This is a genomic window from Psychrobacter sp. 16-MNA-CIBAN-0192 (assembly GCF_040309565.1).
Lineage (GTDB): Bacteria > Pseudomonadota > Gammaproteobacteria > Pseudomonadales > Moraxellaceae > Psychrobacter.
On sequence record NZ_JBEOOX010000014.1, the window covers coordinates 1 to 57,671 of the forward strand.

The following is a 57,671-nucleotide window of genomic DNA, read 5'->3' on the forward strand; positions in this document are numbered from 1 at the left end:
TTGATTAAAAGTCAACTGCTCTACCAACTGAGCTATCGGCCCTGAAGAGATAATAAAAAGCATTGCTTTTTAACTCTGCAAGATAAATTTCCTTAAAGGGAAACTTATTGAAACTAGACATCAGAAATCATGTCTTATAACTTATTACGCTACTACCTAATAGGGTAGCATGCATGATAATAGTAATACTAAATATGGTGGGCCGACCGCGACTCGAACGCGGGACCAATTGATTAAAAGTCAACTGCTCTACCAACTGAGCTATCGGCCCTGAAGAGATAATAAAAAGCATTGCTTTTTAACTCTACAAGTTGAAATCCTTAATGCTGGACTTCCTTCGCGTTTAGTTATTTGTATCTCTAAACGTGAGAGCACATTATATATATAATTATGGCAATTGCAACCCTATAATTATAAAAAAGCCTTTTTTTTAAGAAAAAAAGTAGATTTTAAGAAAAAAGAACTCTTTTTATATTATTTATCTAGAGTGCCTGCTTTATAAATGGGTTTAATTCTTTATAAAAATGGATAACAGTAAGTTAATCTCTAGATAAAGCTTCGACCGGATCAAGTTTGGCAGCATTACGTGCTGGCAAGAATCCAAATACCACGCCAATCAGTGTTGAGCAGACAAAAGCGGCGATGATAGAAGTTGGGGAGTAAATCACTTTAAAGCTATCACCAGCAAAATTATTAATGATTTCACCGATAGCAAAGGCTACTCCAATACCTAATAAGCCGCCCAAAATACAGACGAGTACGGCTTCTATCAAAAACTGCTGCATGATATCGTTTTGACGAGCTCCAACAGCCATACGTACACCAATTTCATTAGTGCGTTCCGTGACCGATACTAGCATAATATTCATCACCCCAATACCACCAACAATCAATGAGATAACAGCAACCGATGAGATGAGCAGTGTCATAGTACCTGTAGTTGATTCAATGGTCTGACGAATAGAATCTGAGTTAATAATATTAAAATCATCTTTACCATGGCGACCTTCTATTATGTCGGAAATAGCTGACTCAGCTACACTAGATGAGACACTATCATCTAACAGTGCTATAAAACTATCAATATTTGCACTACCAGTTATACGTGACATCACAGTGGTATAAGGCATATATATGGCGGGTGTCGTGCTACTTGGTCCAAAGCCACTGTCGCTGGCTTCAAGGACGCCAACCACGCGTCCAGGCACACTACCGATGAGTATGACTTCTCCGATAGGGTTATCTATATCTGCAAAAAAAGCACTCTTGGCATTGTCATCGATAATAATATCTTGACTGCGAAGGTCGATACTTTGCGAATCGAAACCTTGACCTAATGCCAGCGTCTCACCAGTGACCTCTAGATAATACTCACCAACACCATTGATGGTCGAGTCTTCCTGCACGCTGCCATAGCGTACACTAGAGCTGGTATTGACTTGAGGGCTCACATTGATAACATACGGTTGACTGCTGACCGCTTCTGCATCTTCTGGTGTGAGGTTATCGTCATTATATTTACGTCGCGGGTCGCCTCTAGGGTAGCCGTCATTCACTGTTATAGTATTGGTTCCTAGCGAGCTAATATTTGCGAGAATTTGCTGCTGAGAGCCTTGACCAAGACCGACGATAGACACAACCGCAGCGATACCGATGATAATGCCTAACATAGTCAGCAAGGTGCGCATCTTGTGTGCACGCATGGCAAGTAATGACATCTTAAAAGCTTCGAGCAAACGATCCACAAAACTTCCGAAGGCGCTTTTACGATGTCCACCGAGGATAGATGCTGGTTGTTGATTTGTCGGTTTATAATGCTCGGTTTTATAATCTGCAATGACATAGCCATCTTTTAACTCAATAACCCGTTCGGCTTGTGCGGCAAGTTTGGGATCATGAGTGACCATGATAATGGTATGACCTTTAGCATTTAGATCATGTAAGATCGCCATCACATCTTCGCCAGATTTGCTATCTAGTGCTCCAGTTGGCTCATCAGCTAAGATGACATCGCCACCATTCATCAGAGCGCGAGCAACAGAAACACGCTGTTGTTGGCCGCCTGAGAGCTGACTGGGTCGATTGTTTACCTTTTCACCAAGGCCTAGATCGGTCAAGAGTTTTTCGGCACGGTTAATTCGTGCCTCGGTATTCATGCCCGCATATACGGCAGGGACGGCGACGTTGTCTTTGGCGCTAATGTCACCAAGCAGGTGGTAGCGCTGAAAGATAAAGCCAAAATGTTCTCGGCGTAACTCAGCCAGTTCATCTGCCTCTAGTTTGTTTGCTGATTGACCATAAATCTTATATTCACCTGCTGTCGCCTGATCTAAGCAACCCAAGATATTCATCAAGGTGGACTTACCAGAGCCAGATTGCCCGATAATCGCGACCATTTCACCTTGGTGGATCGTCAGATTGATATCATGCAATACGCGAATAGTTTGCTCGCCGGCAGCAAACTCTCGAATAATACCCGACAGCTCCATAATGGGCTTGTCAGCGGTAGATGTAGTGTTATTCGGTGAGTTAGTTTCTATCGAAGCGCTAGTGCTGTCGGTCGGCTGTTTAGCAGATTGAGATATAGTCATAGCAATGTCTTTAATCAAAGATAGTGAGTGTCGTGATGAAAGGGCTAATATTTTTAAGCCCTTTTATCGTTAACATAGTCAAATAATTAGTTACCTCCTTGGAGTAGCACCAGGTATACGAGTACGACCACCACCGTTACCTGAAGTGTTGGCACTACCTTCGCCGATGATAACCTGCTCACCTTCTTTCAAGCCACTTAAAATCTGCGCATTTACTCGATTATCAATTCCTACTTCTACTGTACGAGGCTCTACGGTACCGTCATCACTTAGTACCCGTACAATATTATTGGTTTTGGCTTGTCCATCTGCCTTATTTTTGGCAGGTCTTTCTTTTACTGCCGCTGATGGCACAAGTAGCGCATCTTTGGCTTGGTCGATGATGATATAAATCTGGGCGGTCATATCAATTCGGAACAAGCGGTCAGGGTTCGGTACTTCTACGTAGCCGACATAATAGATAGCAGCGTCCGTTGAGCTGGTACTACTAATTTGCTCTGGAGCAGGCTCGATAGCAGTCAACGTCGCATCATATTTTTGGTCGGGATTGCCAATGATATTAAAATAGACTGGCAAGCCTGCTTTGACATTAATGACGTCGGCTTCAGAGATTTGCGCATTGATACGCACGGTGGATAAATCGGCTAAGGTGACGATGGTTGGTGCGGTTTGATTGGCATTGACGGTCGACCCTTGCTCAGTGGTCACAGATACCACCGTCCCTGATATCGGTGCACGAATGGTGGTATAGCTTAAATCTTCCTGCGCGGTGCTGACGTTGGTTTGAGATTTACGTAATGCAGCCTGTTGGCTATTGATATTCGCCTCGGTGGTCGCTATTGCGGCTTTTGCTGTCTCGATGGCAGCGCGGGCATTAGCGACCGATGCCTGAGCGGTAGCAACCTTTGTCGCTTGCGTATCATAATCCTGCTGCGATATCGCATCGATAGCCAGTAAGCCTTGTAGGCGCGAGAAATCTGCTTGTGTTTGTTTGAGCTCAGCTTGACGGCTGGCAAGATCGGCATAGGCACTTTTCAGACTGGCTTGTTTGCTTAACGATTCTGCTTGCGCACTTTGTAGTGCGGCTTCGCTTTGTTCAAGGCTTGCTTGCTCATTACTTAAACTGTTCTTTTGCGTCACTTGATCAATTTGTGCAATTAAATCGCCTTTTTGCACCTCATCACCGACTTCAACGAATAGCCGCGTCACTTCACCAGATACCTGTGCACCGACGTCGACGGTATTCAGCGCTTTAACTTTACCCGATGCCATGACGTTATTTTCGATATCGCCAATCTCAGCAGTCGCTGTCAGATAGTTGGGTGTGGCTTCTTTGGGTTTTAAGGTTTTATAGGCTAAAAGCCCTAAAGCAATGATGACGAGGGCAATAATACCCCATTTAATCGACTTTTTTTTGTTAATCTTACGCATAACTACTATCTCATTCCAATGCAAACCAGTATGGCTATAGTAAAGCCTTGAGGGCAAAAAGGGAATGAGGGTTAGTTTGCGAAAGGTTAAGAGAAGCGGAAATTAGACATTAGGATATCTGAAACATAAAGGATATCTGAAAAATCAAGCTGAAATAATCCATTAAATTGGCAAAGCAGGACAGGATAGAAGCACAATAGGACAAGCTAGAGAGTAAATAAGTTATAAATTAAATAATCGTTTTCCCGACACTGCAAGCGCCGCTTGTAATAACAACTCCCAAGCTGGTTGACGGATGATACCTTTGATTGCCTGATCACAGCGATAAATGATTTCCGTCCAGTCGGCAGTCTGAGTAGAAGACAAACGGCGACAGGCTTGCTGATATAAGCCTTGCTTACTGCGCCATATACCGAGTGTTTGTGGATCTTGACCATCATGCAGCGCCAAAATATGTCGCATGTCTTTACTAATCGCCCACAGTACTAAAGTTGTAGGCTCATCACTGGCTTGTAATTGCAAAACTATTTTTGCTACCTGTGTACTATGACCAGCCAGCATGGCATTGGACAAATCAAACACACTAAACTGGGCATCGCTAACCAATGCCGCTTGCAAATCATTAATATCAAGCGCAATGCTTTTCGTACTTGTAGCCATAGGTGAAGGGTTTGTGGATGTTGATACCATTTCTGAATTAGTTGCTTCTGAATTGGCGGCTATAAGCTCGGGCGCAAATAAATAAGACAGTCGCCACAAGGTTTGATAAGCACTAAGCAGATGATGCTCCGTATGTGACATCAAAAGCTGCCATGCGTCTTGTGATAAGGTTAAACCAAACTGCTGTGCTTGTACTTGTAACAACTGCTGACGCCCGCGTTCATCATACAAGTTGCAATCAATTACCTGACCATATTGAGCAAAAGGGGTAAACCATTTACCCGTTTGGGCACGGCGATCCAGCTTTGAGGTTAGCCACAATACGCTATGACTGTGAGTACCGGCTTGTGCCTCAACCGCAAAGCGTTCTAACTCGGTAATGACCGCTTTATCGGGTTTATGATTTCCGGTAACAATCAATGCACTGGCATCATCAAATAGCGATAAGCTACCAAGCTCCGCAAGCACATCTTGCCAGCTTTTGATAGAGATTAGCTCGATACGCTTAATCGCGTAGTTTTGCTCGCGCCAATGCGGTCGCAGCGCATCAATAAGCCACTGATGTAATAAAGGCTCATCACCATGGGCGAGCCACAGTCCAGCCACTGCGACCGAGGGCTGCAGTAGTTTAGGGTAGGCTTGTATAAAGGTTTGTTGCATAAAGGAGGGCTGTTAAGAAAAGTAATAAAAGAAGGCTAATATAAAAATTAGCATCAAAAAATAGCATAACAATGATAATAGTAAAAATAACGCTCAAAGCAATGTTCAAAAAAGTTCAATGAAATGTTAAAAGCCTTAGTAAGCTTGTGAAATCAGAGCTTACTAAGGCTATCTTAAATATTATTAAGGATAGGGCACGATAACCGTAGCTTCATCTTTGCTTATGACTGAGTTTTTTAGCAGTGGTGCTGTACTGTTATTAGTCGCTGCTGTCTTTTTAGGTAAGTTAATCGCCACGTACTGATCGGCAATTCGCCGTGCTAGACTCTCGTATAACCAGTCCCGTATTTGCGTGCCTTGTTGATCATCAGTACTGACTGATGCCTCATTATACTGATAACTGCGCTCAACTTGAATGGGATTGCTCAAGGTCACAGGCTTGCCATCTTGCATGGTTTTATAAGTGACATTTGCAGATATTACCAAGCGGATTTCAGTTAAAACGCCAACCAGCTCATAACGTTTAAAGCGTACATTATCCACTTTAATAATGGCTATTTGCTCGCTGTTAGCAGTCGAATTGTTAACAGAGTCACTCTCAACCACGTCCACACCTAGAGATTTTAGGCGGTGGGTGAGCGGCAGTTTTAAAGGAAATGAGGTGCGGCTGTCATCAATGATAAGTGCCGTTTTTGCCATCTCAAAACGTAGCGGCGCATCATAACCGCGCAGCTGAAAGCCGCAGCCTGATAATAAGCTGGTCGTACCTACTACCGTCAGCAGTGGCAAGGTCGCTAATAATAGACGAGCAACGGCATTGGCACGCGTTCTTTTAGAGTGCTTACGCTTTTGCATTGATGAGCACGCTGATTGATGCAGGTACGACATAACCGCTATCCTTATCTTAAATAAAAATGCTAAATGCGTTTAACTGGCTACTACGATATTAACCAATTTATTCGGCACGACGATTTCTTTTTTGATCTCGCCAGTAATATGCTTCGCCACACTTTCAATCGCCCGTGCTTGTACCTTTAATTGCTCAGGATCACTATTAGGGGCAACATCCATCTTGCCGCGTACTTTACCATTGACCTGAACCACCATAGTGACCATATCTTGTACTAAGGCGCTGGTATCGACTGCCGGATAGGCTAGTGTTTGCGTATCAAGCCCCAGCTGTTCAAGCAAATGCTCACCTACGTGCGGAGCATATACGGACAGCATAATTAATAAATCAATCAATGCTTCATGTTGAACTTGTAAGTCTTGTGTGCTGCTGGCATTAAAGCTGCCAAGCTCATTAGACAATTCCATCAAACTTGACACCGGCGTATTTAATGCCAATCGCTCACCAAGATCATTATCAAACTTGGCAATGGTTTCATGGGTTTTACGGCGCAAGGATTTGGCAGATTTGGTTAAGCCTTCAGTGTTTAAAGGGGTATTGTTAAGCGTCTCAAGATTCAAGTCAGCGTCGCTCACTGCTTGCAGATGCGCAGTAGCAATACGCCATACTTTTTTCACAAAGTTATAAGGACCCTTTAGCGCATCGTCTGACCATTCAAGCGTTTGGTCAGCAGGAGCAGTAAATAAGGTATACAGGCGCACAGTATCGGCACCATATTGATCAATAGTAGTTTGAGGGTCGATACCGTTATTTTTTGACTTAGACATCTTTTCGATTTTGCCAATCGTGACTGGCAGACCGTCGGCTTTTAATATCGCTTTAATCGGCTGACCACGCTCATTAAAATCAATCTCAACATCTTGCGTGAAGTAGTAAGTAGTGCTGCCATCGCTGTTCACTCGGTAAAAAGTACCGGCAAGTACCATACCTTGAGTCATCAAATTGGCAAACGGCTCATCGCCAGAAACAAGATTTTCATCACGCATCAGCTTGTGGAAGAAGCGGGCATAAAGCAGATGCATTACCGCATGTTCCACGCCGCCGATATATTGGTCAACTGGCAACCATTTATTTGCCGCAGGTTTATTCACCATATTGGTATCATCATGCGGACTGGCAAAACGTGCATAGTACCAGCTTGACTCAACAAAGGTATCAAAGGTATCGGTTTCACGCTCAGCAGGGTTGCCACATTTCGGACATGTAGTATTGACAAATTCTGGGATATTTTTAAGCGGATTGCCGCGACCATCAGGAACGACGTCAGTGGGCAAAATAACCGGCAAATCCTGCTCTTCTACTGGAACGGTGCCGCAATGCTCACAGTTCACCATAGGAATAGGGCAACCCCAATAACGCTGGCGCGATACGCCCCAATCACGTAGACGATATTGAATCTTTTTATTGGCAAGCTCTGATGGAGCAAGCTTGTCTAGCATCGCCTCAAACGCTTGATCAAAATCCATGCCGTCAAATTCGCCTGAATTGACCAAGGTATTACGCTCGGTATAGGCACGATTAGTGCTGTCAGCGCTATCATCCGCATCTAGCTCATCAAAGTAGCCTTCAGGGATATTGATAACTTGTTTGATTGGCAACTTGTATTTGGTAGCAAATTCATAATCGCGCTCATCATGAGCGGGAACTGCCATGACTGCACCCGAACCGTAGCTCATTAACACATAGTTAGCGACCCAAACTGGCACTTGTTTGCCGGTTAATGGGTGGGTGACGGTAAGACCCGTATCCATACCAATTTTGTCGGCTTTTGCCAAATCTGCTTCAGCCACCGAGCCTTTTTTACATAAAGCGCAGAATTCCGCAATTTTTTCATTGTGTTCAGAAGCGTATTGCGCCAATGGATGCTCAGCGGCAACTGCCACATAAGTAACGCCCATCAAAGTATCCGGACGGGTAGTAAACACATCTAAAGTGTTGTCTTGACCTTCTAAGGTATACGGAAAATGGACTTCCATACCAGAACTGCGCCCAATCCAATTGCGCTGCATGGTGAGCACTTCAGATGGCCAATGACCTTCTAGTTGATCCAAATCATCGAGTAGCTCATCGGCATAATCGGTGATTTTAAAGTAATACATGGGGATATCGCGCTTTTCAACTGCTGCGCCACTACGCCAGCCTTTACCATCAATAACTTGCTCATTTGCGAGTACGGTATTGTCAACAGGATCCCAATTCACAGTAGACAGCTTTTTATACACCATGCCTTTTTTGTACAACTGCAAGAATAACCACTGTTCCCACTTATAATATTCAGGGCTACAGGTAGCAAATTCACGTGACCAATCGACAGATAAACCCAGCAGTTTAAGCTGCGCGCGCATGTTATCAATATTATCAAATGTCCACTTGGCAGGCGGTGTTTGATTGGCAATTGCTGCATTTTCTGCTGGCAAGCCAAATGCATCCCAGCCCATTGGCTGCATGACTTCAAAGCCTTTTAAACGATAATAGCGGCTGAGCACGTCAGATATAGTATAGTTGCGCACGTGCCCCATATGCAGCTTGCCGCTTGGGTACGGAAACATAGACAGCATATAGCGGCTTGGCTTATCACTTGGCTCATTACTGACTTCGTAGCGCTTATCAGTCGCCCATTTTTGCTGCTGCTGCGCTTCAATCAGTTGCGGCTGATAGCTATTCATATTGGTTTCGGTTTGGATATTGATTTGATTATTGGTGTGGTCAGTTTGCAAGTTGCTCATTGTCGGCTCAAATTGGTTAGCACAGATAAAAAGGGGTGAATTTTTACAATGCCATAGCATAGCGTAATTTGGCAAAAATTGCGACGATATGATAAGTCAATCGTCTGTAGTGGTTACGGTATTTTTGATGGCTAAAATGCTAGACTGGGTATAAATAATCGATACGTGATAGGCAAATGCTAAGCACGTTAATCATGTACTCATTGGAGCAAAAATGACCATTACTATTTACGGCATCAAATCTTGCGATACTATGAAAAAAGCCATGACCTTGCTGGATACATTGAATGTCAGTTACGAATTTCATGATTATAAAAAACAAGGTATTGATAAAGCCAGTATTCAGCGTTGGGTAGATGCGCTGGGTATCGATAAAGTATTGAATAAACGCGGCACCACTTGGCGCAAGCTGACAGAGGAGCAAAAGCAAGCAGCTGATGCCAATATCGATAGCGCGATTGATTTACTCGTAGTAAATACCAGTATGATTAAACGCCCGATAGTAGAGGGCAGTTATAATAATAAAGCAGTATTATTATGTGGTTTTGATAAAACTGAGTTTGAAAACTGCTTTTGATAATGGGGATATAAAAACATCTTATCGTTGACGGTATTATTCTTAATAATGCCAATAACTCATTGCCTTTTACTCTAGATAATTACCATACTTTCATATACTTAACATGATTGATGATGAATAATGAGAAGACCGTTTATAGTATAGTATTGTGTCTAATGTGCAATAATGGCAAGGAGAATATGATGAAACGTTTATTATTAATAGCTACCTTAGCAATGATGCCGTTAATAAGTATTAATGCGCACGCTGCCGATACTTCGACTAAGATTACTTTTGTAAAAGACAGCTATTGTGGTAATTTCAGCGGCAATATTAAGAATGGTAAGGTGTTTCGCCTGTGGTTATCAGCCGATCAGAATTTGGTTATTCGTAATATCGGTGATGATCGCATCAATCTCGCTTATGTTTCTGGACCTAGCGGACGTTTAGATGGTGAGCGTGCTGATGATGTGACCTACTTTATAACGAAACGTAAGGGCAACCACCATATCAAAGTATATGGTAACAGTAGCCATAGTAAGGTTGAATTTTGCGCTTATTAATAGCTATATGTTTTGATTTATAAAGCCCGAACTTAACACAGTCTAAGTTCGGGCTTTATCATACCGGCAACAAACCAAACCACGCTGGCAAGCCAAATTATTAACACATAAAGGCGGATTTGTTCAGCATTCCAATCAAGAGCAAACCATTCAATCAGAAAAAATGATTTCCAACCCTCAATCTAACGTGCCCCGCCAAAGCCAATAATCTACCAGCAATGCAAGCTTTCGCCAATAAATAGTAATACCCAAAGCCAAAGGGGCATAACGATTTCCCATTGAAAGCGTGCAAACCAGCTATTTTGTTGCTTAGTTGCTTAACTGTTTATTTAGCTCAGGGCAGCATCTAAATCACGGCTGATTAGTGTACCAACGCCTTCATTGGTGAAAATCTCTAGCAGGGTAGCATGGGGTACGCGACCATCAACAATCACCGCACTTTTCACGCCACTACGAACGGCATCCAGTGCACACTGAATCTTTGGAATCATGCCGCCTGAAATGGTGCCATCAGCAATTAAGCCATCTACTGTTTTAGGCGTCAAACCGGTGACGACGTTGCCATCTCGACCTAAAACGCCTTTTATATTGGTTAATAGCATTAATTTTTCTGCTTGTAAGAATTCGGCAACTTTACCGGCTACCAAATCAGCATTAATATTATAAGTATTACCTTCGCTATCCACGCCAAGGGGTGCAATTACTGGAATAAAATCAGCGGCAATTAGCATGTTAATCACATCTTTATTGACACTTACCACATCACCAACAAAACCTAAATCAACAGGAACCGCAATCCCATCGTCACCGATGCGTTCCATTAGTAATTTTTTGGCAAGGATAAGGTTGGCGTCTTTCCCAGTAAGACCGATGGCGCGCCCACCATGTTTATTAATCAGGCTAACAATAGATTTATTCACGCTGCCGCCAAGCACCATCTCGACCACGTCCATGGTGCTTTTGTCCGTCACGCGCATGCCATCGATACGCTGAGACTCGCGACCCAACTCTTTTAATAAACCATCGACTTGTGGACCGCCGCCATGTACCACAACAGGATGCAAACCTACCGTTTTTAGCAAGACGATATCGCGGGCAAAGGAGCTTTCAAGCTCAGGGTCAGTCATGGCATTGCCGCCATATTTGACCACAATCAGCTTACCTGAAAAGCGCTGGATATAAGGCAGTGCCGTGGTTAAGACTTCAGCGGTGATTTTGGCATCATCCAAATTAAGCGACATGGTAAGCTCCTAAAGTAGTTCAAAGATTTAAAAACAGTTATGTATTAATATATTAGCGCGATTTAGTTTATGAATATTACAGATTATTTATAAAATGATTCGAATAATAACGATTACTCAGGACAAATGGTGGCGATTTGTTCTGCTAACGAGTTATGGAAAGGTCTACATAATGCCACAAATCTTGCCTGTACGTCCTGTAAATCAGCACTGCTATTACCGGCAAAGCGTACCGTCAGACTATGGCTGGTATTGGAGTTGCGCAATATACCAAAACCATGCTCAAAATCAAGTCGCAAGCCATCGATACAAGACAAGCGCGTGCCTAATGGTAGTAACTCATGTGCCTGTGCTAGCGTTGGCTGCACTGCGCTATGTGCACAGCGACACGACGTTAATGGCGATGTTAATGACAACGTTGCACTGACTGTTTTATTGGGCGTTGTAGTAGACATTGGTGCTGTTACATGGCTGTTCGTTTGTACCAATTCCTGCAAATGATGACAGAAACTTATCAAGTGCTCAATAATATAACAGCGGTGTCCTGATTGAGTGGGTAATGGTAGATAATGGTCGGCAGTACTGACCATTAATGGCAAATGCTGGGTAATATCAGTCAGCTGAAATGGCGCTATTAAAGGCTTTGGCTCTCCCCAAACGCCTGTTGTCATTGGCTGAGAATGCCCATTTTTTATATTTATTACTTTAGACTGTGCTGCATTATCATTTTTTTTATCAGCTTCATTATTGTTTGCAATATAATCTAATAACGGCATCTCTATTTGACTAACGGTTGCAGTATAAGTGAGCCAATGTAACAGCCGCAGACCACTATACATGGCATCATCATACGCCATAAAATAACCATCATTAAAGATAAAATGCCCTGATAGCTCACCTGCAAATATCGCCTGACGCTCGCCGGCAAGTTGTTGACGGAGCAAACTGCTTCCGGTTCTGGTCATGACTGGCACAGCGCCAAGCCTAGTTAACAGATGCGGTAAATGATGAGAGCACTTAACATCAAATAAAACCTGTGGCGCTACCGTTTCCGTGCCGCTTTTGGTAAGGGTTTCCGTATCAGTATCAGTCACCGCCCGTTCTGTCATAGCTACTTGCGCTAATAGATACAGCAGATGATCGGGTGCGACCACTTTACCGCGATTATCAACAATCATCAGTCGGTCGCCATCACCATCAAATGCCAATCCCATATCTGCTTCATGTACCATAACGGTTTGCTGTAGTTCTGCTAAGCGATTGGGCTCAGTAGGGTCAGGATTGCCGCTCGGAAAATTACCATCAGGAGTATCATTAAGCAAAATTACCCTTTGGCAAAAACGCTCAAATAATGGCTGCGCGATGTTACTAGTTGCGCCATGCATACAATCAATCACAACGGTAATAGCTAACTTATCTAAACATTGTTCATGAGCTTTATTAGAATCTTCACCAACATTAGGCTGATGAATATGCGTCATTACATGGCTGATGGCTGCAATATAGGTATGAGCAACGGTCTCAGCTGGTAAGTGAATAAAGCTATTACTAGGGATGTTATTTGGTTTCGTAGTAGAATCTAAGGTTAAATTTTGATACAGCGTTTCAATATCTTCATAGCTAGGCGAAGCTGTACCTACCAACCATTTAACCCCTAAGATGTCTTTTTTTGAATGGCTAGCAGTAACCATAATGCCATGACCATCATAGCGCTCTGCCCAAAACGCCATCATTGGGGTCGTCACCAATCCTAAATAAATCACCGTGAGCCCTTGACGATGCAAAATATCGGCTAAGGTATGAGCTATTGTGTCACTATTACAACGTGCATCATAACCAATCACAACTGTATTGGGCTGAATTAAATGATGGTTTGATCGGTTATTGATATTTTGGGTTTGAACAACCTGATTTTGAGCAGTTCGGTCAATCAGGCATAGTTTTTTGGAGGGCGCGCCAAGATATAGCCGCGCAAAAGCATTGCCCAAAGCATGAATAAAATCTTGGGTAAAAAGCTGGCGCGCACCGCGAATATCGTAAGCACGAAATAAGTCATGCTGATCAGTAAAATTGGTCATCATAGCAGCGTCCTTGCTGTTATTAGTATCATCTATGAGTCCGTTATCACAGCTATTAAGCAACAGTCGCGCATCCAGCACTTCAGCTATATTACTGACGACCTGAATGCCCAAATCCGCCTGCACCGCGTGCACTTTCGTCACTAAACTCGCTGACGACTTCAAATTCAGGGCGCGCCACTGGTACCACTATATACTGTGCCATACGCTCGGCAGGATTGAGTATAAAATCATCGTCACTGCGGTTCCAAATACTGACCATCAGCTCACCTTGATAATCAGCATCAATCAAACCAACCAAATTACCCAATACAATGCCGTGTTTATGACCAAGACCCGAGCGTGGCAAAATCATACCGGCATAATTAGGGTCAGAAATATAGACGGCTAAGCCCGTACCGATTAAATGAGTGGTACCAGCTTTAATGATTACCGGCTCATCAATACAAGCACGCAAATCGATACCAGCCGAACCATCCGTAGCACGGGTAGGCAGTGAAAACGCTGCATCTTGAGTAATTTTAGGGTTTAATACTTTTACTTGTACCGCTTGCATAACACACTCACTTGATAACGAGGCTGATATAGTCATCAACCATTTATAAATTTAAATAATTCATCATGACCACAACATTTAATAGCGGTCATTTTTTACTGCAATGTTAATAAGGTTCAATCTAAAAGCTTTATTAAACTTTAACTTTACAATGTTTTAAAACTAAAATTAGGAGAGTCATTTTTAAAGCGGCAAGTTTAAAGTAATAACACGCTTGCTAAGCCTAGAAATGACATAAAGCCAACAATATCAGTCACTGTAGTTAAAATCACAGAAGCAGATAGCGCTGGATCGATATTCATGCGTTTTAGCATCAGTGGTATACTGATACCGGACACATTGGCTGCGGTCATATTAATCGCAATGGCGCAGCCAATAACCGCACTAATCTTACTATCATGAAACCACATTTGTGCAATAATTGCCATAATAATCGCCCAAATAATCCCGTTAATAGCACCAACCCACAGCTCTTTATTAAATAGCCATAAGCGATTAGAGCCACCGATTTGCCCCATTGCCATACCGCGAATAACTACGGTTAATGTTTGTGAGCCTGCGATACCGCCCATACTGGCAACCACTGGCATTAATATTGCCAGCGCCACCACTTTGGCGAGCACCGCCTCAAACTGACCAATGACGATAGCGGCAAGCAGCGCGGTACACAAATTAATGCCAAGCCAAATACTACGGCTCTTTGCACTGGTTAGAATAGGGGCAAAAAGCTCGTCATCTTGGCTAACACCCGCTAGATTTCTCATCGTGCTATCGACGTCATCTTGGATAATCTCCATGATATCTTCGCCATTTAATTGACCCACCAGCTCGCCGTGACTGTTAATAACAGGGGCAAAACGGATGTCTTCTGAGCGAAAAATCGCGGCAGCATCTTGAATATCGAGTCGATCATTAATCGTAATTGCATTGTCAATATAGCTCGATACCAGTGCGTTTTGCTCATGTTTAATTAAATCTACCAAGCTTAATAAACCAATCAATTGTTGACTCTTATCCACCACCAGCAGCTCTTGGCTTTGGTCATCAAGCAAGTCAATATTACCGCGTAGCCATGTTTGTACCTGTCCTAGAGTGATATCGTCATGGACTTGGATAATATCAGGGTCCATATAACTGCCTACTTCCCAGTCCATATAGGTATCAAGCTTATTAACCTGTAGCCGAATGTCTTCATCAAGCGTTGCCATCACTGAGGTACGCACCGTTTCAGTAACGGTATCTAAAATCTCCGAGATGTCTTGCGCATCAAGGTCTTGGGTCAGTACCGATATCTCCGTTGAAGAAATATTCTCCATTAATGGCTGGCGCGTATCGACCTCAAGTTCAGCCAGTACGCGACCTTTAATAGTTTCGGCAACTCGAGCCCAAATCAATAACCTGTCTTGGGTTGGGAATGACTCAAGCAAATTGGCAATCTCATATTCAGATTGCTTGGCTAAAAATTCAGTAATGGCATTGTATGACCCATCTGCCACCAAACCCTGCAAATATAGAAGCTTATACTCAGCTGTATATTCTTGTGGGTTATAGTCTCCAAGCTTAAACGAGCGTTCAGAGTTAGGCGTTGAGACGGGCATAGGCATTCCAAATTGTTAAATAAAATGATAGAAAGGCAAAGGATAACTGCTACGCGTTGCTCACAGCAATCCTTAAGCGTTGGTGCGTTAACGCTTACCCAATAACGCGCGGATATTGCTTAAATACTCATCTGCCACCGCTTGAGGGTCTTTGGTGGCTTTTTTCTTTTTAGCTTTAGCCGGCCAGTCAATATGATCTTCGGGTAATTCCTCTAAAAATCGTGATTCGGAGGTGACGCGCATCTGACCACCGGCACGACGCTGGGTAGCTAATGTTAATGTCAGCTCACGGCGCGCGCGGGTAATACCTACATACATTAGGCGACGTTCTTCCTCGACCGTTTCACTGAGAATCGAGTTGCGATGGGGCAGCATTTCTTCCTCAAGCCCCATGATGTAGACGTAATTAAATTCTAAACCTTTTGCTGCATGCAAGGTCATTAAATTGACTTTATTGGTATTTTCTTCCTCTTGCTGCTGCTCAAGCATATCAAGTAAGACTAATTTACGAATGATGGTATCAATAGTTCGGTCTTCATCTTCTTCAGCACGGTTGATAAGCGACTGAATACTGGTATATAGCATATCGATATTATCAATGCGATTTTTTTCCTGCTGCGGTGTTTTAGCATCATCGCGGACAAAATCAATATAGCCAGTCTCGTCAATCATCTGGCGAACAATCGGCACAGGGTCAGGATGCTGATCTAGCTCGCGCGTATAATGTTCAATGAAATCACCAAATGCTTTAATAGTGCTATAAGCTTTTGACGGTAAAACATGGGCAAGACCGACATGGGTACAAGAGGCAAGCAGCGAGATGCTATGTTCTTGCGCAAACAAGCCTAGCTTTTCTAAAGTTGCCGGACCCATACCGCGTTTGGGTGTATTGATAATGCGTAAAAAGGCGCTGTCATCTTCCGGATTTAAAATCAGGCGCAAGTAGCCCATGATGTCTTTGATTTCACTACGGGCAAAAAACGACTGACCACCGGATAACTTATAAGGCACTTGCAATTGGCGTAATTGAGCTTCCAGCATCCGCGCTTGAAAGTTACTGCGGTACAGCACCGCATAATCTTCCCATTCATTGCCGAAACGCAGTTTATGAGTAACAATTTCTTTTGCCACGCGCTCCGCTTCATCATCGTCATTACGGCAATTAATAATGCGGATTTTCTCGCCTTGACCTTTATCCGACCAGAGTTTTTTCTCAAATAAATGCTCATTATTGGTAATAACCGCATTTGCTGAGGTCAAGATTCTGCTGGTTGAGCGATAATTTTGCTCCAGCATGACGATTTTAAGTTTAGGAAAATCTTCTTTTAACAGCCCCATATTTTCAGGCTTCGCGCCGCGCCATGCATAGATAGATTGGTCATCATCACCCACCACGGTAAAGCGCCCTTGCGGACCGACCAGATATTTAATCATTTCATACTGCGCGGTATTGGTGTCTTGATATTCATCGACCAAAAGGTAGCGAATACGGTTTTGCCATTTATCACGCAGCTCTCTATTTTCGCGTAAAATCTTGGTCGGTAATACAATCAAATCGTCAAAATCAACCGCATTATACGCGCGCAAATTACGCTCATATAACGCATAAAGTGTCGCAAAAATCATATCTTCGGGATCGTTCAAAGTATCCATCGCTTGAGCAGGATCAATCAGATCATTTTTCCAGTCAGAAATCATCTTGATGGCTTTGCCAACCAGCTCGCGACTTTCAGCGCCAGATAAATTGTCACGCATCATCAGCTCCATCAGCAACCGCTTGCTGTCATCGCTGTCCATGATGGAAAAATTGCCTTTCAATGGTGTATGCATCAGCTCATAGCGCAAAAACTGTAAGCCGAATTGGTGAAACGTCGATACCGTTAAGCCGCGTGTTTTATCACTGGGCAATAATTTGCTAACCCGCGCTTTCATTTCACGCGCGGCTTTATTGGTAAACGTCACCGCCGTAATACGCTCGGCTGGCATGTTGCATTCTTCAATAAGATAAGCAATCTTACGGGTAATCACCGACGTCTTGCCGGAGCCCGCACCCGCTAACACCAGTAGCGGACCTGAAACATAGAGCATGGCTTCTTGTTGTTTGGGGTTTAGTTGACTCATAAGGTGACCTGTCAGGCAAAAGCAAAAAAGAGGGGTGACGCTAATAAACGCCAACGGCACGCGCCCTAATAAAGGCAATAAAATGTAGGAGATAGCGTCTAGCAGAGCTGAAAATTAGGAGAGCTATTATAAAGCAAAACGAGAGTTTTTGGGCAGGAGATGGTGGCGGAGTAGCGCTCGTTATACGAGACTAGAAATAAAAATATAGAGTTAGGAAATCACGCTAACAAACTGCCTTCAGTTAGCGTGATATAGGAATGTTTTAATAAAGAATTATTTTAAATTAGAAGAGTAATTTTAAGCATTATTTAATTGACGAGCAGCTTCTAGCGCAAAATACGTCAAAATACCATCGGCACCCGCACGGCGGAAACCAATTAAAGATTCTAAAATCACCGCATCCGTTAGCCAGCCGTTTTGAATGGCTGCCATGTGCATTGCATACTCACCAGATACTTGATACGCAAATGTTGGTACACCAAAGGTATCTTTAACTTCTCGAATCAAATCTAAATATGGCTGACCCGGCTTAATCATCACCATATCCGCGCCCTCAGCAATATCCATTGCTACTTCATGTAAGGCTTCCGCGCGATTACCAAAGTCCATCTGATACTGTTTTTTATGACCACCTTTTAAGTTGCCGGCACTACCAACTGCATCACGGAAGGGACCATAATAGGCAGATGCATATTTAGCAGAGTACGCCATGATTGCCGTATTCACAAAACCTTCAGCTTCAAAGGCATCACGCATAGCTTTAATACGTCCGTCCATCATATCGCTTGGCGAGATAATATCCGCGCCTGCACGTGCATGAACGAGTGCTTGCTTGACCAACACCTCAACGGTTTCATCATTAACCACGTAACCTGTGTCATCAAGCAGACCGTCTTGACCGTGAGAAGTATAAGGGTCTAAGGCAACATCTGTCATCACGACCATTTCTGGAACGGCATCTTTAACCGCTTTAACCGCACGCGCACTTAAGCCGTTTTCGTCATAAGCCGCGCTACCATCGGCAGTTTTTAACGCGTTATCAATGACTGGAAAGATATCAATCGTGGTTACGCCTTCCGCTAATAGCGCTTTGGCATGTTGAATCAGTAAGTCTATCGAGAGACGCTCAACCCCCGGCATACTGCTGACCGCTTGACGCTGATTGCTGCCTTCTAGGACAAAGACAGGAGCGATTAAATGCTTAGGGTGCAGCTCAACTTCTCGAATCATAGCGCGAACATTATCGTTATAACGCAGGCGACGCAAGCGAGTAGCAGGAAATTGACGATTAAAGGTATAGCTCATGGCAGATCCTTATAAGCGGTTTAGAAAGTGTTAATAAGTAATAATATTTAAGATTATATTCGCTAGGTAATGCTGGCGTTGTAATCTTTAATAGGATGATAATAATACGCTTATTATAATGTGCTTGTTCTACTGTTCTTATTTAAGATATTTGTTTAAAGCTCTTATTTAAGTGTCTTACTTTAAGGTAACTACTATAACGAAAAGTGGCAGGTAAAAGCAAAAAGCCCCACCAAGGCGGCAGGGCTAATTGTACGATATTTTTTAACAGCTAATGAATAAACACTTTTAAAAAAGTCACTTAAGGCTTAATAGTCTGTACAGCTGGTGCTTGCCCAATAGGTGTTATTTCAGTTACCACACCTACCGTAGCATCGGCTTTACCATCATTATTCAAATCTACCACCGCTTTTGGTTTAAAGGTCGCGGTAGCAGGGGCTTTTGATAGCTTAATGCTAATGGCTTCCTGCACACTGGCAACCCGTGCTGAGCTGGCAGCATCAAGGGCATAAGCAGCTTTAGACTCAGCACTAGCACTCGGTTTTTGTCCCAATTGCGCCACATTGGTATATTGCGGCACAGGAATGACAGCTGGTACATCTAAATTAGCACCGCCGCCCAAGGCTTGATAAAGCTCAATTTGGCTAATGATTTTTTGTAGCTCTAAGTCCAAAATACCTTGCTGGGTTGAGAACAATGAGCGCTGGGCATCAAGTACGTCAAGGTAATTAGACACGCCCGCTTTAAAGCGCGCATCAGCAATCTGGAACGTTTGCTCAAAGTTATCTTGCAGACGATACTGAGCGCTGAGCTGTTCGCCAAGCGTAGCGCGGGTGGCTAACACATCTGACACTTCGCGGAATGCCGTTTGAATGGATTTCTCATAAGCGGCTAGCGTTTGTTGGCGTTCAATCTTTGCCACATCATAATTGGCATTCAAGCGTCCGCCATCAAAAATAGGCACACTAACATTAGGACCAAATGACCAGCCGACAGCGCCACCTTTAAACAAATCACTCAAGCTGCTACTGCCAAGCCCAATGCTACTGGCAAGGCTAATAGACGGATAGTAAGCGGCGCGCGCCACTTCGATATTCGCGCCTGCTGCTTTTAGATTGTACTCTGCTTGCAAGACATCAGGGCGATAGCGTAATAGCTCACTTGGCAAACCCGCACTAAAGATTTGATGGGTCGTGATATTACTAACCGCAGGCGTTGGCACTAGATTGTTTGGAATAGGCGCACCAACCAAGAATTGTAGCGCATTTCGTGATTTTAAAATACTGCTTTGCGCGCGTAATACGGCAAGTTTAGCATTCTCTAACGAGGCGCTGGCTTGTAGTGTAGGCAATTTGGGGTCAATCCCAGCTTCAAAGCGCTTGGTGGCAATAAATAATGATTTGTTACGACTTTCAACCGTGGCTTCTGCCAATCGAAGCTGTGCCAAGCTATAGCTTAAGTTGGCATAGCTTTGAGCAATATTACTAATCAAACTAATTTGAGTTGAATTTTTTGCCGCGGTGGTTGATAAGAAATTTTGCAACGCTTGGTCTTTTAAGCTGGCAATTTTACCCCAAAAGTCCAGCTCATAATTGGCAAGACCTAAGTTTACATTATAGTTGCCACCCGTTTGACTTGCCCGACGTTGGCGAGAATAGCCTGCTGTACCATCAATACTGGGTAAGTCACGGATATCCGTAATTTGATACTGTGCACGGGCTTTTTCAATGGCTAAGCGCGCACTTGCAAAGTCTTTATTATTCTCTAAACCTAAAGCGATAAGGCTTTTTAGGCGCTCGTCACTATAAAAATTCTGCCAGCGCTGATTGGCGAGACTTTGCTGCTCTACACGACTAACGGTTTCTTTATCAAAAGCACCATAAGTTTGCTGAATCGGTAAATTGGGCTCAGCAAGTACAGGGCGCGTATCTGCTTTTGGAATGGTGTTACAAGCTGCCATGCTTAAAGCAAGCACTGTTAAACCCAGTAAGCGCCCGCCACGATGGCGAGCAGAGTTAAGGATTACTTGAGATTGATAACTCATTGTTTATTGTCTCCAAGGCTTACAGGCGGATAAGGGGTAGCTGATATTGACTGAGGTTCTGCATCGATAGGCGTCACCATAGGCGCTTTGGTCAGGCGTGATGATGTCGTGCCACCATTGCCTGAATCAGTGGTATTCGAATCAATAGTATCTGAGCCAATAGCACCTGAACCAGTATCTATATAAGCAGGCGCTACATCAATACTGCCACGACTGATATTCTCATCATGGTTGCCTGCATTATAGCCGCTTACATCGTGATAACCACTACCATCATTACCGCTATTAGAACCATCATTAGGACCATTGCCATTAGGACCACTGCCATTAGGATAATCGCTAGCAGTCAGGCCACCATTTGGTCCATTTGGCGGTGTGTCATATTTATAAGGGAAAATACTACGCACCCAAATATAGAACATCGGAATAAAGAAGATGCCTAAGAAAGTCGCGGTAACAACCCCACCAACAACACTGGTACCAATGGCGTTTTGGCTACCAGAACCGGCACCTGTTGCGATAAATAATGGCACAACACCCAAGCCAAAGGCAAGCGACGTCATGATAATAGGACGCAAACGTTGCCGCGCTGCTGTCATGACGGCTTCTTTTAACGTGTAGCCCTCATCTTGGTGATCCCTTGCAAACTCAATAATTAAGATAGCGTTTTTGGCGGATAGCCCGACTACTGTGAGTAGACCAACCTGTAAGTAAACATCATTGGATAAGCCACGGAACCACGTAAATAGCACCGCACCTAATACCCCAAGCGGAATAACCAGTAGTACTGAGAATGGAATTGACCAACTTTCATACAAAGCTGCCAAACATAAGAATACCACTAAGATTGAGATAGCATAAAGCATCGGTGCTTGAGCACCAGATTTTTTCTCTTCTAGTGACAGACCTGTCCATTCATAACTGATACCGTCCGGTAGTTTTGCAACCATTTCTTCCATGGCAGTCATCGCTTCACCGGTACTGAGACCAGGGGCGGCGCTACCCTGAATATTCATTGACGCTAAGCTGTTATAACGTGAAAGACCTGGTGAGCCGGTTTCCCATTTACTACTAGAGAAAGCGTCAAATGAGATCATCTCGTTGCTGTCATTACGGACATACCATTTACTGATATCCGAAGGGTTAGTCCGGCTACTAGGTTCACCTTGGATAAACACGCGTTTAACCCGACCACGGTCAACGAAGTCATTGATATAACCTGAGCCCCATGCGGTTGAGATGACACTATTAATATTAGCCAGTGATAAGCCATAAGCCGCAGCTTGCTCTTGGTTAATATCAACTTTCAACTGCGGTGCATCTTCTTGTCCGTTTGGACGTACGCCAGCGACTTTATCGCTTTGAGCCGCCATGCCGAGTAACATATTACGGGCTTCTAACAGACCTTCATGACCGACGTTACCAGAATCCTGTAACATCAAATCAAAGCCACTAGAGTTACCCAGTCCACTAATTGCGGGTGGAATAATATTAAACACAGTTGCTTCATTAATTTGGGTAAAGAAATAACCTTGCGCTCGATCAGAGACGGCTCGCGCGGTATTTTCATCACCCTTACGATCTGCCCAGTCGCTTAATTTGACGAAGGCGATACCGACGTTTTGACCTTGTCCAACAAAACTAAAGCCCGCAATAGTAAATGCTGAGGCCACGTTATCTGGCTCTTGACTACTGTAGTAATCGCTTACCTTATCGAGCACTGCTTGCGTTTCATTCAGGGTTGAGCCCGCAGGCAGCTGTACGGCGGTAAACATAATACCCTGATCTTCTTCGGGTAAAAATGAGCCGGGAATACGTAAGAATACAAGTGCCATAATACCGATAATGGCAGCATAAACGATGAAATATACCCATTTAAGACGGAAGCTCTTACCAACAAATTTTTCATAAGACTTACTGGTTTTAGTGAAAGAGCGGTTAAACCAACCAAAGAAGCCCTTTTGATGTTCAGTATTGCCTTTTTCATGACTCTTACTACGTTTTAGCAAGGTCACACATAGGGCAGGGGTGAAGATAAGCGCAACTAACGCCGATAGCACCATACTGGTAATAAGTGTGATGGCGAACTGGCGATAAATAACCCCAGTTGAACCACCGAAGAATGCCATCGGAACGAATACCGCTGATAAAATAAGCGCAATACCGACAACGATTTTACTAATCTCACCCATCGATTGAATGGTGGCATCTTTGATGGAGATATCTTGGTTTTCTTCCAGTAATCGCTCGACGTTCTCGACCACGACGATCGCATCATCGACCAGTAGACCGATGGACAGTACCATCGCAAACATGGTCAATACGTTAATACTAAACCCTGCAGCATAGAGCACTGCAAAAGTACCAAGCAATACTACAGGTACGGCGAGGGTCGGGATAATGGTTGCACGCCAGTTCTGCAAAAAGACGAACATAACGATAAATACTAAGATAATGGCTTCAATCAGTGTTTTAACCACTTGCTCAATAGACAAGCGTACAAATGGCGTCGTGTCATAAGGAATGGCTGATTTTAGACCTGCAGGGAAGTTTGCCTCTAGCTCAGCAACTCGAGCACCGACCAATTCGCGCGTTTCAAGCGCGTTCGCACCACTGGCTAGTGAGACCGCAAGACCTGCGGCTTCCTTACCATTAAATAACGATACCGTACTATAGTTTTCACTACCAATTTCTACCTTTGCAACATCGCCTAAGCGTACTTGCGCGCCTGAGGTATCCGTTTTTAGTAGAATGTTTTTAAACTCGTCTGGCGTTTTTAGATAGCTTTGAACGGTGACCGTCGCATTAATCACTTGTTCATCGACATCAGCGGGTGCTTGCCCCAATTGACCGGCTGATACTTGGGCGTTTTGCGCGCGTACGGCATTAACTACATCGGATGGCACCAAGTTATAGGCACGTAAGCGCTCAGGGTCGAGCCAAATACGCATGGCGTAAGCGGCACCGAAGGCTTGTACTTGACCAACCCCTTCAACACGGCTGAGCTGATCGACGACGCTAGAGTTAATATAGTCACCGATATCAGCACGATCCATACTGCCGTCTTCGGATACAAAAGCAAGAACAACTAAAAAGCCTTCAGAGGCTTTATTAACGTTAACCCCTTGGCGCTGCACTTGCTCTGGCAACGAGCTCATGGCGGCTTGTAATTTATTCTGTACCTGAACCTGTGCAGTATCAGAATCGGTACCGTTTTCAAAGAACAGCTGTACAGAGGCACTACCGTTTGAGGCACTTGATGACTTCATGTACATCAAGCCATCAAGCCCTTTCATGCGCTGCTCAATAATCTGTACGACTGAGTTTTCAACGGTTTCAGCGTTCGCACCTGGATAGCTGGCGCTGACTGTGACAGTTGGCGGCGCAATCGCTGGATACTGCTCAATCGGTAAGTTAATAACCGATATTATCCCGATGAGCATGACTAAAATAGCCATCACCCATGCAAAAATAGGGCGATCAATAAAAAAACGTGACATAGTAAATCCCTAAGTCTTCCTAGCTTTGAATGGAATTAGTTGGCGGCTGATTGTGCCGGTTTGTTGGCAGTTTTACCATCGGTAGACTTATCCATGCTTTTTGCCGCTTGCTGCGGAGTTTGAGCAGCAGCCCCTTTTGCAGCAGGAGGAGCGTTCGGATCCTCTAGCGGTTTAGCAACCACTTCTTGCTCGGGTTTGACTTTAGCGCCGCCAATAACCACCACTTTGTCGCCAGCCTGAAGACCGTCGGTGACCACCCACTGACCATTATAGGTACCATTAATAGTGACCGGACGCACTTGGATTTTGTTATTTGCATCAACGATATAGACTTGCGTTTCGCTCTTAGTTGAGCGCATTACCGCACTTTGTGGCACGAGTGCAGCATTGGTAATAACACTTTGGGTTAAACGCGCAGAGACGTACATACCTGGCAATAGCACATTATTGCTATTAGGGAACACCGCTCGCAGAGTTACCGCACCCGTTGATTCGTCAACTTTAGCTTCTGCTAGAGCGAGCTGTCCACGCACTGGATAGACAGAACCATCTTCTAATACCAACTCAACGCTATTCATACCCGCTTGGGCTTTACCTTCAGTAATTTGCTGACGCAATTTGAGCAGCTCAGACGATGATTGACTGATATCAACATAAATAGGATCTAAGCGCGCAATGGTTACTAAAGGCGTCGGTTGACCAGAACTAACCAAGGTGCCAGCAGTGACGCTTGAGCGGTCAGTACGACCTGACAGAGGCGCGCGTACAATCGTACGATTCAGATCTAAGGTGCTGGCTTTTAACCCTGCCTTTGCCGTTTGAATACCAGCTTTGGCGCTTTCAATACCTGCTTGTGATTGACCGATAGCAGCGTTGGCACTAGCGACTGCGGCTTGCGCGGTACGTACTTGCGTTTGTGCTTGATCATATTGTTGTTTTGAGATGGCATCAATCTCAACCAAACCACTTAACCGGCGTAAGTCATTTTGCGCTTGTGCTAGTGACGCTTGGCGACTGACCAAATCTGCTTTGGCATTGGCATTATTCGCAACTGCGGTTTGATAATTGGCTTCAGCTTGCTGAATCGCGGCTTGACCAGTGGTAATAGAAGAGGAATAGTTGTCCGTATTAATGCGATATAAAGGCTGACCTTTTTTCACGCTACTGCCTTCACGAAACAACACTTCGTCAATAATGCCATTAACCTGCGGACGTACATCTGCCATTTGGTACGCTGCGGTACGACCAGAGAAGGTTTGTTCCTGAGGGACTGTACCTAAAGTCACCGTCTGGACGTTGACGACGGCAGGTGGCATTTGCTGCTGAGCGGCTTGCTCACCTGCGGCGTCCTCTTTTTTGTCACAGCCAACCAGTACAGCGCCAGATAGTACAGATGCTATTACAAGCGCAAGATAAGAGTGCTTCATCAATGTCCTCGGTAGTAATATAGTATTGATACAATATAAAAAATGTGTAGCGATATCTTTTAACCTAAGCGCTAAAAACCTAAGCGCTAAAAACCTGAGTGCTAAAAAACAACCGCTAGCAAATAAGAGATAAAAAATAACCATTAAAAAATATAGGTTTAAACGACAGCATTTAGCAACCTATCATGGTTACAACAAAAAGAATGCAAAAATGCAACGTTAAATAAAGGTAATCGAACATTATAAACTATAGGGTCTACCCCACAGTCAAGTAGCAAGTAAGTACTATTTGGCACAGTTGATAAACCTATGATTCACAATGCTCTGAAAAAAAAGGATAAAAACGCTGGAAACATAAGCGTTACATGCAATAACCCATAAGAAACCTTACAATAATTTAATAGGTAAAGTATTGTTATATTTTGTTGTATGAATGAACATATATAGGAAAGGGACAAGATGTAACGCATACTCTTCAGAAAAAAGAGCTGTGCCCAGAAAAGGCAGCGTTTAGCAATACTTAATTATGAACAGACAGATATGATTATAAATAAGATCTTATTTTAGAATGTCATATCATTTTTTAAAGAAGAATCAGAGCACAGGTTTTATTATGCGCTAACAGATAATGCTAATATAAATAGGCTTACTGATATTAGCATTATCTGTTTTTAAGCCAGCCAGAATATAAATGCAAAGGATAATGGTTAAACCTTACTTAAACCAAACGGGCGCTGGCAAGTTCAGTCAACTGATACAATCCTTGACGATAGCGATTGTCTGGTAAGCTGCTCAATGCTTGCTGAGCAAGTTTGGTTTCTGCCAACGCGCGCTGTTTGCAATACTCAAGTGAGCCAGAAGTACGCACCAATTCAATTAATTGCTCAGCATTTGGTGTCTTACCGGTTTGTATGGCAATACGCAGCTTGTCATAGCCTTCTGTATCGGTATCTTTTAGCAATTCAAGGGCTTTAATAGTCGGCAGAGTAGGTTTACCTTCCGCTAGGTCATCACCTAAGTTTTTACCCATCAGCGCACTGTCGCCACTATAATCAAGTACATCATCAACGATTTGAAAGGCATTGCCGAAATGCTGACCAAAATCTGCTAACGCCTGCAGGTGCTCCATTTGATTTTGCAAAATAGCGGCACCTTGAGTCGCCATCATAAATAGTCGCGACGTTTTACCATCGATAATATTTAGATAATCTTGTTCAGTTGCCGCAGGGTTGTGCTGATGTTGTAGCTGTAAGACTTCGCCTTCAGCAATATCACAAGTGCCGTCTGAGAACAATTGTAATAAAGGCAAACTTTGAAAGCCCACCAATAAATTAAAGGCGCGGGCAATCAAATAATCGCCCACTAATACCGCAGTTGCATTATCCCATGTTGCATTAGCGGTTGGTTTACCACGGCGCTGGTTAGATTCATCAATCACATCATCATGGACTAGCGTTGCGGTATGCAGCATCTCAGTAATTGCCGCTAAATGCATCGCCTGCGTTGATGGCGCATCGTCGAACATTCGTGCGCATAATAAAGTAATCAAGGGACGCATACGCTTGCCGCCTGCATTAATCACATGCTGCGAGACACTCATCACCAGTTGAACTTTTGAATTGAGACTACCGAAAACTTGCTTATCCATAATATCAAAATCATCAGCAACGATGCTCTGAATATCAGCATAGCTAGGGGTGGATAACAATGATGGTGCAATATCAGATAAAGAAGTAGGCGTCATAATCAATCGTCACAGTAATAAGAATTAAAAATCAGCAGAGTAGTTCAGCAAGGAGATGCTGCCAGCCCATGCTATCAGGTGACCTATAATACCATAGCTATTCATGCAGACGGTAAGTAAGCCATGCAAGTTACAAACGACAACCAATAGAATAAATCATTTAAGTACACTCTAGCTTAAATATGCCTAATCGCAAAAATTTCTTTATAAATGCAGATAACACAAGGTGATATACCCGTTTATAAGATAACTTATTGTAAGCTACTGATTATATAAGCTATAATGGCAACGGTTAACGCTTATGTTAATCAAATCACCAGCCTACAAAACCAAGATAAGCGGCTTGCTTTTTTGAGCAAAAAGCCGTAAAATCTTGCCTTTAATTTTTCCCTGTCGTGTTCGTTGACGAAGCGTTGGTATCATACCAGCCACGGCACACGGGTTAAGCGGAGTCACACAATGTACGCAGTAATCAAAACTGGTGGTAAACAGCACCGTGTAGTCGTCGATGAATTGCTTAAAGTTGAACTACTAAAAGCAGAGCAAGGCGAAACAATCACATTTAACGACGTATTGATGGTTGTTGACGGCGAAACCGTTAAAATCGGTCAGCCTGTTGTTGACGGCGCAAGCGTAGAAGTAGAAGTGATTGAACACGGTCGCGGCGAAAAAATCCGTATCGTTAAGCACAACCGTCGTAAGCATTACCACAAAGAGCAAGGTCACCGCCAATGGTACACCTTGTTAAAAATCAAAGCGATTAATGCTTAATTAACGATTATCAATTTATTGGTAATTAATAACGCACTAAAAGCTTAAGAGTTGTCGCATTAGCGATAAGTCACATTAACAAGGAGATTTTCTCATGGCACATAAAAAAGCTGCCGGTTCAAGCCGTAATGGTCGTGATTCAAACCCAAAAATGCTCGGCGTAAAAATCTTTGGCGGTCAAGCCATTGTTGCTGGTAACATTATCGTTCGTCAACGTGGTACAGAATTCCACGCCGGCGCTGGTGTTGGCATGGGTCGTGACCATACTTTATTTGCACTAAATGACGGTGTAGTGAAGTTTGCGACCAAAGGTAAATTTAACCGTCGTTATGTGATGGTTGAAGAAGCATAAATGACGCTGCTTGTCTGACGGTTTTAGGTAATATGCTTATTATCTAGCTGATAGATTTGCCAGTATCAAAATCCCCATGACTGTATAGTGATGGGGATTTTTTTATGCTGATAAAATAAATAAGGTAAGTAGTGTAAAGAAAGTAAAAACATTAGGCTTACAATACAAGGTCTAATAAAAGACACTGGAAAAAGCTTTTATATCCACTGACTTAACGCTACTACAAAGCAGCCCTTAGTTATAAGATACTTCATAGCAAGCTCGGAGAGATGTAACAGCACTCGTTACAAGCGTGTATGGCAGGCGTAGTATTGATTGCAATTCATGACTAGGCGCGTAATAAAAAAGCTGGCACACTGTGCATATTGGTCAGTAGCGCTATTACAACTCATTAAGCATCTTGCTTATCGCTGTCATTATTGATAATCGTAATGAGTGTATAACTGGCAAAATGAATATTTGCTCTTATAAATCATGTTCCTATAAATAGCGCGCTACATTAATAGATCAACTATTAACTTTTTAATTGGTATTCAATTTTTATTTTGAGAGGCTGTACAATGACTTTATCAACACAAGTAAAACAAACCACGACGGTAAAACAAAAAATTATGTCTAGTGCGTTAACTGGAGTTTTAATGACGACGCTAGGGGTTGCGGCGCCAATGGTAGCACTTACCCAAACTGCTCAAGCAGCACCAGCAACCAATTTAGTAGCGTCTCAGCGTTTAAATAAATTGCTTAGCAATACCAAAAGTATGACTGCTAACTTTACTCAAACGACCAAAGGCGCGTCTAATGGCACGTTTAAAGGCAAAATGAGCGTACAACGTCCTAATAATTTTCGCTGGGAAACCACTTCGCCATCAGAGCAGTTAATTGTTGCTAATGGCAGCTCACTATGGATTTTTGATAAAGATTTGGAACAAGCGACCAAGCAAAGCGTGGATAATCAAGTAGGTAATACGCCAGCGCTATTGTTATCCGGTGACCCAAGCAAAATTGATAAAAACTTTAAAGTGACTCAGCCTTATAGCACCAAAAACTACTATGTATTATATCCTAAATCAACTAGTGCCAGCTTTAAGAGTCTATCAATGAGCTTTAATGGCGGTAAACCTGTGATGATGGTATTAAATGATACCTTAGGTCAAACGACCTCGATTAACTTTAACAATATTAAGATCAATCCTAAGATCAATAGCAGTCAATTTAAGTTTACTCCACCTAAAGGGGTTGATGTGATTAACCAATAAATTGACTATGCTTTAGCTTTATTGATGATAATAGAGACAAGTTGGTAAGCAAATCGAGACATCGGTTTGCTTTTTTTATGAGTGATTTTCTACCCTCAAGCTCTATTAAAATAATTTGTTGCAAGTCGGCACGGTCATAGGTTGCAATTGATATGATTTGGTTTACAATATGCGCTAATTTACCGCGTATATCAAGAATGAGCGCCGTGCAGTAGGGTCTTTCCAGCTGGTGTTTTGCTCAGATTCTGTCCACAGGTTAACGCTATTTTTCATAGATTGTAGAGTTGGCACAGGCTGGGCGATGTTGGTGAGTTTAGCGATAATGAGTAGTTTGCTATTCTAAAAACGGCTCCTCAATCATGCCAATAACTGGCTTTTCATCTTTGATAGGCGTATAGTAAGTAACCGGTTTATGCCAGTTGTCATGACATTGCTCACCACGTGTGATGAGTTATTAAATCAATTAAATAGTTTGTGATGACATTGATTTAATAAATTTATTTTCCGTTGTAAAAATGGGTTCGGCGACCAGCCTTTTTCTAAGCCACTTTTCTTATCTGATATCATCTTCTAAGATGATTTGTGTGTCTACTCTAGATTTTCTTATTGAGCTGGCAGGCAGTATCAGTTTTGCCCAGTGTTTAGATGATTTATGGGTTTTTATCGCCTGACTCTTATGTCGATATTCTTGATGATTGGCTATTACCAGCACAACCTTTTGTGTTTTCGTTTGCGTCAAAGCCATTGTGCTGTTATCTCAGTGTTGATAATAGTAAATGCCGCTTAAGACACTCGATTGGGTGAGGAGCACGTATTATCATGTCTGCCTTTAATTGGTCAGCAATTGCCTTTATTCTAGCTGCAATCGGTCTGGTTGTATTTATGTTGACCGTTCCGCGTTTACTCGGCGGGCGTTCTAAGGGCTTACAAAAAGAAGAAATCTTTGAGGCGGGCGTTGTCGGTGCTGGTAACGCTCGTATTCGCCTATCTGCCAAATTCTATTTGGTAGCGATTTTCTTTGTTATTTTTGATTTAGAAGCCCTTTATTTATATGCTTATGCTGTTTCAGTACGTGAAACGGGTTGGGCAGGCTTTATTGCAGCTGCAACATTTATTATCGACTTATTAATCGGTCTGATTTATGCCTTAAGTTTAGGCGCGCTTAATTGGGCGCCGGCAGATAAGTTGCGTAAAAACGTGCGTTTGTATGCCGCTCCTGCTGGCTTTAATCTAGCTGACATTACTAAATTTGATGGCGTTGATGAACTGATGGTTGACCCAACGGGCAAGATACCAGCGCAGTCTTCTGGTCAAATTAATGTGTCGAATAATATTGAAGCCAATCGTCGTCATTTAGAAAGTATCGATCGTATCAATACTACAGGTAATATTACCTCAGTAGATTTTGCGGCATCTGCACCGAATCAGAATATTGAGCGTAATCGCTAAAAACTTATAGATGCTAACGGTTATAAGTTTTTAGCAGGCGACGTTATAACAGTATGCGAATAATAGCGCTAACCTTGTGGTTACTGCGCTTTGGTTAATTGAAAGGTTGAATGTTATGAAATATACATTAACAAAAGCCAACCCTGATGCAGACGTTTATCCTGCTCAGACTCGCCAAACGGTTAGTGACCCTCTTGAAGATGAAGTCAATAAAAATGTCTTTATGGGACGTTTAGAAGACCTTGTGCATTCAACAGCAAACTGGGGACGTAAGCACTCTCTGTGGCCATTTAACTTTGGTACCTCTTGTTGCTATGTGGAATACGCGACGACCCTAACAGCGGTTCACGATTTATCACGCTTTGGGGCAGAAGTCATTCGCGCCTCACCGCGTCAGGCAGATGTGATGATTGTAGCTGGTACCTGTTTTGTTAAAATGGCACCAGTTATTCAGCGCCTTTATGAGCAAATGCTTGAGCCGAAATGGGTTATCTCTATGGGTGCTTGTGCCAATTCAGGTGGGATGTATGACATCTATTCTGTGGTACAAGGCGTTGATAAGATTATTCCAGTAGACGTTTATGTTCCTGGTTGTCCGCCGCGTCCTGAAGCTTTGATTCAAGGCTTAATGCTGCTACAAGAGTCAATCACTAAAGAGCGTCGTCCGCTTGGTATTCATGTGAACGATCAAGGTATTTATCAGCCACAAATGATGCCTGAGCGTGATCGTAAGCAAGCTGATCGTATTGCAGTGAAAAACTTGCGCAGCCCAGACAGTATTTAATAGTTTTATGGTTAATGCTTTAGTTTTTCTTTTACAGCTTTATACACCCATTACAGTCTCGTTATGACAAATCAGTTATGATTAATGAAGGAAGACATCATTCATGGTCACGGTAGTTGAAAATACAGATCCTAAGATCAAGCCTGTACCAGCGGTTATTCAAGAGCTGGAAGCTAAGTATGCCGGCAAATTTGTCGTCCAGCAGACTGTCGATGAGATTCCGACTGTTTGGGTGGCGCGTGCGGATGTGTTAGACGTACTGATGTACTTGCGTACCTTGCCAAAGCCTTATGTCATGCTATTTGACCTATCAGCAATGGATGAGCGCTTGCGTCAGCACCGCGCGGGTATGCCTGCCAGTGACTTTACGGTGTTTTATCATTTAATGTCGCTTGAGCGTAATAGTGATGTGCGTATTAAAGTAGCACTTAGTGAAGATGACCTAAATATACCCAGCGCGACCAAAATTTGGCCCAATGCCAATTGGTACGAGCGTGAAGTATGGGATATGTTCGGTATTGTCTTTAGTGGACATCCGCATTTGACTCGTATTTTGCTGCCTAAATACTGGGAAGGGCATCCGCTGCGTAAAGAGTATCATGCGCGCGCGACCGAATTTACTCCTTACTTCTTGAATACTGCTAAGCAGCAGTACGAGCAGGAAAACTTACGTTTTGTCCCTGAAGAATGGGGCATGAAACGCTCAGGACGTGATGAGGACTTTATGTTCTTGAATATCGGTCCAAACCATCCCTCTGCGCATGGTGCTTTTAGATTGGTATTGCAGTTAGATGGTGAGGAAGTGGTCGATTGTATTCCTGACATCGGTTATCACCACCGCGGTGCGGAGAAAATGGCAGAGCGCCAAACGTGGCATTCATATATTCCCTATACCGATCGGATTGATTATCTCGGTGGGGTTATGAATGAGCTGCCGTATATCATGTCAGTTGAAAAGCTTGCTGGCATTACGATTCCGCCTCGTGCCGAAACCATTCGCGTTATGATGAGTGAGTTTTTCCGTATTACCAATAACTTGCTGTTCGTCGGTACTTTTATTCAAGATGCTGGTGGTATGACGCCCGTCTTTTATATGTTTACCGATCGACAAAAAGCTTATGATGTGATTGAAGCGGTAACGGGATACCGTATGCATCCAGCATGGTTCCGTATTGGTGGTACCGCGCATGATTTACCGCGCGGCTGGCAGCGTTTGGTGCGCGAGTTTTTAGATTGGATGCCAAAGCGTTTGGATGAGTATGTTAAAGCAGCGCTACAAAACAGTGTACTAAAAGGTCGTACGCAAGGCGTGGCACAATATAATGCCAAGCAAGCACTGGCTTGGGGCGTGACTGGTGCAGGTTTGCGTGCTACTGGTGTTGATTTTGATTTACGTAAAGCACGCCCATATATGGGCTATGAGAATTACGATTTTGAGATTCCAGTTGGCTATAACGGTGATGCTTATGACCGTTGTATGGTGAAAGTAGAAGAGATGCGCCAGTCGCTACGTATTATCCGTCAGTGTATGGATAATATGCCGCAAGGTCCTTATAAAGCCGATCATCCACTTGCCGTACCGCCACCAAAAGATCGGACTTTAAATGATATTGAAACGCTAATTAACCATTTCCTTTCGGTTTCTTGGGGTCCTGTGATGCCAGCGGGCGAATGTACTACGATAGTTGAAGCGACCAAAGGGCTTAATAGCTACTATATTACTTCAGACCGCTCAACCATGAGCTATCGTACCCGTATTCGCACACCGACATTTGCTCATATTCAGCAAATGCCGTCGGTTATTAATGGCTCATTGGTATCAGATGCCATTATGTATCTGGCTTCTATTGATATTGTGATGGCAGATTGTGATCGTTAGGTTTTATTTATTGTTGATAAAACTAAATTATTTCATAGGTTAGCGCCAACTGGCACACCAAATCGCAGCAACTGTATATTAATGACAGCACAAGCGGCGTGATGAGTGAGGAAAGATAAAAGATTATGAAAATTGTTACCGATAAAGCGCCAAGAGTAGATGTGGCCAGCATCCTAACGGCTGATGAGATTGCAGCGATTCATGAGTTTATGCATCATTATCCTCATGCGCGCGCGGCTTCTCTCGATTCATTAAAAATTGTGCAAAAGCGCAACGGTTGGGTGAATGATGCCCAAGTCAATGCCATTGCGAATATATTGGATGTTCCAGTAACCGATATGGATGGTGTTGCGACTTTCTTTAATCGCATTTATCGTCAGCCAGTGGGTCGTCATGTGATTTTGATTTGTGATTCAGTGGCGTGCTACTTAACTGGTTATGAAGCCTTATCAACCGCTTTGCGTACCGAGTTGGGTATTGATTATGGTCAAACCACAGCCGATGGTCGTTTTACGCTATTGCCGATTTGCTGTTTAGGTAACTGCGATAAAGGGCCTGCAGTGCTGATTGACGAAGATACCTATGGTCCTGTTCAGCCTGATGAAGTTACTCAATTGTTGGAGCTATACGCATGAGATTAACCATTTCAGAGCAGATTGCTCTTCGCAACCAAGGTAAGGCGCCAAGTCAGTTAAACAATCAGCGTATTGCAATTTACGGTGATAAGGCAACGGCAACCAGTGAAACCAAGCCTTTGACGTGGCGTTTAGCACATCATGATGCCGTATTGGATTTAGCCACTTATGAGTCTTTACGTGGTTTTGAAGCGCTTAAAATGGCTTTAAATAACCCACCAGAAGCCACTTTAGCCACTATTAAAGAAGCGGTCGTTAAGGGTCGTGGTGGTGCAGGTTTCCCAGCGGGTATTAAATGGTCATTAATGGCACCGCCAGATGGTGGACCACGTTATTTAGTGTGTAATGCGGATGAGATGGAGCCGGGTACTTTTAAAGACCGTCTGCTTATGGAGCGTTTGCCGCTTCAGCTTATCGAAGGGATGCTGATATCTGCCTATGCTATTGGCGCAAATGCAGGTTATATCTTTATTCGTGGCGAGTATATTTTAGCAGCAGAACGTTTGAATACCGCGATTGAAGAGTTACGCGCCAACAATCTGGTTGGTGATAATATTTTAGGCACAGATTTTAGTTTTGATTTGCACGTGCATACTGGTGCAGGTCGTTATATTTGTGGTGAAGAAACCGCACTTATTAACTGTCTCGAAGGTCGCCGCGCTAATCCTCGTACTAAACCACCATTTCCACAAGTGGCAGGTGCATGGGGTCGTCCGACTGTTGTGAATAACGTTGAAACCTTACATAACGTGTCCGCTATTATTTTGCATGGTAGCAAGTGGTATCAAGACTTACCAAAAGCCAAGGGCGTGGTTGAAACACCGGGTACGAAATTGTTTGGCTGTTCAGGTTTGGTCAATGACCCCGGTCTTTGGGAATTGCCCTTTGGTTATACGGCACGTGAGATTATTGAAGATTTTGCTGGCGGTATGCAAGAAGGTAAAAAGCTAAAAGCATGGTTACCGGGCGGTGCATCTACTGACTTTTTGACTGCTGATCATTTAGATACGGTTGTTGATTTTGATACCATTCAAAAAGCTGGTAGTCGGATGGGTACCGGGCTGATTATGGTCGTTGATGAAGAACAAGATATGGTGCCATTGCTCCGTAATCTTGAGATTTTCTTCCAACGTGAATCATGTGGCTTTTGTACCCCATGCCGTGACGGTTTACCGTGGGGTGTGAAGTTACTCACTGCGATTAACGATGGTGAAGGTCAAGTGGGCGATGTTGAAAAGCTTGAAGGCTTAACCCGTGACTTGTGGATTGGTAAAACATTCTGCGCCCATGCGCCTGGTGCTATGGAACCGCTAATGAGTGCAATTAAATATTTCCGTCCTGAGTTTGATCAAAAAATTGCGCAGGCGGTTGGTGAAGATGTTATTGATGCTGCAGCCAGTCAACAGCTAGACGCGAAATAAGGAGAGCGGCATGGCAGTCATACATATTGATGGAACCACTGTCGAAGTAGATAGCGCGGACAACTTGCTACAGGCATGCTTGTCGCTCGGCATTGATGTCCCCTATTTTTGTTATCATCCTGCTTTAGGCTCGGTAGGCTCGTGTCGTCAGTGCGCGGTCAAGCAGTATATGACTAAAGAAGATATGGAAGCGGGTCGCGGTCGCTTAGTCATGTCATGCATGGTAGCGCCAAGCAATGATATGTATATCTCGGTCACCGATGACGAAGCCAAAGCGTTCCGTAAGTCAATGGTTGAGCTACTAATGACCAACCACCCGCATGACTGTCCAACCTGTGAAGAGGGTGGGCATTGTCATTTGCAAGATATGACGTATATGTCAGGTCACAGTCGTCGCCGCTATCGCTTTACCAAGCGTACGCATCATAATCAAGAGCTTGGTCCGTTTATCGCGCATGAGATGAACCGCTGTATTGCTTGTTATCGTTGTGTCCGTTTCTATAAAGACTATGCAGGCGGTGAAGATTTAGGCGTCTATGGCTCTAACAATCGCGTGTATTTTGGTCGTGATAAAGATGGTCAGTTTGAAAGTGAGTTTTCTGGCAACTTAACGGAAGTGTGCCCAACCGGCGTATTTACGGATAAAACGCATTCGGATCGTTATAACCGTAAATGGGACATGCAGTATGCGCCAAGTATCTGTCATGGTTGCTCTGCGGGCTGTAATATATCAGCTGGTGAGCGTTATGGCGAACTGCGCCGTATCGAAAACCGCTATAACGGTGAGGTTAATCGTTACTTCTTATGTGACCGTGGTCGCTTTGGTTATGGCTACGTCAACCGTGAAGATCGTCCAACTCAAGCGCTTGAGCGTACTAATAATACGCTGCTTGAAGTTAGCGTGGATCATGCCCTTGATGAGACAGTTAAACGCTTACAAGATAAAAAAATTATTGGTATTGGCTCGGCACGCGCTAGTTTAGAGACTAATTTTGCGCTTAAAAATCTGGTTGGTTTTGATAACTTCTCAACCGGTATGAGCCATCAGCAACAAGCATTGGTTAATAAATGTATTGAAGTATTAAGTACAGAAGGTATTTATAATCCAGGCATGACGGATATTGAAAGTCATGATGCGGTATTGATTTTGGGTGAAGATATTACCCAAACATCATCACGAGTAGCATTGTCAGTACGTCAGGCAGCAAAAAATGAAGCGTTTAAAATGGCAGCGGCCGTACAAACGCAGCCTTGGTTAGCAGAGCCTGTACAACGTATTGCGCAAGGTGCTCTCAGCCCAGTATATGTCATTGATGTGACACAAACCAAACTTGATGATATTAGTAAAGTTAGCGTGGTGGCAACGCCTGAAGATATTACTAAGCTTGGCTTTAAAGTCGCTAGTGAGATTTCCAACTTAGCAGATAATTTTGCAAAAATTGACGCGCCTAATACAGAACAAAGTGCAGATGCTGATCCGATGCAAGCGCTTGCCCAGCAAATTGCTTACGACTTGATTAAAGCCGATAAGCCGTTGGTTGTATCAGGCAGCAGTTTGTCTTCGATTGCGTTAATAGAAGCCGCAGCGCAAATCACACAAGCGTTGACGCAAAAACGCAGCGCGATTAAAGCCACTGAATATGCATATATTGAAGCGCATAATGCAAAAGTTCGTGTTGCAGAAGAGCAGGCCCAAGAACAAGAAAAGCCAGTTGATGATCAAGAGCTTGCTGCGAAGCCGAATAAACCTTCAGCAAGTAGCAATACTGAAACCCAAGACAATGTTGAGCGTACGCCAGCAACGCCGTTGGAACTAAAGCATGAAAATACTAATTACCATGCCCAAGCAGGTATTTATCTAGTAGTAACCGATGCCAATAGTATTGGTGTGTGTTTGCTTGGTGGTCAATCAGTTGAAGAATTATTAGCGACTGATTTTGATGTGGTTATCGTGGCTGAAAATCAACTCACTGACGTACTTGATGCTGAAAAGCTTGCCCAGTTGTTGGCTGATAAGACAGTGATTGCCTTGGATCATCAATTATTAGATTGGCATAAAGCTGCCGATATCGTATTGCCAGCTGCAAGCTTTGCTGAAGCAGACGGTACGTTAGTATCGGCTGAAGGTCGTGCTCAGCGCTTTTTTCAAGTTTATGACAATACCTATTATCATCCGCTAAGTAATATTAAAGAAGGCTGGCGCTGGTTACATGCTTTGCATAGCAGTTTACTCGGTAAAGCGGTCGACTGGACACAACTTGATGACGTGATTAATGCCTTAATAGCCACGCATCCAAAACTTGTTGGTATTAAAGCAGCAGCACCTGATGCTGATTACCGTATTAGTGGTTTAAAAATTGCGCGTGAGCCACGCCGTTATTCAGGTCGTACGGCAATGCGCGCACCAATTTCTGTACATGAGCCGATGCAGCCAAAAGATTTGGATACCGGCTTAACCTTCTCAATGGAAGGTTATAGCGGTACGCAAACGCCAAGCTCAATGATTCCTTTCGCCCAATCAGCCGGTTGGAATTCGCCACAAGCGTGGAATAAATATCAAGATAAAGTCGGCGGTAGCTTGAAAAATGGTGATCCGGGCGTTCGCTTATTTGATCAGCTAGAGCGATTAGCAGCACGTCAATATGTGGCACCTGATATTGCGTCAATCACCACTGACATTCAGTTAGGTCAAGCCAAGCTTGTGCCAGTATATAATATTTATGCCAGTTCAATAATGGCATCGCGTAGTCCAGTCGTCGCAGGGCAATTACCCGTTGCTGCATGGCAAATCGGTCGTGATGATGCCAGTGCTTGGGACGTTGCTCAAGGCGATTACTTAGCGATTGAAATTGATAAACAGCACATCACCTTACCTGTGCAATTAGTGCACTATCTAGCAGAAGGCTGTATTGGCTATCCGGTCGGGCAGGTGACTATGATTCATCCCTCTATGCTGGCATCCGTACGTAAAGTTGCTGCACCACTCGCTGCTGTATCGTTATCTGGCGCTATGGCAAGTGATAGCGCCTTATTAACCACTGATAAAGCAGAGCCTGTAATACCAATACCGACAACCATACAAGAGGTTTAATATGTCATTTACCCGTATTATCCCTGAAGCGCCAAGCTTTTTAGCTGGTATGATGACTGCTGAAACGTGGTCCATCCTATTTATGGTTGTACAGTCTTTGGTCATCTTTTTAGTAGTGGTGATAGTCGCTGCGTTGATGATTGTCTATGAGCGCCGTATGCTGGCGCTATGGCAAGACCGTTATGGTCCTAATCGCGTGGGTCCTTTTGGCTCGTTGCAGCTGGTTGCTGATATGCTGAAAATCTTCTTTAAAGAAGATTGGACACCAAATTTTACTGATAAGTTTATTTTTGTGCTGGCACCTGCGGTTGCTATGTTTACCGCATTGGCATCCTTTGCCATTATTCCGATTTCACCAACGCTTGGCGTGGCAGATTGGGATATCGGTATATTGTTCTTCTTTGCCATGGCAGGGATAGCGGTTTACGCAGTGATGTTTGGTGGCTGGGCTTCAGCAAATAAGTTTTCGCTATTAGGTGGTCTACGTTCTGCCGCACAAACCATCAGTTATGAGGTCTTTTTAGGCTTATCGTTGATGGGTGTGGTTGCTTTGACGGGTTCATTTAACCTACGTTCGATTGTTGAAGCACAAGCTAATGGTTGGTATATTATTCCACAGTTTTTTGGGTTTTTGACCTTTGTCGTGGCTGGTGTTGCCGTTACCCATAGACATCCGTTTGACCAACCAGAAGCTGAGCAAGAACTAGCCGAAGGTTATCATGTCGAATATTCAGGTATGAAGTTTGGTATGTTCTTTATCGGCGAATATGTCAACGTGGTATTGATTTCAGCGTTAATGACTTGTCTGTTCTTTGGTGGCTGGCTTGCGCCTTTTAATTTAAATATTCCATTTGTACCGCCAGCTTTTTGGTTCATGATTAAAACGCTATTTTTTATGACCATGTTTATTTTGGCTCGTGGCTCGCTCATGCGTCCACGCTATGATCAGGTGATGAACTTTGGCTGGAAAGTATGTTTACCAGTAACCTTGATTAATTTATTGGTTACTGCCGCAGTCATTTTGATTTTCTCTCCAACGCTGTAAGCCCGCGGATGATCTAGAGTAATGCTGATAAGGATAATAATCCCATGTTTACGACCATAAAAAAGACTGTCATTGGTATATTTACCATTGTCCGCAGCATGTGGATGGTCAACAGTCACGCGCTACGTCCGCGCGATACCATCTTATATCCTGAAGTGCCAGTTCCAGTTCCGCCGCGGTTTCGGGGGCGTATCATTTTGTCTCGTGACCCGGATGGAGATGAGCGCTGCGTCGCCTGTAATCTGTGTGCTGTTGCTTGCCCGGTAGGATGCATCTCATTGCAAAAAGCAGAACGTGAAGATGGGCGTTGGTACCCTGAGTTTTTCCGCATTAACTTCTCGCGTTGTATCTTTTGTGGTATGTGTGAGGAGGCGTGTCCTACGACCGCTATTCAGATGACCCCCGATTTTGAGATGGGCGAATATGTGCGTCAGGACTTGGTCTACGAAAAAGAACATTTGCTTATTTCAGGACCGGGTAAGTATCCTGATTATAACTATTATCGTGTATCCGGAATGGCGGTGGCAGATAAACCTAAAGGCGCGGCGCAAAATGAGTCGGCACCTATTGATCTAAGGAGCTTACTGCCATAATGACTATTTTAAATAATCCTGATTTGGTGGGGTTTTATGCGCTTGGAGCGGTGGCTATTTTTGCCAGTCTGCGCGTCGTCATCCATGCAAATCCTGTTCATGCTATTTTATCGATGATTGTGTCGTTATTAGCCGTTGCGGGTATTTTGTTTATATTAGGTGCGCCTTTTGCAGGTGCGCTTGAGATTGTAGTGTATGCAGGTGCTATTTTAGTATTGTTCGTGTTTGTGATTATGATGCTCAACTTAGGAATGGCGAACGAGTCGCGAGAAGAGCGCTGGTTAGATGCTAGAACTTGGGCAGTACCAACAGGGTTAACGATTGTTATTGCTGTAGTACTTTATGCGCTGATTGGTATCAATCATGATGAGGCAGCAGTCATTGGCGGTGTGACAGTCTCTGCTAAAGTGGTCGGCACGGCATTATTTAGTAAATATATGATGTTGGTTGAAGTAGCAGCATTGTTATTATTAGCAGCATTGGTTGCAGCGTATCACTTAGGTAAAGAATCTCTTAATGATGAGATCATTGCTGATAATGAGCTGGATATTGATAGACGTGGCGGTAATGTTAAAAACTACCTTCACAACACCACGATGGATATCAATGCCAATCATGTTGCCGATACAGCAGATGTAATGCCTGAATCTTACGAATATAAAGATGTTGACCCTCATGACTATGTTAGTGCTGTCAGTACGCAGATAGATACTCAGGCAAGCAGACGTAAGGAGTCGGACCGATGGTATTAGCTGTAAGTGTGGCACAAGAGGTGTCAAATGTACCGTTTGCCCATGAAGTGGCAGGCTTAGTACAGCCAGCGGTTGCGGCACAAAATATGCTTGGCACGATACCCATGAGCCATGGATTAATTTTGGCAGGTATTTTATTTGCGATTGGTCTATGTGGTGTGATGGTACGGCGTAACTTCTTATTTATGCTAATGAGCCTTGAGATCATGATGAATGCGGCAGCGCTGGCATTTGTAATTGCAGGTAGTCGCTGGGTGGACCCTGATGGACAAATTATGTTCATCTTTATCTTAACCCTAGCCGCCGCTGAAGCATCTATTGGTTTGGCAATATTATTACAGTTTTATCATAAGCGTGGGCATCTTGATGTCGATAGCGCCAATGAGATGAAAGGATGATGTCATGAATTTATTACCATTAACCTTTATCTTCCCGCTCATTGGCTTTTTGATTCTAGCCTTTATGCGAGATCGATTGTCCCAAAAGGTAGCCGCCGTGGTCGGTGTCGGCAGCATGCTATTGTCAGCATTGTGCGCACTGGTGGTCAGTTTTACATTTTTAACCAGCTATCCTGCCGGAGCAGTGGTCGAGATGCCGTTATGGACTTGGCTACAAGTCGGTGATTTTGCACCCAGTTTCGGTCTCAGTTTTGATGGCTTAGCGTTGACTATGACTGGTGTGATTACTGGTATTGGCTTTTTGATTCACCTGTTTGCCGCCTGGTATATGGACGGTGAAGAGGGCTTTGGGCGCTTTTTCAGTTATATGAATTTATTCGTTGCCAGTATGTTGTTATTGGTATTGGGCGATAATTTATTATTACTATATCTTGGCTGGGAAGGTGTAGGTATTTGTTCTTACTTGCTGATTGGTTTTTATTTCCAAGACCGCGCCAACGGTCGTGCGGCAATGAAAGCCTTTACCGTAACGCGCGTCGGTGATGTATTTTTAGCGTTCGGGCTGTTCTTATTATTCCGCGAATTTGGTACCTTAAACATTCAAGAGATTATTACCCGTGCGCCTGAGGTGTTCGATGTTAATAATCCAGTGATGATTTTAACCACAATGATGCTGGTTGGTGGGGCGATGGGTAAGTCGGCTCAGTTGCCACTACATACCTGGCTTGCCGATGCAATGGCAGGTCCAACTCCAGTATCGGCATTGATTCACGCGGCAACCATGGTAACCGCAGGGGTGTATTTAATTGCCCGTATGCATCCGCTATTCTTATTGACTCCGGGTGTACTGCTGTATTGGGTTGGCGCTGTAGGTGCTTTAACCTTAGTTGTTGCTGGATTCTGTGCACTGGTACAAACTGATATCAAGCGTATTCTTGCCTATTCAACGATGAGTCAAATTGGCTATATGTTCTTGGCACTGGGTGTTGGCGCTTGGCAAGGGGCAATCTTCCACTTAATGAGCCATGCTTTCTTTAAAGCCTTATTATTCTTAGCGTCAGGTGCGGTGATACTAGCCGTACATCATGAACAAGATATCTTTAAGATGGGCGGCTTACGTAAAAAGATTCCATTGGTATTCTGGTGTTATATCGTTGGTGGTGGCGCGCTGGCAGCAATACCCTTTGTCACCGTTGGCTTTTATTCAAAAGAAGCGATTCTTTGGGAAGCCTATGCCACGGGTCATCAGTTCTTATTTTACATGGGTGTGTTTGGTGCCTTCTTAACCGCGTTATATACTTTCCGTATGATTTGGATTATCTTTTTTGGTGAAGAAAAAACCCATGCGCACAAGCTATCAGGTATCTCTTACTGGTTACCACTTAGCGTATTACTAGTATTATCAACGGCTGTAGGCGCATTTATTACGCCACCGCTACAAGGCGTGTTGCCAGAGAGCGCTGGGCATTTATTAGAATTGGCGAATCAGGCACATGACAAGCATACGGCTGAATTTATCGCAATGGGAGCAATGCTTGCGGGCTTAATTATTGCCGCCTTATTATATGCGGTGGATAAAGGTCGTATATTGACCAGATTTAAGCATACACGTATTGGCGCTGCGCTATATCACTGGTGCTATCATGGTATGGGCTTCGATGCGCTATACGATATTGTGTTTGTAAAACCCTTTTTATTCATTGGCCGCTTATTCAAAGCCGATCCTATTGATAAGTCGTGGAATATATTGCCAATGCTGGCATCAGCGGGTAATAAAGCCTTGTCTGCAACGCAAACAGGGTCACTTCGAGGCTATGCCACAAGCTTTGGCTTGGGCGTCGCTGTATTGTTGGTGCTGGTAATGATGACGGTGGTATAAGATGATAGAGTTACAACAAACGTGGATGCTACCAGCATTAATCGCTGTGCCGTTTATAGCCGGTCTGCTGTGCTGGTTGGTTGAGCGGGTTAATAAACGCTTGCCACGCTGGATTGCGTTAATTGGTATGATAATCACCTTTGGTCTGTCAGTAGTGTTATGGCAGCAAGGCGATTTTTCTGGTATGAGTACTCAGGTTATTGCGCCAGATGCGTCAGTACCTTGGGTTGCAGAATTTAGCGTGCCTTGGATACCTAGCTTTGGTATCAGCTTTCACTTAGCAATGGATGGTTTATCATTATTGATGGTAGGTCTAACTGGATTGCTGGGTGTGGCTGCCGTTGCCTGTTCGTGGAACGAGATTCAACGCCGTGTTGGGTTCTTCCATCTCAATCTATTGTGGAGTTTGGGCGGCGTTATCGGCGTATTTTTAGCCATTGATATGTTCTTATTCTTCTTCTTTTGGGAGATGATGCTGGTTCCGATTTACTTCCTGATTGCTCTTTGGGGTCATGATGTACCGGGCAAGACCAAAGAGTATGCGGCAACTAAATTCTTCCTTTATACCCAAGCGTCTGGGCTTATCATGCTCATCGGTATTTTAATTTTGGTAATTATTAATTATGCCTACCGTGGTACGGTAAGCTTTAATTATAATGACTTGCTCGGTACGCCTCTTGGCGGCTGGGAATATCCGATTATGCTATGCTTCTTTATTGGCTTCGCTGTTAAGTTGCCGATTATCCCGTTTCATGGTTGGTTGCCAGATGCGCATGCGCAAGCCCCAACAGCAGGTTCAGTGGATTTGGCAGGGGTATTGATTAAGACCGCTGCTTATGGCTTGATTCGTTTTGTATTGCCATTATTTCCAGCAGCATCACAAGAGTTTGCACCGATTGCCATGACCTTAGGTACCATTGGTATCTTCTACGGCGCATGGCTGGCATTTATGCAGACTGACATGAAGCGTCTGCTAGCATATACTAGTATTTCGCACATGGGCTTTGTAGTATTAGCCATTTACGCTGGTACATTACTCAGTTTGCAAGGTTTGATGATTCAGATGCTGGCACATGGGTTAAGTTCAGCAGCACTGTTCATTATGGCAGGTCAGCTTTATGAGCGTCTGCATACCCGCGATTTAACTCTAATGGGCGGTATGTGGGGACAGTTCCGTTATTATGCACCGATATTGATGTTCTTTTGTGCTGCATTGCTAGGTATACCGGGTACGGGGAACTTTATCGGTGAGTTTATGATTCTGCTTGGCTCTTTTGCTCAGTATCCGGTGTTTGTGGTATTGGCAACACTCAGCTTGGTATTAGCAGGGTTGTATTCACTGATTTTGATTCACCGCGCGCTATTTGGGGCGAATAATATCAAAGAAGTGGCGTTACATGAAACCAAGTCACATGGTCTACCTGAGCGTAATTTAAAGGATTTGGGCAAGCGTGAGTTGTCATTGCTTATTTTACTAGCGATGGGTTTGGTATGGCTTGGACTTTATCCGCAGCCGTTCCTTGATACCTCAAGTCATGCGATGCAGTGGATAAATAATGCATATGTTTATAGTCAAGTCACCCAAGTCGATGCGTCGCAGTTACTTGATGCAATGGAGGCACGTTAAGTCATGAATGAATTTACGATGAATGATTTGATGGGGCTTATGCCTTATGCGCCAATCATTGCGGTAGTGATTACCTCGCTGATTGTGATGATCGCCATTACTATCAAACGCTCGCATGTGGTTACGGGAACGATTACCGTAGTTGGTCTTAACGTAGGTCTATTTATCTTGCTGGCGCAAATTGGTGGGGTTCTTACCACAGGGTCAGCGTTGCCACAAGCAGAGCATTTATTTGTTATAGATAATTTTGCCCAGTTTAATATGGTGGTTATTTTTATCTGTGCGCTGGCGTGTTGTACGCTATCGTACGCCTACTTATTGAATTTAAAAGACAATAAAGATGAGCTGTATTTGCTTATGCTGCTATCTACCGTCGGCGCCTTACTGATGGTTTGTTCGCAGCATATGGCATCATTCTTTATGAGTTTAGAGCTATTGTCTGTTCCATTATATGGTTTATTGTCTTATACCTTTTTACGCAATAAGTCGCTTGAGTCGGGGCTAAAATATCTGGTATTGTCGGCTACCGCATCAGCAACCTTGCTTATGGGTATGGCGTTTATTTATGCCCAAGTGGGCTCATTAAGCTTTAAGCAGATCAGCTTGCAGATGGCGGATATGTTCGATTCACCACTATTAATCGTGGGCGCGGCAATGATGATGTTTGGTATTGCCTTTAAATTATCTGCAGCACCTTTTCATGCCTGGACACCGGATGTTTACGAAGGCGCACCTGCACCTATTGCCACTTACTTAGCGTCAGTGAGTAAAGTGGCCATGATGGCATTAGCAATCCGCTTTCTTATTGATACAGCGCTATTAGCTTTACCATCAGTACAGATGTTGATTATGGTCATGGCGACCTTATCTATTCTTGTTGGTAACATATTAGCGGTACGCCAGACCAATCTGAAGCGCTTACTTGGTTATTCTTCTATTGCCCATATGGGTTATGTGATGGTAGTCATTGTTAGCATTGGTAGCGCAGCCGATAGCATCTCAAGCATGTATATGGCGATTTATGCCTTTACATCCATTGGCGCGTTCGGTGTGGTCACGTTGATGTCGAGCCCTTATCGCCTAAGCGGTGAAGCTGAAGAGCTGGTTCATTATCAAGGGCTGTTTTGGCGTCGTCCGGTATTAACCGCAGTACTCACCATTATGTTGCTGTCATTAGCTGGTATTCCGCTGACTGCAGGCTTTATTACTAAGCTGTTTGCGATATTAGCAGCGGTGCAAGGCACTAACTGGTTCTTAGCAGCAATGATTATTTTGGGCAGTGGTATTGGTTTGTTCTATTATCTACGCGTGCTGTTAACGCTATTTAAACGTCCAAAAGAATTTATTGAGTTTGACGTTTCTGGACAATGGGGCGTGCGTATGGGCGGATTGATGGTTATTGGGGTCACGGCAGTGGTTCTTATCCTTGGTATCCTGCCAAACAGTCTAATTGTTTGGTCAAGTATGGCTCGTATTTGGCAATAGCAACGTATTAATAATTCATTCTGAATAATTGCTCTCATTGAGCGGTTACGGATAGAAAACCAAGATGCGCCACGTTTATGATAAACTTGGCGCATGTTTTTTTGTATGACTTGCTAAATTCTTAACATCTAATAATCAATAAAAAACATCAATAACCGATAAGCGATTTAGTACTATGAGTGACAATATTCAAGCAGTGAGGGTACTTAGTAAGACTACTTGGACGCCGAATCTTTTTAGTTTTACTGTGACACGTCCAACAAGTTTTAAATTTACAGCAGGGCAGTTTGTACGCTTGGGTGTCAATCCCAGTCGGCTGAAATATCATTTGAGCCAAGATGAACAAGTTCTAGTGCAAGTACCTGATGAAGATATCTTTCGGGCTTATTCTATTGTTTCATCCCCATTTGACGAGGTGCTAGAGTTCTTTTCTATTGTCATTGCAGATGGTGCTTTTACATCGCAATTGCAGCATCTGCAAGTAGGTGATGGGCTATTGCTTAATACAATGCCATTTGGATTTTTGACGCTTGCTCGCTATCAGCAGCCGTTACCTAAAGATTTATGGTTACTAGCAACGGGCACCGGATTAGCACCCTTTTTATCGATGTTACAAGATTTGCAAACGTGGCAAGATTATGAGCATATCGTATTGGCGTACAGTGCGCGCACGGCTGATGAGCTGGCCTATGTAGATAAGATTAACCAGTTACAAGACGATTTTGGCTCATTAGTAGACAACCCGGCACGTTTGATTTTTGTGCCCATTGTCACAAGGGAATCGGTAGATGGTGCGTTAGGCGCGCGTTTGCCTAAGTTGCTACTAGAAGGGTCGCTGCAACAACAAGCTGGTATTGCGCTGGAGATAGATAGTACCCATGTGATGGTATGTGGTAATCCAGAAATGGTAGATGATACCAAAGAGGCATTAAAAACCCTTGGCTTAGTAATGAATCGTCGCGGCGAGGGTAATATTGCCGTAGAAAACTATTGGTAAATAGGTTTTATAGCCGCAACTTATCGAATCAAAAGTAGAATGGCGGCTATATATTTATCAAGAGATGAGACTCAAGCCTTTTTGATTTGGATTGATTGTCTTTAGTCTTTATTGCTTATTCCTGACTGGGTTCGGTAGCATCACCGAGAGGATTGATAGGACCTTTCATCAGTTCTGGCTCGTTGCTGTCGTCATCATCAATGATGTTTTCACCGCCACTTGTGCCCAATAAATCGCGATAGTTAATCTGGGTTTTTAGAATAAGCTGTTCTTCTTCAACCTCACCATAATTGATTTGCACTTTATGCAGCGTACTCATGATTTTTTGGTTCTTTTTTAGCCAGCGATGAATGTCTAGATAAATAATATCTTCTTTGGCACGGGCAATATTGATATAAGTGAGAATAACGCCCAACGGGTCTTTTTTAAGCACGCTATGATAGAACCAAATCGCCAGCTTGATACCTTGTCTTTTGGCAAAGGAGTCACAGCGTAAATTGAGCACATCGGTGTAGGTTAATTGCCCAAAGACGAAGCGCTGAACATTGCGATCAAGCTGAGCATGCACCAGTTTAAAGTTACTGGCAACTTCGACGTAGATGCCAGCGACGTTAATCGTACAATACAGCCGAAACCATTGCTCATGCAGCTCAACACGTAGCTCTAAAATGGCGTTAACATTATCAGTGACAAATTTTTGTAGCGCATCATTGACGTATTTTTGTGCAACAGGTATCCGGATTTCATCATCAAGTTTATCGGTGGTTTTGTTATATAGATTTTTTATCGCTTGAGTTAAGCTGTTCCAGCCGTCGCTAAAGGATTCATTAAAGCGCTGATCTAACGTATCCGTAAAATTATCGAAGCTGTCAAAATTGTTAGCGCTATTAGAGCTACCAGATTTATCAAAACTCTCAAAGTTACTCAAAATTATTATCCTTATAAGTATTTATTATAGAAAAAGGTGCGCTGATATCAACCGTAAGTTGGTGATTGTATTTATAAGCGGCAGTGTAAGATGGGCAATAAAAAGAGTATATAGTAAAAGCTAAGAGCGCAAAACTGATGGGCGCGTATTGTAGCAAATAACCTAAACAACGCGCTGATACGCCAATAAGTTTCGGCGGATAATAATAAATTTATAGAACAAAGTAGACTTATAAAACATAACGTATTGACAACCCATTTATAAAAAAGACAGTACAACGAGTTATTATGGAATTTTTAGGATTTACCCTTGATTTGGCAACACTCACCGAAAATGGCTTGAGCTTATTATTTAAAGTCATTATTGCGTTGCTTATTTTCGTATTTGGGCGCTGGCTGGCTCACAGAGTGGTCAATTTTGCCAATCGATTGATGGTGCGTAGCCGTATAGAACATACAGCCGCAAACTTTTTAAGTCGATTATTATACGGCATATTATTGGTCATCATTGTTCTTGCCGCACTGAATAAGGTTGGCGTACATACGACATCAGTGGTTGCGATTTTGGGCGGTGCTGCCGTTGCAATAGGACTGTCATTAAAGGATCAGCTGTCAAATTTTGCAGCGGGTATTATGATTGTAACTTTTCGCCCCTTTGTACGGGGTGACTATGTGCAGATTAAGGAATTTACGGGCACGATTAAAGAGATTACCTTAGTTAATACCCATATGACGACGGTGAATAATCACGATATCATTATTCCGAACAGCAGTATTACTACCTCAGCGGTTATCAACTATACGACGCTGCCCAATCGCCGCGTCGATATTACCATTGGTATTGGCTATGATGCCGATATAAAAACCGCAAAAAATATCCTATTGGAATTGGCGAATAGCAATGCCATGTCACTTAGTGAGCCTGCGCCCATTGTTCGGGTAACCAATTTGGGCGATAACTCCGTTGATTTGACCCTCAATGTTTGGACCACCAATGATGACTGGTGGAGTATGCAGTGTGATTTGCTTGAGCAGTTTAAATATGCATTGGACGATAATAAAATTGATATGCCCTTTCCGCAGCGCAGTGTTCATGTTAAAGGGTTAGAGCAACTGGTGAATAAAGAGCAAACGCCCAAGCCGCCGCTGAATATTTTGCATAAAGAAAAGTGATAAACATAATTAAAAAACTAGAGTTAGAAAAGTGAGCGGGATTAAAGGTAAGGATTAGGCAAGTTTAATTGCGCTAAAATATCAATCTCAAAACTTTCCATTTCATCCTGCTCAACTTGCCCAAGCTCATGATCAAAGCCCAGTAAATGCAGAATACCATGTACTAATAAATGGCTAATATGCTGCTCAATGGCTTTGTCTTGCTCAGCGGCTTCACGTATAACGACTTCATGACAAATAATGAGCTCACCCAGTGGTAATGTCGGCATCAACTCAATAATACTTGCTGGCATCTCGCTTGGATACGATAAAATATTGGTCGCATAATCTTTGCCACGCGCCTCTAGATTGAGCTCTCGCCCTTCCACAGTATCAGTGATATAAATATCTAAGCCTTTTACTTTTTTCGCCCATACTGCTGTATCAATATCCGCAAAGTAGGGCAGGACAAGACCCTTATTCATGCGCTCAGTCACATAGCCTAACGTTGCGACCAATACAGAATAGAGCTTTTCTTCTGCATAAAAACTGTTAATCAGCTCGGCATCGATACTATCGGTAGCACTAATTGAAATCTCACATGAGTCTGAGTTGCTAGTATTTGAGTTATTAATGCTTGAATTAATACTGTCTGAATTATCCGTATCGGTATTATTCATATGATAATCTTCATTATTAGAGTGGTTCATTATTATACTCGTTGCTAATGTCGTTTATTTATTAAAATAAATGCAAAAAAACCGGACATTATATCCGGTTTTTTTGCATTTAGAAGTTTAAGATAAAAATTTTAACAGTATGCGCTATAACTTAGCAGCGGCATTCGCTATTGCCTGTTTATGCTCTTGCTCAGCCAGTCGCTCTTGTTTGCGCCTCTCTTTAAGTACTTCTTCTTTTTCATCAAAGACATCATAGGCTTCAACAATTTTTTGTACCAATTGATGGCGTACCACATCTTTTGAGTCAAATTTAGTAATACGAATTTCTTCAATATCACTCAAAATCTCCATTGCTTGCGCCAATCCTGACTTGGTGCCGCGTGGCAAGTCGACCTGCGTAATATCCCCTGTAATCACAGCGCGTGAGCCAAAGCCTAGGCGGGTTAAGAACATTTTCATTTGTTCAGGAGTGGTATTTTGCGCCTCATCCAAAATCACAAATGAGTTATTTAGCGTACGCCCACGCATATAAGCGAGTGGTGCAATCTCAATTTCTTGGCGCTCAATCATTTTGCCGACTTTATCAAAGCCTATCATCTCATATAGCGCATCATATAATGGGCGCAAATAAGGGTCGATTTTTTGGGTCAAATCACCGGGTAAAAAGCCCAGTTTTTCGCCTGCTTCAACCGCTGGACGTACCAGCAAAATACGCTCAATTTCGTTGCGCTCAATCATATCAACCGCGCAGGCAACCGCGAGATAGGTTTTACCTGTACCAGCAGGACCAATACCAAAGGACACGTCAGAGGACAAAATATCTTTGACATAACGTTGCTGATTGCCACCGCGTGGGATGATTTTTCCTTTACGGGTACGGAGACTGACAGGGGTAAAGTCATTGGGCGCATCTAAATCATCTTCATTGCTTATGTCAGTAGTTGGCAAATCGTCATCGATATCCTGATCACGTGCAAGGCTTGATTGAATAATCAGGTGCAGCTCTTCTGGACTGATGTTTTTTGAATTTTGCGCTTCATCGACCAGTTTATATAAAATCAGTTCACCGCGCTCAACGCCACTGATATCACCACTTAAGGTAAAGTCCCCTTGGCGCTGGTTAATTTTAATGTCGAGACGCTCTTGTAGATATTTTAAGTTGTTGTTGTATTCCCCAAGCACTGTTTTTAGCTGGGCTGGAGTCAAAAATTCGATTTTTACGTGGCGGCTCATTGTGTCAGTCAAGCGATTATCCTTTTATTAAAGGCCCCATGTCATTGATAGTAAGTATTGTTTGATAAATGACACGCTTAGTGGGCTGAATAGAGAGGGTGTTTGGTGCGCTATTATTAAGTTTAAAAATATTAAGTTCAAAAAGTTATTAAATTTAAAAGGTTATTAAGTTTAAAAGCTAATGTGTCCAAAGGTGTATAAATGTGTTTTTTACATAGAAACAAAAGCTTTAACGACATTCATAGTAGGTTGGAATGAATAATGACAAAGAGATAAGCACTTACTTTATTATGGTTGATAGATTTTAAATTTCAAGCCATTGCTGCGCTGGATAGGGCGGTTTTTGTATGTCGATTGCAACCACTTGGCAACCTGACCTGACCTTGATTTCTAATCGTTGCTGGTTATACCCGTCAGTATAGGGAGTGGACAATAATTTGTGGTAATCTGTTGAGTCATTATTGGCAATTTAAGCAGTCATTTCCTCAATATCAAATCCATACGCATAAAAATATAAGCGAATAAACCGTTGTAGGCGGTTATAAATGGCGTCATAAAAACGCATTAAGCCACGCATCATAGGAAACATAAGATGATAAATATCGCATCAAATGCAGCAAGTGATCAGCAGTCTTCTAATCAATCAATATCTACTCATGCAGCAGCGCTCACGGAGCAACATGTACTTATTGTTGGTGGTGGTCATGTGGGTTTGTCCTTTGCGCTACTGTTGGCACATCATGGCATTGCCAGCACTATACTGGAAAAAAACAGCTATCCGACGCTTAGCCCCCATGATGATGAGACACGCAGTCATTATTTAGACAGTCGTAATACCGCGTTATCACGGCGCACAGTGCAGATTTATCAAGAGATTGGTTTGTGGTCAGAATTGCAAAGCCATGCTTGCCGCATTGATGCCGTACAAATTAGCGAGCAGGGTAGTTTTGGGCGTGCGCAGTTGAATAAAGCAGATGAGCAAGTCGAGTCCTTTGGGCAAGTGATGGAAAATGCATGGCTGGGACGCAAACTATTATTAGCCGCGCAAAATGAGACGCTGATTACGATTATCGATCATGCCAATGTTACTGCAGTTGAACAACAAGTGACTGGGGTCAAACTGCGCTTTAATTATTATAATGAAGAAGAGCATGAGCAAGAATTGCAGGCAAGTCTCTTGGTTGCTTGTGATGGTCGCGATTCTACCGTGCGTCAGCTGCTTGATATCGGTACAACAACTTATGATTATCAGCAAACGGCGATTGTCGGTGTGGTGCAAACCGATAAACCACATGAGCATAGTGCGATTGAGCGTTTTAGCCCCGCGGGACCTTTAGCGGTATTACCATTGACCGATCCAGAAGGTAATGGCAATGATGAGTATCAACAAGGTTATAGACGCTCCGTGGTTTGGGTGTGTCCGACAGGCGAAGAAACGCAGTATTTAGAAAATGATACGCTGTTTTTACAAACTTTACAGCAGGCATTCGGGCAACGCGCAGGCACGTTTATTAAAGCGGGTCGTCGTGGCGCGTATCCATTAACGCGTGTATTGGCAGACAAGCAAGTGCAAGGACGCTGCGTCATTATGGGCAATGCAGCGCACACTTTGCATCCGGTTGCCGGTCAAGGCTTTAACCTATGTATGCGTGATGCCCATGTCCTTGCACAAATGATAAGTACGCAAGTGCTAAAAGGTGCTGATATTGGTAACCCAACCCTATTAAAGCGCTATGAGAAATCACGGCAATCCGATCAAAAACGCGTGATTCGTTTTTGTGATGCCGTCGTGCATGGTTTTACCCATCCCAATCCAGCCATTAAGCTGGCACGTAATGTTGCATTATTGGCTTTTGATAAATTACCCAATATTAAACCGCTGGTTGCTAATTATGCGATGGGCTTAAAATCTTAGGGCTTATCTAATCATTAAGGTTTTAAAAACAACTAAAAATTTAGAATGAGTAGATTTAATAACTGTTTACTGTGTGCCCTAAAATATTTGATTAACAAAGGATAACTCATGCAAAATAACCATACGCTAATTATTGGTGGCGGTATTGTTGGCGCAAGTTTGGCGCTAAAACTGGCACAAGCCAAGCTGCCCGTAACCTTAATTGATGCCCATCCCAAACGCAGCGAAAAGGATTGGGCAGATAAATTGCAGCAACGTGATGCACGAGTATATGCCCTAAGTCTAGCCAGCCTAAAGCTCCTCGAAAATATCGGCGCATGGCAAAAAATTGCCGCATCAGGGCGCAAAGCTGACTATACCCAAATGCAAGTATGGCAGCGCGATGGTATAGGCGAGCTATTATTTGGTGAGAATGATGGCAAAGATAACCGCATGTCTGAATTACTCGGCAGTATGGTAGAGCCTGCTGTTATTGAATACGCATTATGGCAAGGTTTGCAAGACGCTTCTGTCAGTGAATATCTAACTGTTATTGCTGGGCAAAAAGTAATACAAATGGATTGGCAAGGCAGTCAGTTTGGCTACCGTGTCACTTTGGATGACAGCACGGTTATAGACGCAAAATTGTTGGTGGGCGCGGATGGGCGTGGCTCATTTGTTCGTCAGCAAGCAGGCATTGGACTTGATACCTTAGATTATAAGCAAACTGCCATTTGCTGTGCTATTCAAACCGCCAAACCACATCGAGCGACTGCCCGCCAAGCCATGTTGCCAACTGGCACGCTGGCATTATTACCGCTTGCCGATATTACCGATGAGGATAAATTCAATCCGCAGCACTGGCAATCTATCGTTTGGACGTTGCCGCGCAATCAAGCTTTGAATTATTTAACCGAATCACCACGATTTATCGCTGATAAATTGGCAGCTGCCAGCAGTTATGAGTTGGGTGCTATCAGCCAGATTGAATCGATTGCCAGCTTTCAATTAACCGCACAGCAAGCAAACAGCTATATCGCGGATAATCTGGTATTGATTGGTGACGCGGCTCATGGCGTGCATCCATTAGCTGGGCAAGGGCTGAATTTGGGGTTGCTCGATGTGCAAGTATTAAGCGATCAGCTATTGTATGACTTTGCTCGTAGTGGCGCTACGCTTTGGGGTGCCAATCAAACCTTACGACTGTATGAGCGTCTACGTCGTCCGCATAATAGTCTGATGATGCATAGCTTTTCAGCGTTGAACTGGTTGTTCGCTGGCGAGCTAGCACAACTGCGTCCTATCCAACAAATCCGTAATGAAGGTATGTATCGGGTGAGTAAGATTAAACCATTAATGCGCCTGTTTACTAAAAAGGCGAGTGGGGTTTAATTAAATAAGGAGTCTGTCATGAAATCAACACTATGTTTAGCAATTCCTATTATTTGCAGCGCTTTAGCGTTATCGGCGTGTCAGACTACTGTCCAAAATCCGTTGATAATAAATGAGAATATTGTGGCTACGTCAACCTTACTTATTGCTATGGATAGCGACGGTGATGGCGTATCTAATGAGTTAGACCAGTGCCCAGCTACGCCATATAACGTAGTTGTAGATGACAGAGGCTGTCCTTTTACGATGCCTGGGGTAGGTCTAAAAATGGAGTATCGCGCCTTTTTTGATAAAGACAGCAGCGAGCTGCTGCCGAAGTATCAAGCTGATCTGGATAACGTCGGCGTAAAAATGCAAGAGTATAAAACCGCTACCATACTGATTGAAGGTCATAATTCAAGAACTGAAGTCGATAGCGCCTCTATAGACAATGTTAACGCTTTAGCGCAAGACAGAGCGAATAAGGTAAAAAATTATTTAATATTGAAATACAACATCGCCCCTGAGCGCATCACGGCAACTGAGTATGGCGCAAGAAGACCGATTACGTCATCTGATAGTGAAGAAGGGAACATGTTAAACCGGCGCGTTTATGCGATTGCGTCTGAACCTCAGGAATAAAAAACAGCTTTATTATCCAGTGAATTCAAGGTTATTCATCAAATCCAAATGAATAAGGACTTCCATTCGATATGAAATTAAATTTATATCTAGCCAGTAGCGTTGTTTGCAGTGCTTTAGCGTTATCGGCGTGCCAAACTGCACCCCAATACGAAAATATTATCACGTTAAAAGCAGATAGCGATTTAGATGGCGACGGTGTGCTTGATGAGATAGACGAGTGCCCTGAAACGCCACCCAATATAGTGGTCGATGCTAAAGGTTGCAAAATAGTAATTGAGGGAGGAGATGCACTTGAAATGGAGTTCAGTGGATTTTTCCCGCCAATGAGCAGCCAGTTACCTACTATCTATGATGCAGAGTTTGCAAAAATGGCAGAAAAGATTAATGAGTATTCAGAAGCCAGTGTCTTTGTTTTTGGTCATGCAGCGACAAATGAAATCTATAGTGGTTCTTTAGTACCTTTTGGTTTTGATTCTTTAGCGCGCAATCGGGCACTTTTTATCAAAAATACGTTAGTGCTAAAGCATAATATTGCATCTGAGCGTATCCGTACTTATGATTGTTCAAATAAGATTCTAGTTACAGATACAGCATTTATAGACCCAAGTTTTAAAAAGCTTAATTTGAAGAATATTGAGTCAAAGCAAAGCCGCGCAACGTTAATGGCAAGCAGTGATGTACATGACTTAAGCAATCTTAAGTATGTATCTTATACAAGAAAATATGGTGAGTATGCGAAGCACTGTGAACTATTTAAATAATAAATTAAGTATTAGTTATCAAATACTACAGATTATCCTCACCCCAATGCCGAAAACACAACCATTAGTACTGGCGACACAATATTAATAATAAAACCAAAGCTAATAGCAAGAGGTACGACAATCAGCCCACCGGATTGTTGAATAATAGGCAAGGTAAAATCGAGACTGGTTGCCCCGCCAAGCCCCACTGCTGAGGTTGGATATTGACGCATGACAAGAGGGATAAATATCAGCGCAAAAAACTCACGGATTAAGTCATTAAATAGCGCCACACTGCCCCAAATCGCGCCATAGGCATCCGTCATTACAATCGCTGAAAGCGAATACCAACCAAAACCTGACGCAAGTGCCAGCCCTTTAGTCCATGACACATCGGTAAACAGCATCGCAAACATTAAGCCGCCTACCAATACCGCAACCGTAAAGACGATGCTCATCTCAACGCCGCGTTTATTAAGCATAACCTCTTTTAACGTAATGCCTGAGCCTTTTAGCCCGATACCTACGAGTAATATAAGCAGCATGAGCATGACAGTCATAGTCGAATCAGGCGGCAAATAAGCAGTCGGCAAAAAGTGCCCAATGATGAAACCAACAACAACGCAGCTAATCTGAATCAAGCTGCCACGCATACTGACCGGATGATGTTGACCCTTAACGGCATTTTTCTTGGCATGCCATGGGCGCAGTCGGTCGAACAGCATTAACGCCAGTAGTCCGGTGCCAATGGTGAGTGCTGATAACACGGTCACATATAGCACAATTTCGCCCAACTGATTGCCAAGCCCATCCACTTGTGACAGCTCAATACCAATCAAAGTCAAAATGACAAAAACCAGATAAGATAAGCCTTTATCGGCAAATTTGCTAAGGCGTG

43 protein-coding genes and 1 tRNA gene (1 of these 44 running past the window's edge) are annotated in these 57,671 nt (G+C 43.3%); 24 read left to right on the forward strand and 20 right to left on the reverse strand.

The features are described 5' to 3' along the window. Positions 1-195 precede the first annotated feature (195 nt). The 6 genes from AAEY78_RS10500 to leuS all read right to left on the reverse strand — a co-directional run bounded on the left by AAEY78_RS10500 (position 196) and on the right by leuS (position 8,918). Positions 196-271 (reverse strand) — tRNA-Lys (locus AAEY78_RS10500). Between the two features lie 268 nt (positions 272-539). Then, complete coding sequence (locus AAEY78_RS10505; RefSeq protein WP_352339340.1) at positions 540-2,489, reverse strand: MacB family efflux pump subunit; 1,950 nt, start codon at positions 2,487-2,489, stop codon at positions 540-542. A 192-nt stretch (positions 2,490-2,681) separates the two neighbouring features. Further along, positions 2,682-4,022 carry an efflux RND transporter periplasmic adaptor subunit gene (locus AAEY78_RS10510; RefSeq protein WP_352339294.1) on the reverse strand — a complete coding sequence of 447 codons (1,341 nt, stop codon included), beginning with the start codon at positions 4,020-4,022 and terminating at the stop codon, positions 2,682-2,684. Between the two features lie 222 nt (positions 4,023-4,244). Continuing rightward, positions 4,245-5,342, reverse strand: coding sequence for a DNA polymerase III subunit delta (locus tag AAEY78_RS10515; protein ID WP_352339295.1), 1,098 nt, complete (start codon positions 5,340-5,342; stop codon positions 4,245-4,247). 183 nt (positions 5,343-5,525) lie between these two features. After that, the gene (locus AAEY78_RS10520; RefSeq protein ID WP_352339296.1) at positions 5,526-6,230 is read right to left on the reverse strand and encodes an LPS-assembly lipoprotein LptE; all 705 of its coding nucleotides are present in this window, start codon (positions 6,228-6,230) and stop codon (positions 5,526-5,528) included. Positions 6,231-6,269: 39 nt separating this feature from the next. Further along, complete coding sequence (gene leuS / locus AAEY78_RS10525; RefSeq protein WP_352339341.1) at positions 6,270-8,918, reverse strand: leucine--tRNA ligase; 2,649 nt, start codon at positions 8,916-8,918, stop codon at positions 6,270-6,272. 274 nt (positions 8,919-9,192) lie between these two features. On the opposite strand from leuS, the gene AAEY78_RS10530 reads away from it, so the two are divergent. Both AAEY78_RS10530 and AAEY78_RS10535 read left to right on the forward strand, forming a co-directional pair. Further along, entirely contained in the window at positions 9,193-9,555 is a 363-nt protein-coding gene (locus AAEY78_RS10530; RefSeq protein WP_352339297.1) for an arsenate reductase, read from the forward strand. A 185-nt stretch (positions 9,556-9,740) separates the two neighbouring features. After that, positions 9,741-10,100, forward strand: a complete 360-nt coding sequence (locus AAEY78_RS10535; RefSeq protein ID WP_352339298.1) for a hypothetical protein — start codon at positions 9,741-9,743, stop codon at positions 10,098-10,100. Positions 10,101-10,429: 329 nt separating this feature from the next. Here the strand turns inward: AAEY78_RS10535 and argB are convergent, their stop codons facing one another. The 10 genes from argB to AAEY78_RS10585 all read right to left on the reverse strand — a co-directional run bounded on the left by argB (position 10,430) and on the right by AAEY78_RS10585 (position 27,714). Continuing rightward, positions 10,430-11,341 carry an acetylglutamate kinase gene (gene argB / locus AAEY78_RS10540; RefSeq protein ID WP_352339299.1) on the reverse strand — a complete coding sequence of 304 codons (912 nt, stop codon included), beginning with the start codon at positions 11,339-11,341 and terminating at the stop codon, positions 10,430-10,432. Positions 11,342-11,454: 113 nt separating this feature from the next. After that, the gene (locus AAEY78_RS10545; protein WP_352339300.1) at positions 11,455-13,563 is read right to left on the reverse strand and encodes a phosphohexomutase domain-containing protein; all 2,109 of its coding nucleotides are present in this window, start codon (positions 13,561-13,563) and stop codon (positions 11,455-11,457) included. After that, positions 13,511-13,975: a dUTP diphosphatase gene (gene dut / locus AAEY78_RS10550; protein ID WP_352339301.1), complete on the reverse strand. Its 465-nt coding sequence runs from the start codon at positions 13,973-13,975 to the stop codon at positions 13,511-13,513. Before dut ends, AAEY78_RS10545 begins: the two co-directional genes overlap by 53 nt. Positions 13,976-14,172: 197 nt before the next feature. After that, positions 14,173-15,573: a magnesium transporter gene (gene mgtE, locus AAEY78_RS10555; RefSeq protein WP_352339302.1), complete on the reverse strand. Its 1,401-nt coding sequence runs from the start codon at positions 15,571-15,573 to the stop codon at positions 14,173-14,175. A gap of 87 nt (positions 15,574-15,660) precedes the next feature. Continuing rightward, entirely contained in the window at positions 15,661-17,694 is a 2,034-nt protein-coding gene (locus AAEY78_RS10560) for a UvrD-helicase domain-containing protein (protein WP_352339303.1), read from the reverse strand. A gap of 297 nt (positions 17,695-17,991) precedes the next feature. Continuing rightward, positions 17,992-18,999, reverse strand: a complete 1,008-nt coding sequence (gene hemB / locus AAEY78_RS10565; RefSeq protein WP_352339304.1) for a porphobilinogen synthase — start codon at positions 18,997-18,999, stop codon at positions 17,992-17,994. Between the two features lie 301 nt (positions 19,000-19,300). Next, positions 19,301-21,043, reverse strand: coding sequence for an efflux transporter outer membrane subunit (locus AAEY78_RS10570; protein ID WP_352339305.1), 1,743 nt, complete (start codon positions 21,041-21,043; stop codon positions 19,301-19,303). Then, complete coding sequence (locus AAEY78_RS10575) at positions 21,040-24,543, reverse strand: efflux RND transporter permease subunit (RefSeq protein WP_352339306.1); 3,504 nt, start codon at positions 24,541-24,543, stop codon at positions 21,040-21,042. Before AAEY78_RS10575 ends, AAEY78_RS10570 begins: the two co-directional genes overlap by 4 nt. A 35-nt stretch (positions 24,544-24,578) precedes the next feature. Beyond that, positions 24,579-25,970 carry an efflux RND transporter periplasmic adaptor subunit gene (locus AAEY78_RS10580; protein ID WP_352339307.1) on the reverse strand — a complete coding sequence of 464 codons (1,392 nt, stop codon included), beginning with the start codon at positions 25,968-25,970 and terminating at the stop codon, positions 24,579-24,581. A gap of 718 nt (positions 25,971-26,688) precedes the next feature. Then, positions 26,689-27,714: a polyprenyl synthetase family protein gene (locus AAEY78_RS10585; protein WP_352339308.1), complete on the reverse strand. Its 1,026-nt coding sequence runs from the start codon at positions 27,712-27,714 to the stop codon at positions 26,689-26,691. Positions 27,715-28,173: 459 nt separating this feature from the next. On the opposite strand from AAEY78_RS10585, the gene rplU reads away from it, so the two are divergent. From rplU to AAEY78_RS10670, 17 genes are all read left to right on the forward strand, one after another. After that, positions 28,174-28,485, forward strand: coding sequence for a 50S ribosomal protein L21 (gene rplU, locus AAEY78_RS10590; RefSeq protein WP_062533595.1), 312 nt, complete (start codon positions 28,174-28,176; stop codon positions 28,483-28,485). 94 nt (positions 28,486-28,579) lie between these two features. Continuing rightward, positions 28,580-28,837, forward strand: coding sequence for a 50S ribosomal protein L27 (rpmA, locus tag AAEY78_RS10595; protein ID WP_062533594.1), 258 nt, complete (start codon positions 28,580-28,582; stop codon positions 28,835-28,837). A gap of 560 nt (positions 28,838-29,397) precedes the next feature. Then, entirely contained in the window at positions 29,398-30,093 is a 696-nt protein-coding gene (gene lolA, locus AAEY78_RS10600; protein WP_352339309.1) for an outer membrane lipoprotein periplasmic chaperone LolA, read from the forward strand. 819 nt (positions 30,094-30,912) lie between these two features. After that, positions 30,913-31,542: an NADH-quinone oxidoreductase subunit A gene (gene ndhC / locus AAEY78_RS10605; protein ID WP_352339310.1), complete on the forward strand. Its 630-nt coding sequence runs from the start codon at positions 30,913-30,915 to the stop codon at positions 31,540-31,542. 115 nt (positions 31,543-31,657) lie between these two features. Next, positions 31,658-32,326 (forward strand): NuoB/complex I 20 kDa subunit family protein, encoded by a 669-nt coding sequence (locus tag AAEY78_RS10610; protein ID WP_352339311.1) that lies wholly within the window; start codon positions 31,658-31,660, stop codon positions 32,324-32,326. A 103-nt stretch (positions 32,327-32,429) separates the two neighbouring features. Continuing rightward, on the forward strand, positions 32,430-34,205 hold the full coding sequence (gene nuoC / locus AAEY78_RS10615) for an NADH-quinone oxidoreductase subunit C/D (protein WP_352339312.1): 1,776 nt from the start codon (positions 32,430-32,432) through the stop codon (positions 34,203-34,205). 125 nt (positions 34,206-34,330) lie between these two features. After that, positions 34,331-34,840 carry an NADH-quinone oxidoreductase subunit NuoE gene (gene nuoE / locus AAEY78_RS10620; RefSeq protein ID WP_182407361.1) on the forward strand — a complete coding sequence of 170 codons (510 nt, stop codon included), beginning with the start codon at positions 34,331-34,333 and terminating at the stop codon, positions 34,838-34,840. Further along, positions 34,837-36,261, forward strand: coding sequence for an NADH-quinone oxidoreductase subunit NuoF (gene nuoF, locus AAEY78_RS10625; RefSeq protein ID WP_352339313.1), 1,425 nt, complete (start codon positions 34,837-34,839; stop codon positions 36,259-36,261). Before nuoE ends, nuoF begins: the two co-directional genes overlap by 4 nt. Before the next feature lie 10 nt (positions 36,262-36,271). Next, positions 36,272-39,352, forward strand: a complete 3,081-nt coding sequence (gene nuoG, locus AAEY78_RS10630) for an NADH-quinone oxidoreductase subunit NuoG (RefSeq protein WP_352339314.1) — start codon at positions 36,272-36,274, stop codon at positions 39,350-39,352. A 49-nt stretch (positions 39,353-39,401) separates the two neighbouring features. After that, positions 39,402-40,397, forward strand: a complete 996-nt coding sequence (nuoH, locus tag AAEY78_RS10635; protein ID WP_502943746.1) for an NADH-quinone oxidoreductase subunit NuoH — start codon at positions 39,402-39,404, stop codon at positions 40,395-40,397. Positions 40,398-40,441: 44 nt separating this feature from the next. Then, complete coding sequence (gene nuoI, locus AAEY78_RS10640; protein ID WP_182407365.1) at positions 40,442-40,990, forward strand: NADH-quinone oxidoreductase subunit NuoI; 549 nt, start codon at positions 40,442-40,444, stop codon at positions 40,988-40,990. Next, positions 40,987-41,742 carry an NADH-quinone oxidoreductase subunit J gene (nuoJ, locus tag AAEY78_RS10645; RefSeq protein ID WP_502943747.1) on the forward strand — a complete coding sequence of 252 codons (756 nt, stop codon included), beginning with the start codon at positions 40,987-40,989 and terminating at the stop codon, positions 41,740-41,742. Before nuoI ends, nuoJ begins: the two co-directional genes overlap by 4 nt. An 86-nt stretch (positions 41,743-41,828) precedes the next feature. Beyond that, positions 41,829-42,140, forward strand: coding sequence for an NADH-quinone oxidoreductase subunit NuoK (gene nuoK / locus AAEY78_RS10650; protein WP_182407388.1), 312 nt, complete (start codon positions 41,829-41,831; stop codon positions 42,138-42,140). 4 nt (positions 42,141-42,144) lie between these two features. Continuing rightward, the gene (gene nuoL, locus AAEY78_RS10655; RefSeq protein WP_182407367.1) at positions 42,145-44,019 is read left to right on the forward strand and encodes an NADH-quinone oxidoreductase subunit L; all 1,875 of its coding nucleotides are present in this window, start codon (positions 42,145-42,147) and stop codon (positions 44,017-44,019) included. 1 nt (position 44,020) lies between these two features. Further along, entirely contained in the window at positions 44,021-45,646 is a 1,626-nt protein-coding gene (nuoM, locus tag AAEY78_RS10660; RefSeq protein ID WP_352339317.1) for an NADH-quinone oxidoreductase subunit M, read from the forward strand. A gap of 3 nt (positions 45,647-45,649) precedes the next feature. After that, positions 45,650-47,131 (forward strand): NADH-quinone oxidoreductase subunit N, encoded by a 1,482-nt coding sequence (locus AAEY78_RS10665; protein ID WP_352339318.1) that lies wholly within the window; start codon positions 45,650-45,652, stop codon positions 47,129-47,131. A 175-nt stretch (positions 47,132-47,306) separates the two neighbouring features. After that, positions 47,307-48,128, forward strand: coding sequence for a ferredoxin--NADP reductase (locus tag AAEY78_RS10670; protein ID WP_352339319.1), 822 nt, complete (start codon positions 47,307-47,309; stop codon positions 48,126-48,128). A 115-nt stretch (positions 48,129-48,243) separates the two neighbouring features. Here AAEY78_RS10670 and AAEY78_RS10675 read toward each other — a convergent pair whose 3' ends face one another. After that, a complete protein-coding gene (locus AAEY78_RS10675; protein ID WP_352339320.1) occupies positions 48,244-49,056 on the reverse strand; it encodes a hypothetical protein in 813 nt (270 codons plus the stop codon). 287 nt (positions 49,057-49,343) lie between these two features. Here AAEY78_RS10675 and AAEY78_RS10680 point away from each other — a divergent pair, with 287 nt between their 5' ends. Then, positions 49,344-50,228 (forward strand): mechanosensitive ion channel family protein, encoded by an 885-nt coding sequence (locus AAEY78_RS10680; protein WP_352339321.1) that lies wholly within the window; start codon positions 49,344-49,346, stop codon positions 50,226-50,228. A 41-nt stretch (positions 50,229-50,269) separates the two neighbouring features. Here the strand turns inward: AAEY78_RS10680 and ybeY are convergent, their stop codons facing one another. Together ybeY and AAEY78_RS10690 are read right to left on the reverse strand one after the other, a co-directional pair. Then, a complete protein-coding gene (ybeY, locus tag AAEY78_RS10685) occupies positions 50,270-50,917 on the reverse strand; it encodes an rRNA maturation RNase YbeY (protein WP_352339322.1) in 648 nt (215 codons plus the stop codon). 114 nt (positions 50,918-51,031) lie between these two features. Next, positions 51,032-52,120, reverse strand: a complete 1,089-nt coding sequence (locus AAEY78_RS10690) for a PhoH family protein (RefSeq protein WP_352339342.1) — start codon at positions 52,118-52,120, stop codon at positions 51,032-51,034. Positions 52,121-52,712: 592 nt separating this feature from the next. On the opposite strand from AAEY78_RS10690, the gene AAEY78_RS10695 reads away from it, so the two are divergent. The 4 genes from AAEY78_RS10695 (at position 52,713) to AAEY78_RS10710 (ending at position 56,791) form a co-directional block, all read left to right on the forward strand. Then, positions 52,713-54,035, forward strand: coding sequence for an FAD-dependent monooxygenase (locus AAEY78_RS10695; RefSeq protein WP_352339323.1), 1,323 nt, complete (start codon positions 52,713-52,715; stop codon positions 54,033-54,035). Between the two features lie 108 nt (positions 54,036-54,143). Next, positions 54,144-55,406 (forward strand): FAD-dependent oxidoreductase, encoded by a 1,263-nt coding sequence (locus AAEY78_RS10700; protein WP_352339324.1) that lies wholly within the window; start codon positions 54,144-54,146, stop codon positions 55,404-55,406. Between the two features lie 18 nt (positions 55,407-55,424). Then, a complete protein-coding gene (locus AAEY78_RS10705) occupies positions 55,425-56,027 on the forward strand; it encodes an OmpA family protein (RefSeq protein ID WP_352339325.1) in 603 nt (200 codons plus the stop codon). A 71-nt stretch (positions 56,028-56,098) separates the two neighbouring features. Continuing rightward, entirely contained in the window at positions 56,099-56,791 is a 693-nt protein-coding gene (locus tag AAEY78_RS10710) for an OmpA family protein (protein ID WP_352339326.1), read from the forward strand. Positions 56,792-56,829: 38 nt separating this feature from the next. Here the strand turns inward: AAEY78_RS10710 and AAEY78_RS10715 are convergent, their stop codons facing one another. Beyond that, positions 56,830-57,671, reverse strand: partial view of a LysO family transporter gene (locus tag AAEY78_RS10715; RefSeq protein WP_352339327.1) — the 3' portion only. It continues 70 nt past the right edge of the window; the window shows 842 of its 912 coding nt (coding positions 71-912); its start codon lies beyond the right edge, outside the window — the gene reads right to left on this strand; the stop codon is at positions 56,830-56,832.

What these genes read in the sequence shown, in the direction of transcription:
- AAEY78_RS10505 (WP_352339340.1), bottom strand. Translation starts at nt 2,489, where the DNA reads ATGGAGCTGTCGGGTATTATTCGAGAGTTTGCTGCCGGCGAGCAAACT.
- AAEY78_RS10510 (WP_352339294.1), bottom strand. Translation starts at nt 4,022, where the DNA reads ATGCGTAAGATTAACAAAAAAAAGTCGATTAAATGGGGTATTATTGCC.
- AAEY78_RS10515 (WP_352339295.1), bottom strand. Translation starts at nt 5,342, where the DNA reads ATGCAACAAACCTTTATACAAGCCTACCCTAAACTACTGCAGCCCTCG.
- AAEY78_RS10520 (WP_352339296.1), bottom strand. Translation starts at nt 6,230, where the DNA reads ATGTCGTACCTGCATCAATCAGCGTGCTCATCAATGCAAAAGCGTAAG.
- leuS (WP_352339341.1), bottom strand. Translation starts at nt 8,918, where the DNA reads ATGAATAGCTATCAGCCGCAACTGATTGAAGCGCAGCAGCAGCAAAAA.
- AAEY78_RS10530 (WP_352339297.1), top strand. Translation starts at nt 9,193, where the DNA reads ATGACCATTACTATTTACGGCATCAAATCTTGCGATACTATGAAAAAA.
- AAEY78_RS10535 (WP_352339298.1), top strand. Translation starts at nt 9,741, where the DNA reads ATGAAACGTTTATTATTAATAGCTACCTTAGCAATGATGCCGTTAATA.
- argB (WP_352339299.1), bottom strand. Translation starts at nt 11,341, where the DNA reads ATGTCGCTTAATTTGGATGATGCCAAAATCACCGCTGAAGTCTTAACC.
- dut (WP_352339301.1), bottom strand. Translation starts at nt 13,975, where the DNA reads ATGCAAGCGGTACAAGTAAAAGTATTAAACCCTAAAATTACTCAAGAT.
- mgtE (WP_352339302.1), bottom strand. Translation starts at nt 15,573, where the DNA reads ATGCCCGTCTCAACGCCTAACTCTGAACGCTCGTTTAAGCTTGGAGAC.
- AAEY78_RS10560 (WP_352339303.1), bottom strand. Translation starts at nt 17,694, where the DNA reads ATGAGTCAACTAAACCCCAAACAACAAGAAGCCATGCTCTATGTTTCA.
- hemB (WP_352339304.1), bottom strand. Translation starts at nt 18,999, where the DNA reads ATGAGCTATACCTTTAATCGTCAATTTCCTGCTACTCGCTTGCGTCGC.
- AAEY78_RS10570 (WP_352339305.1), bottom strand. Translation starts at nt 21,043, where the DNA reads ATGAGTTATCAATCTCAAGTAATCCTTAACTCTGCTCGCCATCGTGGC.
- AAEY78_RS10575 (WP_352339306.1), bottom strand. Translation starts at nt 24,543, where the DNA reads ATGTCACGTTTTTTTATTGATCGCCCTATTTTTGCATGGGTGATGGCT.
- AAEY78_RS10580 (WP_352339307.1), bottom strand. Translation starts at nt 25,970, where the DNA reads ATGAAGCACTCTTATCTTGCGCTTGTAATAGCATCTGTACTATCTGGC.
- AAEY78_RS10585 (WP_352339308.1), bottom strand. Translation starts at nt 27,714, where the DNA reads ATGACGCCTACTTCTTTATCTGATATTGCACCATCATTGTTATCCACC.
- rplU (WP_062533595.1), top strand. Translation starts at nt 28,174, where the DNA reads ATGTACGCAGTAATCAAAACTGGTGGTAAACAGCACCGTGTAGTCGTC.
- rpmA (WP_062533594.1), top strand. Translation starts at nt 28,580, where the DNA reads ATGGCACATAAAAAAGCTGCCGGTTCAAGCCGTAATGGTCGTGATTCA.
- lolA (WP_352339309.1), top strand. Translation starts at nt 29,398, where the DNA reads ATGACTTTATCAACACAAGTAAAACAAACCACGACGGTAAAACAAAAA.
- ndhC (WP_352339310.1), top strand. Translation starts at nt 30,913, where the DNA reads ATGTCTGCCTTTAATTGGTCAGCAATTGCCTTTATTCTAGCTGCAATC.
- AAEY78_RS10610 (WP_352339311.1), top strand. Translation starts at nt 31,658, where the DNA reads ATGAAATATACATTAACAAAAGCCAACCCTGATGCAGACGTTTATCCT.
- nuoC (WP_352339312.1), top strand. Translation starts at nt 32,430, where the DNA reads ATGGTCACGGTAGTTGAAAATACAGATCCTAAGATCAAGCCTGTACCA.
- nuoE (WP_182407361.1), top strand. Translation starts at nt 34,331, where the DNA reads ATGAAAATTGTTACCGATAAAGCGCCAAGAGTAGATGTGGCCAGCATC.
- nuoF (WP_352339313.1), top strand. Translation starts at nt 34,837, where the DNA reads ATGAGATTAACCATTTCAGAGCAGATTGCTCTTCGCAACCAAGGTAAG.
- nuoG (WP_352339314.1), top strand. Translation starts at nt 36,272, where the DNA reads ATGGCAGTCATACATATTGATGGAACCACTGTCGAAGTAGATAGCGCG.
- nuoH (WP_502943746.1), top strand. Translation starts at nt 39,402, where the DNA reads ATGATGACTGCTGAAACGTGGTCCATCCTATTTATGGTTGTACAGTCT.
- nuoI (WP_182407365.1), top strand. Translation starts at nt 40,442, where the DNA reads ATGTTTACGACCATAAAAAAGACTGTCATTGGTATATTTACCATTGTC.
- nuoK (WP_182407388.1), top strand. Translation starts at nt 41,829, where the DNA reads ATGCTTGGCACGATACCCATGAGCCATGGATTAATTTTGGCAGGTATT.
- nuoL (WP_182407367.1), top strand. Translation starts at nt 42,145, where the DNA reads ATGAATTTATTACCATTAACCTTTATCTTCCCGCTCATTGGCTTTTTG.
- nuoM (WP_352339317.1), top strand. Translation starts at nt 44,021, where the DNA reads ATGATAGAGTTACAACAAACGTGGATGCTACCAGCATTAATCGCTGTG.
- AAEY78_RS10665 (WP_352339318.1), top strand. Translation starts at nt 45,650, where the DNA reads ATGAATGAATTTACGATGAATGATTTGATGGGGCTTATGCCTTATGCG.
- AAEY78_RS10670 (WP_352339319.1), top strand. Translation starts at nt 47,307, where the DNA reads ATGAGTGACAATATTCAAGCAGTGAGGGTACTTAGTAAGACTACTTGG.
- AAEY78_RS10680 (WP_352339321.1), top strand. Translation starts at nt 49,344, where the DNA reads ATGGAATTTTTAGGATTTACCCTTGATTTGGCAACACTCACCGAAAAT.
- ybeY (WP_352339322.1), bottom strand. Translation starts at nt 50,917, where the DNA reads ATGAACCACTCTAATAATGAAGATTATCATATGAATAATACCGATACG.
- AAEY78_RS10690 (WP_352339342.1), bottom strand. Translation starts at nt 52,120, where the DNA reads ATGAGCCGCCACGTAAAAATCGAATTTTTGACTCCAGCCCAGCTAAAA.
- AAEY78_RS10695 (WP_352339323.1), top strand. Translation starts at nt 52,713, where the DNA reads ATGATAAATATCGCATCAAATGCAGCAAGTGATCAGCAGTCTTCTAAT.
- AAEY78_RS10700 (WP_352339324.1), top strand. Translation starts at nt 54,144, where the DNA reads ATGCAAAATAACCATACGCTAATTATTGGTGGCGGTATTGTTGGCGCA.
- AAEY78_RS10705 (WP_352339325.1), top strand. Translation starts at nt 55,425, where the DNA reads ATGAAATCAACACTATGTTTAGCAATTCCTATTATTTGCAGCGCTTTA.
- AAEY78_RS10710 (WP_352339326.1), top strand. Translation starts at nt 56,099, where the DNA reads ATGAAATTAAATTTATATCTAGCCAGTAGCGTTGTTTGCAGTGCTTTA.